Annotated in this window: 48 protein-coding genes and 1 rRNA gene (1 of these 49 only partly in view); 34 read left to right on the top strand and 15 right to left on the bottom strand. The window is 68.1% G+C overall.

Annotated features, from left to right (window positions below; all coding sequences use genetic code 11):
• From LZ199_RS46195 to LZ199_RS22950, 4 genes are all read left to right on the top strand, one after another.
• Nucleotides 1–260: the final stretch of a hypothetical protein gene (locus tag LZ199_RS46195; RefSeq protein ID WP_256569353.1), read on the top strand. 586 nt of this gene lie to the left of the window's left edge; only the last 260 of its 846 coding nucleotides appear in the window; its start codon lies off the left edge, out of view; its stop codon occupies nt 258–260.
• Complete coding sequence (locus LZ199_RS22960) at nt 257–1594, top strand: Kelch repeat-containing protein (protein WP_253995881.1); 1338 nt, start codon at nt 257–259, stop codon at nt 1592–1594. The genes LZ199_RS46195 and LZ199_RS22960 overlap by 4 nt, the downstream gene beginning before the upstream one ends.
• 107 nt (nt 1595–1701) lie before the next feature.
• The gene (locus LZ199_RS22955) at nt 1702–2592 is read left to right on the top strand and encodes a LysR family transcriptional regulator (protein ID WP_253995880.1); all 891 of its coding nucleotides are present in this window, start codon (nt 1702–1704) and stop codon (nt 2590–2592) included.
• A 32-nt stretch (nt 2593–2624) separates the two neighbouring features.
• Entirely contained in the window at nt 2625–3254 is a 630-nt protein-coding gene (locus LZ199_RS22950) for a hypothetical protein (protein WP_253995879.1), read from the top strand.
• An 18-nt stretch (nt 3255–3272) separates the two neighbouring features.
• Here the strand turns inward: LZ199_RS22950 and LZ199_RS22945 are convergent, their stop codons facing one another.
• The 4 genes from LZ199_RS22945 to LZ199_RS22930 all read right to left on the bottom strand — a co-directional run bounded on the left by LZ199_RS22945 (nt 3273) and on the right by LZ199_RS22930 (nt 6596).
• Nucleotides 3273–4748: a CBS domain-containing protein gene (locus LZ199_RS22945; RefSeq protein WP_253995878.1), complete on the bottom strand. Its 1476-nt coding sequence runs from the start codon at nt 4746–4748 to the stop codon at nt 3273–3275.
• 207 nt (nt 4749–4955) lie between these two features.
• Nucleotides 4956–5129, bottom strand: coding sequence for a hypothetical protein (locus LZ199_RS22940; RefSeq protein ID WP_163868523.1), 174 nt, complete (start codon nt 5127–5129; stop codon nt 4956–4958).
• Nucleotides 5130–5456: 327 nt separating this feature from the next.
• Nucleotides 5457–6140 carry a hypothetical protein gene (locus LZ199_RS22935; RefSeq protein ID WP_163868522.1) on the bottom strand — a complete coding sequence of 228 codons (684 nt, stop codon included), beginning with the start codon at nt 6138–6140 and terminating at the stop codon, nt 5457–5459.
• Nucleotides 6141–6278: 138 nt separating this feature from the next.
• Nucleotides 6279–6596, bottom strand: a complete 318-nt coding sequence (locus LZ199_RS22930) for a hypothetical protein (RefSeq protein ID WP_253995877.1) — start codon at nt 6594–6596, stop codon at nt 6279–6281.
• Nucleotides 6597–6736: 140 nt separating this feature from the next.
• Between LZ199_RS22930 and LZ199_RS22925 the strand changes: the two genes are divergently transcribed.
• Nucleotides 6737–7690 carry a hypothetical protein gene (locus tag LZ199_RS22925; protein ID WP_253995876.1) on the top strand — a complete coding sequence of 318 codons (954 nt, stop codon included), beginning with the start codon at nt 6737–6739 and terminating at the stop codon, nt 7688–7690.
• Nucleotides 7687–8658 (top strand): zinc ribbon domain-containing protein, encoded by a 972-nt coding sequence (locus tag LZ199_RS22920; protein ID WP_253995875.1) that lies wholly within the window; start codon nt 7687–7689, stop codon nt 8656–8658. Before LZ199_RS22925 ends, LZ199_RS22920 begins: the two co-directional genes overlap by 4 nt.
• Nucleotides 8659–8702: 44 nt before the next feature.
• Here LZ199_RS22920 and LZ199_RS22915 read toward each other — a convergent pair whose 3' ends face one another.
• Together LZ199_RS22915 and LZ199_RS22910 are read right to left on the bottom strand one after the other, a co-directional pair.
• Nucleotides 8703–10226 carry a serine/threonine protein kinase gene (locus LZ199_RS22915; protein ID WP_253995874.1) on the bottom strand — a complete coding sequence of 508 codons (1524 nt, stop codon included), beginning with the start codon at nt 10224–10226 and terminating at the stop codon, nt 8703–8705.
• Between the two features lie 148 nt (nt 10227–10374).
• Nucleotides 10375–11541 carry a serine/threonine-protein kinase gene (locus LZ199_RS22910; protein ID WP_253995873.1) on the bottom strand — a complete coding sequence of 389 codons (1167 nt, stop codon included), beginning with the start codon at nt 11539–11541 and terminating at the stop codon, nt 10375–10377.
• Nucleotides 11542–11771: 230 nt separating this feature from the next.
• On the opposite strand from LZ199_RS22910, the gene LZ199_RS22905 reads away from it, so the two are divergent.
• The 5 genes from LZ199_RS22905 to LZ199_RS46475 all read left to right on the top strand — a co-directional run bounded on the left by LZ199_RS22905 (nt 11772) and on the right by LZ199_RS46475 (nt 17779).
• On the top strand, nt 11772–12143 hold the full coding sequence (locus LZ199_RS22905; protein WP_253995872.1) for a helix-turn-helix domain-containing protein: 372 nt from the start codon (nt 11772–11774) through the stop codon (nt 12141–12143).
• 77 nt (nt 12144–12220) lie between these two features.
• Nucleotides 12221–12670, top strand: a complete 450-nt coding sequence (locus tag LZ199_RS22900) for a helix-turn-helix domain-containing protein (RefSeq protein WP_253995871.1) — start codon at nt 12221–12223, stop codon at nt 12668–12670.
• A gap of 155 nt (nt 12671–12825) precedes the next feature.
• Nucleotides 12826–13203 (top strand): response regulator, encoded by a 378-nt coding sequence (locus LZ199_RS22895; protein ID WP_253995870.1) that lies wholly within the window; start codon nt 12826–12828, stop codon nt 13201–13203.
• Nucleotides 13200–15755 carry a response regulator gene (locus LZ199_RS22890; protein WP_253995869.1) on the top strand — a complete coding sequence of 852 codons (2556 nt, stop codon included), beginning with the start codon at nt 13200–13202 and terminating at the stop codon, nt 15753–15755. The genes LZ199_RS22895 and LZ199_RS22890 overlap by 4 nt, the downstream gene beginning before the upstream one ends.
• Complete coding sequence (locus LZ199_RS46475) at nt 15752–17779, top strand: response regulator (protein ID WP_267145153.1); 2028 nt, start codon at nt 15752–15754, stop codon at nt 17777–17779. Before LZ199_RS22890 ends, LZ199_RS46475 begins: the two co-directional genes overlap by 4 nt.
• A gap of 9 nt (nt 17780–17788) precedes the next feature.
• Here LZ199_RS46475 and LZ199_RS22875 read toward each other — a convergent pair whose 3' ends face one another.
• Nucleotides 17789–21496: a tetratricopeptide repeat protein gene (locus LZ199_RS22875; protein ID WP_253995868.1), complete on the bottom strand. Its 3708-nt coding sequence runs from the start codon at nt 21494–21496 to the stop codon at nt 17789–17791.
• Nucleotides 21497–21737: 241 nt separating this feature from the next.
• Here LZ199_RS22875 and LZ199_RS22870 point away from each other — a divergent pair, with 241 nt between their 5' ends.
• Nucleotides 21738–22865: a PAAR-like domain-containing protein gene (locus LZ199_RS22870; protein WP_253995867.1), complete on the top strand. Its 1128-nt coding sequence runs from the start codon at nt 21738–21740 to the stop codon at nt 22863–22865.
• 3 nt (nt 22866–22868) lie between these two features.
• Nucleotides 22869–23450 (top strand): imm11 family protein, encoded by a 582-nt coding sequence (locus LZ199_RS22865; protein WP_253995866.1) that lies wholly within the window; start codon nt 22869–22871, stop codon nt 23448–23450.
• 12 nt (nt 23451–23462) lie between these two features.
• Here LZ199_RS22865 and LZ199_RS22860 read toward each other — a convergent pair whose 3' ends face one another.
• Entirely contained in the window at nt 23463–25034 is a 1572-nt protein-coding gene (locus LZ199_RS22860; RefSeq protein WP_253995865.1) for an LVIVD repeat-containing protein, read from the bottom strand.
• 313 nt (nt 25035–25347) lie between these two features.
• Between LZ199_RS22860 and LZ199_RS22855 the strand changes: the two genes are divergently transcribed.
• Both LZ199_RS22855 and LZ199_RS22850 read left to right on the top strand, forming a co-directional pair.
• Complete coding sequence (locus LZ199_RS22855; RefSeq protein WP_253995864.1) at nt 25348–26289, top strand: NAD(P)/FAD-dependent oxidoreductase; 942 nt, start codon at nt 25348–25350, stop codon at nt 26287–26289.
• 32 nt (nt 26290–26321) lie between these two features.
• Nucleotides 26322–27203 (top strand): helix-turn-helix domain-containing protein, encoded by an 882-nt coding sequence (locus LZ199_RS22850; RefSeq protein ID WP_253995863.1) that lies wholly within the window; start codon nt 26322–26324, stop codon nt 27201–27203.
• 422 nt (nt 27204–27625) lie between these two features.
• Here the strand turns inward: LZ199_RS22850 and LZ199_RS22845 are convergent, their stop codons facing one another.
• Nucleotides 27626–28531, bottom strand: coding sequence for a LysR family transcriptional regulator (locus LZ199_RS22845; protein WP_253995862.1), 906 nt, complete (start codon nt 28529–28531; stop codon nt 27626–27628).
• 91 nt (nt 28532–28622) lie between these two features.
• Between LZ199_RS22845 and LZ199_RS22840 the strand changes: the two genes are divergently transcribed.
• From LZ199_RS22840 to LZ199_RS22805, 8 genes are all read left to right on the top strand, one after another.
• Nucleotides 28623–30851: a S9 family peptidase gene (locus LZ199_RS22840; protein ID WP_253995861.1), complete on the top strand. Its 2229-nt coding sequence runs from the start codon at nt 28623–28625 to the stop codon at nt 30849–30851.
• A 69-nt stretch (nt 30852–30920) separates the two neighbouring features.
• Complete coding sequence (locus tag LZ199_RS22835; protein WP_253995860.1) at nt 30921–31676, top strand: hypothetical protein; 756 nt, start codon at nt 30921–30923, stop codon at nt 31674–31676.
• A gap of 125 nt (nt 31677–31801) precedes the next feature.
• Entirely contained in the window at nt 31802–33880 is a 2079-nt protein-coding gene (locus LZ199_RS22830; RefSeq protein ID WP_253995859.1) for a M36 family metallopeptidase, read from the top strand.
• Between the two features lie 159 nt (nt 33881–34039).
• Complete coding sequence (locus LZ199_RS22825) at nt 34040–35470, top strand: S28 family serine protease (protein ID WP_253995858.1); 1431 nt, start codon at nt 34040–34042, stop codon at nt 35468–35470.
• Between the two features lie 142 nt (nt 35471–35612).
• Nucleotides 35613–36761 carry an AAA family ATPase gene (locus LZ199_RS22820; protein WP_253995857.1) on the top strand — a complete coding sequence of 383 codons (1149 nt, stop codon included), beginning with the start codon at nt 35613–35615 and terminating at the stop codon, nt 36759–36761.
• Between the two features lie 45 nt (nt 36762–36806).
• Nucleotides 36807–37700, top strand: a complete 894-nt coding sequence (gene truB / locus LZ199_RS22815; RefSeq protein ID WP_253995856.1) for a tRNA pseudouridine(55) synthase TruB — start codon at nt 36807–36809, stop codon at nt 37698–37700.
• 43 nt (nt 37701–37743) lie between these two features.
• Complete coding sequence (locus LZ199_RS22810) at nt 37744–38343, top strand: GNAT family N-acetyltransferase (RefSeq protein ID WP_253995855.1); 600 nt, start codon at nt 37744–37746, stop codon at nt 38341–38343.
• Nucleotides 38344–38542: 199 nt separating this feature from the next.
• Nucleotides 38543–39997 (top strand): hypothetical protein, encoded by a 1455-nt coding sequence (locus tag LZ199_RS22805; protein ID WP_253995854.1) that lies wholly within the window; start codon nt 38543–38545, stop codon nt 39995–39997.
• Between the two features lie 605 nt (nt 39998–40602).
• On the opposite strand, the gene tkt is transcribed toward LZ199_RS22805, so the two are convergent.
• The 3 genes from tkt to LZ199_RS22790 all read right to left on the bottom strand — a co-directional run bounded on the left by tkt (nt 40603) and on the right by LZ199_RS22790 (nt 44859).
• A complete protein-coding gene (gene tkt / locus LZ199_RS22800; protein ID WP_253995853.1) occupies nt 40603–42663 on the bottom strand; it encodes a transketolase in 2061 nt (686 codons plus the stop codon).
• A 135-nt stretch (nt 42664–42798) separates the two neighbouring features.
• Nucleotides 42799–44007, bottom strand: a complete 1209-nt coding sequence (locus LZ199_RS22795; RefSeq protein ID WP_253995852.1) for a vWA domain-containing protein — start codon at nt 44005–44007, stop codon at nt 42799–42801.
• A 3-nt stretch (nt 44008–44010) separates the two neighbouring features.
• On the bottom strand, nt 44011–44859 hold the full coding sequence (locus LZ199_RS22790) for an AAA family ATPase (protein WP_253995851.1): 849 nt from the start codon (nt 44857–44859) through the stop codon (nt 44011–44013).
• Between the two features lie 199 nt (nt 44860–45058).
• On the opposite strand from LZ199_RS22790, the gene LZ199_RS22785 reads away from it, so the two are divergent.
• From LZ199_RS22785 to LZ199_RS22775, 3 genes are all read left to right on the top strand, one after another.
• Complete coding sequence (locus LZ199_RS22785; RefSeq protein WP_253995850.1) at nt 45059–45247, top strand: hypothetical protein; 189 nt, start codon at nt 45059–45061, stop codon at nt 45245–45247.
• Nucleotides 45248–45407: 160 nt separating this feature from the next.
• Nucleotides 45408–46025 carry a vegetative protein gene (locus tag LZ199_RS22780; protein WP_253995849.1) on the top strand — a complete coding sequence of 206 codons (618 nt, stop codon included), beginning with the start codon at nt 45408–45410 and terminating at the stop codon, nt 46023–46025.
• Between the two features lie 845 nt (nt 46026–46870).
• The gene (locus tag LZ199_RS22775) at nt 46871–47401 is read left to right on the top strand and encodes a hypothetical protein (protein ID WP_253995848.1); all 531 of its coding nucleotides are present in this window, start codon (nt 46871–46873) and stop codon (nt 47399–47401) included.
• 352 nt (nt 47402–47753) lie between these two features.
• Here the strand turns inward: LZ199_RS22775 and LZ199_RS22770 are convergent, their stop codons facing one another.
• Nucleotides 47754–49451 (bottom strand): MASE1 domain-containing protein, encoded by a 1698-nt coding sequence (locus tag LZ199_RS22770; protein ID WP_253995847.1) that lies wholly within the window; start codon nt 49449–49451, stop codon nt 47754–47756.
• 534 nt (nt 49452–49985) lie between these two features.
• Between LZ199_RS22770 and LZ199_RS22765 the strand changes: the two genes are divergently transcribed.
• From LZ199_RS22765 to LZ199_RS22755, 3 genes are all read left to right on the top strand, one after another.
• On the top strand, nt 49986–51098 hold the full coding sequence (locus tag LZ199_RS22765) for a 3-oxoacyl-ACP synthase III family protein (RefSeq protein ID WP_253995846.1): 1113 nt from the start codon (nt 49986–49988) through the stop codon (nt 51096–51098).
• Nucleotides 51099–51136: 38 nt separating this feature from the next.
• Entirely contained in the window at nt 51137–51754 is a 618-nt protein-coding gene (locus LZ199_RS22760; RefSeq protein WP_253995845.1) for a DUF2378 family protein, read from the top strand.
• A 153-nt stretch (nt 51755–51907) separates the two neighbouring features.
• Nucleotides 51908–52495, top strand: a complete 588-nt coding sequence (locus LZ199_RS22755; protein WP_253995844.1) for a hypothetical protein — start codon at nt 51908–51910, stop codon at nt 52493–52495.
• Between the two features lie 191 nt (nt 52496–52686).
• Here LZ199_RS22755 and LZ199_RS22750 read toward each other — a convergent pair whose 3' ends face one another.
• Nucleotides 52687–52857 (bottom strand): hypothetical protein, encoded by a 171-nt coding sequence (locus tag LZ199_RS22750; protein WP_253995843.1) that lies wholly within the window; start codon nt 52855–52857, stop codon nt 52687–52689.
• Between the two features lie 127 nt (nt 52858–52984).
• Between LZ199_RS22750 and LZ199_RS22745 the strand changes: the two genes are divergently transcribed.
• Nucleotides 52985–53452: a MarR family winged helix-turn-helix transcriptional regulator gene (locus LZ199_RS22745; RefSeq protein WP_253995842.1), complete on the top strand. Its 468-nt coding sequence runs from the start codon at nt 52985–52987 to the stop codon at nt 53450–53452.
• Nucleotides 53449–53886 (top strand): hypothetical protein, encoded by a 438-nt coding sequence (locus LZ199_RS22740; protein ID WP_253995841.1) that lies wholly within the window; start codon nt 53449–53451, stop codon nt 53884–53886. The genes LZ199_RS22745 and LZ199_RS22740 overlap by 4 nt, the downstream gene beginning before the upstream one ends.
• A gap of 6 nt (nt 53887–53892) precedes the next feature.
• Here the strand turns inward: LZ199_RS22740 and LZ199_RS22735 are convergent, their stop codons facing one another.
• Nucleotides 53893–54375 (bottom strand): nuclear transport factor 2 family protein, encoded by a 483-nt coding sequence (locus LZ199_RS22735; RefSeq protein ID WP_253995840.1) that lies wholly within the window; start codon nt 54373–54375, stop codon nt 53893–53895.
• Between the two features lie 107 nt (nt 54376–54482).
• Between LZ199_RS22735 and def the strand changes: the two genes are divergently transcribed.
• From def to LZ199_RS22720, 3 genes are all read left to right on the top strand, one after another.
• Nucleotides 54483–54992, top strand: a complete 510-nt coding sequence (gene def, locus LZ199_RS22730) for a peptide deformylase (protein ID WP_253995839.1) — start codon at nt 54483–54485, stop codon at nt 54990–54992.
• A gap of 24 nt (nt 54993–55016) precedes the next feature.
• Nucleotides 55017–55718: a sterol desaturase family protein gene (locus tag LZ199_RS22725; protein WP_253995838.1), complete on the top strand. Its 702-nt coding sequence runs from the start codon at nt 55017–55019 to the stop codon at nt 55716–55718.
• A 701-nt stretch (nt 55719–56419) separates the two neighbouring features.
• Nucleotides 56420–56541: ribosomal RNA gene (locus LZ199_RS22720) — 16S ribosomal RNA — on the top strand; the annotation flags it as partial.

Raw genomic sequence — 56541 nt, 5'->3', positions numbered from 1 at the left:
TGTGGTTCATGGCCGCGAAGGAGAAGTCGAGGCTGAAGCCGCCGGTGTCCTTCGAAATCCGCACGGAGGCGGATGCGCGCGCGGTCGCCTCGCGGACGCGGTCGCTGCAGTCGGCGAGCGTGGGCCTGTGGGTGGGTGGGGCGGTGGGGCTGGGAGTGGCGACGGGGATGTACCTGCTGGGGGCGCCGGAGCCGGGCCCGCTGGCGCTCACGGTGGGGACGGATGGGACCTCCGCCTTTGTGGCTGGGAGGTGGCCGTGAATCCGTTGATGCGCAGCGCAGTGGCGGTGTTGGCGGCGGTGGGGCTCTTCGGCATCGCGTCGTGCATCGACGTGGAGGGCGCGACGAGGGAGGTCTGCCGCGAGAACCCGGGGATTTGCGACGTGGGCGACGCGGGCACTCCGGATGGAGGCGGAGGCCAGCCCGATGCCAGTGACGCGGGTGACGCGGGTGACGCGGGTGACGCGGGCGACGCGGGTGACGCGGGTGACGCGGGTGACGCGGGTGACGCGGGCGAAGTGCCTGACGCGAATGAAATGCCCGGCGTGGATGACGGTGGCCACACGGCGCCAAGCTGGGAGCAGACCGCGGAGATGGCGGAGCCTCGCTTCCTCCATACGGCCACCAACGTGGGCAACAACAGGGTCTTGGTGGTGGGGGGCTTCAAGACCTGGGGTATCGCCACCGCGTCGACGCAGCTCTACAACACTGAGACGGACACATGGTCCAACGCGGGCACCCTGCCCATCGCACGGGCCGGGCACACGGCCACGTTGCTGAAGGATGGCAAGGTCCTGATTGCAGGAGGAGAGAACCAGTTCGGACCCGTGGCTGGCGCCCTGCTGTACAACCCCGACACGGGCGGTTGGACGGCGGCGGGTACCCTGAACGACGCGCGCGCCAACCATGCCGCGGTCCTGTTGTCCGCGTCAGGAGAGGTCCTGGTCATGGGGGGCGGCGCGAACACCGAGGACGCCCTGTCCACGGCCGAGCTCTACGACCCGGACAGCAAAGGCTGGGTCCGCACCTCGGGGCCACTGTCGAGGACGCGCAACGGCTTGGCAGCCGTGGAGCTGAGTGGGGGTGGAGTGCTGGCCGTGGGGGGCTTCGATACGGGGATGCTCAACGCGGAAATCTACCAGCGGGGCGCCGGGAGCTGGACGCCCGTGCCGTCCACCATGGCGGTGCCGCGTGTCGGCCACACCGCGACGTTACTGGACTCGGGAGAGGTGCTGGTGGTGGGCACGGACAAGTCCCTGGGGCCCTCGTTCCCTGGCACCAGCACGGAGTTGTTCGTCCCGGGCAATTGGACCTGGAGGGATGCGGGCACCCTGACGGAGCCTCGGGGCTCGCATACGGCCACGCGCCTGCTGACGAAGGAGGTGCTGGTCACGGGAGGAACCCCCGACCAGGACAGCTCGCTGCGCACCGTGCTGCTCTACCGCCCCTCGGAAGGATGGAGGGAAGGCCCAGACATGATGGAGGAGCGCTCGTTACACCGGGCCACTCTCCTGGACTCAGGGGAGGTGCTCGTCACGGGAGGGGTGACGACCAGCGGGGCGGCGCTGCGCACGACGGAGAAGTACGTCCCCTGACGCCGCCGCACCGGGCCCGCCGCGACAGACGCGGTGGGCCCACCGGTGCACGCGCGGGACCGCTCATCCCCGCGCGCTCTCACCGAGCTGGTGAGTTCAGCTCACCAATGAAGCGCATCGACCCGGCCTCGCTGTCCTCGTTCCTGGCCATCGCCACGCACCGGAGCTTCCGGAAGGCGGCGGGGGAGCTGGGGGTGACGCCGTCGGCGCTGAGCCACGCGCTGCAGGCCATCGAGGAGCGCCTGGGGGTGCGGCTGGTCAACCGGACGACGCGCAGCGTGGCGCTGACGGAGGCCGGGGAGCGGCTCCATGCGCGCCTGCGGCCGGCCTTCCAGGACATCCGCGATGCGCTCGAGGACCTGAATGCGTTCCGGGGACAGCCCATGGGGACGCTGCGCCTCAACGCGGCCCGACAGTCGGCGCACCTGGCGCTGCTGCCCCTCGTCACGCGGTTCCTGAGGGCCTATCCGGACGTGAGCGTCGAGGTGCGGGTGGACGACTCGCTGACGGACATCGTCGCGCAGGGCTTCGACGCGGGGGTGCGGTTCGGCGAGCAGATCGCCGCGGACATGCTCGCGGCGCCGCTGGGGCCCCGGCAGCGCTCCGCCATCGTCGCGTCGCCGGAGTACTTCCAGCGGCACCCGGTGCCCAGGACGCCCCAGGACTTGAGGGGGCTGCCGTGCATCCGGTTCCGGTTCTCCAGTGGCCTGTACTACCGCTGGGAGTTCGAGCGGGACGGCGAGGAGGTGCTCGTCGAGGCGGAGGGCCCGCTGACGCTGAATGACCAGGGGTTGATGGTGGACGCGGCGCTGGCGGGCGTGGGGCTCGCGTATGTCTTCGAGGCGCAGGTGACGCGGCTGCTGGAAGAGGGGCGGCTGGTGCGCGTGCTGGAGGACTGGTGTCCCGCGTACGCGGGGTTCTTCCTGTACTACCCGAGCCGGCGTCAGCTCCCCACGGCGCTGAGGGCCTTCCTCGACTTCGTCAAGGCGCCGGCTTGAGCGCGAGCACGCTCGGGACGGAAGATGGCGGGATGTCGAGCGACTTCAAGCGGCGTCTGAAGGAGGCTGTCGCCCGGTGGGTGCTGCCCGAAGAGGTGGCTCGGGGGATCACGGTACTCCCGGTGGACCTGACGGGAGCGCTGCCGCGCGACTTCAAGCAGCGTCTGGCGGAGACCATCGCCTGGTGTCTGCCGCGCGCCGAGGCGGCTCGGGCAGGGGACACGACGCGCACGGCGGAGCTGATGCCGCCGGTCTGCGGCCATGATGGGGACACCCTGATATCGATTCTCCTCCGCGCGCCCGACGCGGGTGTGGAGGCCGTGGACTTCATCGTCGAGAGACGCCGTGAGGCGCTGGCGCGGATGAACATGCCGCTGCCTCCGCTCGGGGAGCTCGCCGGTGGATGGGTGTTCGCGACGGACTTCAATACCGACATCTGTGGCGCCGCGACGGTGCCCTCGAACGGGTTCCTGGACGACTACGACGTTCCTGGTTGGGACACGTGGTTCGCGCACCAGGATACGGGAGAACATGGTGGCATCGTCTACGGATGGGTGCCGCCGGCCTTGCTCAAGCTGGCCGGCGACGGGTTCGACGTCATCCCTGTCTCGAGCGCGTGGTGGCTCAAGGACGAGGACCTGCGTCGCCTCATCGCTTCATGACGAGGCGAGCGGAGGCCGTCAGCGCAGCCGGGACCAGAACGAGCGGCGTGACGAGATGCGCTCCAGTGCGCGTTGAAGCTCCTCGTCGCCGTCGGCGCGCTGGGCGATGTCGCTCAACGTGACGATGCCGACGAGCCGGTCATCGCGTTCGACGACGGGGATGCGACGAATCTGCTCGCGGGCCATGAGGTCGACGAGGGTGTGAAGGTTCTCGTCGGGCGTGACGGCGTGGATGTCACCGGTCATCACATCCATGGCGCGCAGTTGCTCCGGAGGCTGTCCGCCCGAGAAGGCCTGGATGGCCAGGTCCCTGTCGGTGACGGTTCCTTCGAGTCGGCCGTCCTCGTTGACGATGGGGATGACGCCGCAGTCGTCTTCCTTCATCAGCCGGGCGACATCGCGCAGGGAGCTGTCACGTCGCGCGGTGCGCACGTTGCGAGTCATCACGTCGCGAGCGGTCAATGGCTCACGTTGCCACCGCAGCCGCTCGGCCGCGGCGATGGGCCTCATGCGGAAGTCCTGACTGCGGTCCTCGCGAATATGGTCGGCCGTGCGAGTCCGTTCGTCGCGCACGCGCGTGTCCCTCCGAGAGCGGGCCTCGAAGCTGAACTCCTGACCTGGTGACACGTCCCTCGATGAAAGGTCCTCGTGCGAGCCGTGCTCACGAGGGGGGCGCGTCTCTCCGCTTGAGCGGTCCGCGAAGTCGCTGGGCTCGCGACGTGACTGCACGTCCCGCCGTGGGCGAGCCTCGAAGGTGAACTCCTGGCCCGGAGGCACTTCCCCGCGAGAGCGCTCGTCATCCCATTCCGTCCGCCGCGCGCCACGCGCATCCTCACGAGCACGCATCTCATCACGGGAACGCATCTCCTGAAGGGAACGCATCTCCTGAAGGGAACGCGCATCCTCACGGGAACGCATCTCCTCACGAGCACGCATCTCGTCACGGGAACGCGCATCCTCACGAACCCGCATCTCCTCACGAGCCCGCACCACTTCACGGGGACGCACCTCCTCATGAGCCCGCAGCTCCTCGCGGGAACGCAGCTCACGCCGGGCCCGGTCCTCATCATCCCAGTCGGAGCCGCCGTACCCGGTGCGGTCCCACGCGCGGTAATCCGCGGGCTGGGGCGACAGCTCCTGGTCCTGCGCCCCCATCCGAGCCCGAGGCCCCATGCCCGTGGCGTAGCGGTCATCCCGGTCATCGCGCCCGTACGGCCCGCCGCGCACCCCACCGCGAGCCCACTCCGCGCCACCCCGGTCCTCCACATCCGTTCGAGGTTGCGCCATGCGCAGCGAAGCGGCCCGGTAGAAGCGCCCCTCGCGTACGGAAGGCGACTCGTCGCGCGCCGGGTTCCAGCCCGACACATCCGACTCGCTCCGCTCCCGTGAGCCCGGAGGCGCCGCTTCGGCCGGCCTCACCGGCTCCGTGCCTGGTCCAGACCGGGGAGCCCCCAGCTTCTCATCCTTGCCGTTGTCCAAGCTTCGATGCGCCATGCCGCGAAGGCTGGCGATGCTCCCAGGCCCTACCAACCAACACACGCACGCCAGTCACTTGGACTGTTCGCTCCCGGGCGCGAGCAGGCGTCAATCACCCACGAGCCAACATCCGCGCCGCCGCAAAGCCAACATCCCCGCAACGAAAAACGCGTGCCCTCGGACGGAGGACACGCGCGGATACAGCGACACGTCGAACGGCGCCTCTCAGCAGCAGGGGTCGTTCGTCTCTTCGCAACAGGCCAGCGTGGTGGAGACCTGGGGCTCCGTGCTCTGCGTCTCGGTGGAGGAGGTGGACGTCGCGGTCCCATCGCCTCCGTGAATGCGGGCGAGGTCCTTCACGAACAGCTCCTTCAAAGTCTTCACCTTGTGGCTCTTCATGATGCGTCTCCCGTCGAGGGGTGAAGCCGGCCGCCGAATCGACCGGCGACGTCAGCCTAGGCCCTGCCCCGGAGCACGGGAAGTGTCACGTGTCACACGTCACGCCATGTCTCAGCGCTCACGCGGACACACTGAAATGTTCCAGCACTCCGCCCGCATGACACGGCGCGACGGGCCCTGTGTTCCCCAGCGGAAGACGTCTCGCGTCATCGCCCGGCGGCCTTCCAGGTGTCCGAGCGGGCACGAGCCCCGCTTCCTCCGACACCGTGCGCGCCCCTGAAGTCAGACGCCCCAAGTCACCTGTCTGTCTTCACCTGCACGGCGACGTCAGTGGACCGCCCAGCGCTCCGCGATCTCCTCGCAGGCGAGCACGACGTCGGTGAGTCGACGGATGTGCGCGCGAGGCGCGGTGAAGATGGTGCCCGCGAACACATCCACCACCTGCACCATGCGGTGGTCCGACGGCCCCAGCTGGCACAGGTGCTGCTCCGCGAAGCGCTGCAACATCGTCCCGATGTACTGCCCGGAGCGCTCGTCCAGCGGGTGGTGCTTGGAGAAGTAGAGCTTCATCAACCCCACGCGCGGGTTGCCGTGGCGGTCCATCCGCTGGAGCACGACTTCGGGGCGCACGCTGATGGTGACGCCCGCCATCTCCAGCACCGGAGGCTCCGCGCCCACGGCGCTGACGATGGTGTCCTCCAGCCCGAGCCACGGCACCACGTCCGCGAAGCGCTCCAGCGCCTCCGAGCAGAGGTGGAGCCGCTGCGCCTCGAACTCCGACTGCGGCACGCTGCACGCGAAGCGGCGCTGGTGCTCGCGGAGGATGGCCGGGTCCAAATCACGACAGAGGAAGTCGGTAATCGCGTGAGACGCCTCGGGGTAGCGCAGGTACTGCTGCTCCGGTGGGTGCTTCTGGTCGTAGATGATGCGCTTGCGACGAGCAGGGGTCGCGATGAGGTACTCCCCCAACTTGTTCACGGACACACGTGGCAGCTCACGGACTTCCGCCATGGAGTTCCTCCCCCTGGATGCTGGCGAATGAGCACACAGTACAGAGGGGGGCTGACATTTCCGTCGATGGCGTGAGTGATTGAAACCAGGGGCCTCACCGCGCGGGTAGGAAGTCGCGGCGAGACCCCATGTCAGACGTCAGTCCTTCTCTTCCTCGAGGCTGCCGGGAAAGGCCGTCCAGTACAGGTCCGGCAGCGGGTTGGTGCCGGCGTCGCTGCGCGGACCGTCGCCGTCGGGGATGTCGTCGAGGATGGCGCCCGGGGTCCGCTCCGTCGGGTCCATGGGCTGGGCACGCCGGGGGCCCTCGTCCTCCTGGCGCTGCTCGTCATCCTGGGAGGTCTGGCGTGGGGCCGGGGTGTCCTCCTTCGGCTCCTCCTGGTGCCGGGGCCCGGTGGGGCGGCCGTAGAAGTCCTCGGCGGGTTGGGGAGCGGGCTGTCGTCGCTGGTCCTTCGCCATGGTGGAATCCTCCGCCTGGATACGGTCGTGACGGGGAATGCGTACGGCAACCCGGCTATCGTTCTCGGCCGGAGTCTGGAGGGCAGGCGAGCAGGCGCGGGGAGCGCATGCCCGCGCTTCCCGGGAGAAGGAGCGTGCCGATGGCCGTGGGGCATGACGAGTCGACCGCGTCATTGACGGAGCCCAGGCTCCACCTGGGGTGCCAGGCCTGTGGGGCGATGCTGGTGCTGGAGCCGGCGCTGCGCACCACGCGGTGTCCCTATTGCGCGGCGCCGGCCGTGGTGGAGCGGCCTCCGAGGCCCGGAGTGCCGGAGCCCGCCTTCGCGCTGGGGTTCGCGCTGACTCACGCCGCGGCGAAGGAGAACGTGTCCCGGTGGTTGCGCTCGCGCAGCCTCTTCTGTCGCTCCGGCATCCGGAGCGCGGAGCCGGGGGACGTGCATGGCGTCTACGTGCCGGCGTTCCTCTACAGCGCGCTGGCGAAGTCGAGCTTCCGAGCGACCATCGGTGAGGACTACCAGGAGCAGGAGAGCTACACGACGACGGAGAACGGGAAGACGGTGCGGCGCACGCGCACGGTGACTCGCACGGAGTGGAGGCCCTTGCAGGGCGAGTTGGAGGGCTACGTGGCGGACGTGCTCGTCACGGCGTCGAATGGCTTGCGCAACGAGGAGCTGGAGGCGCTGGAGCCCTTCGATTTCCGAGCGCTGGCGCGCTACACGCCGGCGCTCGTCTCCGGGTGGGTGGCGGAGGAGCCGTCGCTCACGCGGGAGGCTTGTCTGAAGGGCGCGCGCTCGGAGGTGGGGGAGCGCGTCTTGAAGCGGCTCGCGGGGTTGATGCCGGGGGACTCACACCGGGACTTGAGCCACGACACGCGGCTGGATTGGGAGTCGCTGGACGTGTGTCTGTTGCCTGTCTGGGTGTTGCCGGTGCGCTACGCGGAAGGGGAGGCGCCGTTGCGGGTGCTCGTGAATGGGCAGACAGGAGAGGTGCATGGGGAGGCGCCCATCTCCACGTGGAAGGTGCTCATCGCGGTGCTGGTGGGGCTCCTGCTGGTGTTGGGCGGCGTGTTGTATGCGCGGGGAGGTGTCGGGTGAGCGAGGCCGCGAGGGTGGCGCCGTGCGAGCGATGTGAATGCGAGCTGGAGGCGGACGACCTGCGCTGTCCCATCTGCGGGCTTTCGACGCCGCCCCCGGAGCGGGAGGAGGCGACGCGCGAGCGGGCGAAGGTGGTGCGCTGCGAGAGCTGTGGCGCGGCGGTGGAGTACTCCGTGGAGGCGAAGGCGCCACGGTGTGACTACTGCGGCGCGGTGACGCATGTGGAGATGACGGTGGACCCGGTGGACCAGGCGCAGCGCTGGCTGCCCTTCACCGTGGACCCGAAGGCGGCGAACCAGGCGCTGGCGGGCTTCCTGGGGCGCAAGGCCTTCTTCCGGCCCTCGGGGTTGGCGCAGGAGGCGGCGCTGGAGTCGATGAAGCCGCTGTGGTGGCCGGCGTGGGTCTTCAAGGCGGGAGTGCAGGTGAGCTGGACGGCGGACTCGGACGCGGGCTCGGGGCGCTCGGACTGGGCGCCGCATGCGGGGCGCACGCGTCTGGACTTCACCAACATCCTGGTGCCGGCGTCGCGAGGGCTGAAGGTGGAGGAGTGCAATACGCTCACGCCCCGCTATCGGTTCGAGTTGGGGGAGAACGAGGGGCGGGGGCCGGAGGAGGCCAGCGTGGAGCGCTTCGAGGCGACGCGCTCGGGGGCGAGGAAGGCGGTGTTGCAGGAGGTGGAGCGTCTGGCGAGGGAGCACGTCCAGGAGAGCGGAGACATCCCAGGGCGGCGCTTCCGCAACGTGCATGTGGCGGTGGCGCTCTCCAGCCTGCGCACCACGCGGTGGGCTTTGCCCGTGTATGTGCTGGCCTATCGCTATCGAGGCAAGCCGTACCGGGTGCTGGTGCACGGGCACGACGCGGAGCTGGTCTTCGGCGAGTCGCCCATCTCCGCGTGGCGGGTGCTGGGCGTCGTCGTGGCGGCGCTCATCGTGTTGATAGCGGTGCTGTACTTCACGGGCATGCGATAGCGGAGAGCCGCGGCTGGACCTCCGAGGTCCAGCCGCGGTGTCACTCACGGCTCGGACGAGTCGTCGTCCAAGGATGTCGCGCTGGCTCCTGCTTCATTGTCGCGCGAGGAGACATCGCCGCGAGAAGCCGCGTCCCCCGTTTCTTTATCGCGCGAGGAGTCACCAGCCGGGACATCGCCACGCGAAGCCGCGTCAACAGTCTCTTCACCGCGCGAAGCGACAGCAGGCACCTCGTTGCCACGTGAAGAGGCGGTGGGCACGTCGTCCTCGCGCCTGGGCACCTCTCGCACGAGCGTCGCTCGCCGCCCGCCCGAATCCTCCGCGGACGAGCGAGTCACACCCCGCATCCCCGGCACACCGAACACCCGCGCCGCCTCCTCCGCCAGCACCCCCGCTTCATCCACCTCCTCCGTCGCCGATGTCCCCGCCGCGCCCGGCTCCAGCGGCACGGAGGCCTCCTCCGCCGTCAGGTCCTCCGGATGCAGGCCCCCTTCGAGCAGCTCCGCCTGGTTGCGCCGGCTGGTCGCCTCCGCCGCCACGCGGGCCACCTCCTCCGCCGTCGCATGCCGCCCGTGTCCCGGTGCATGCACACTCAGCCACCCCCGGAGCACGCCGCCCAGCTCGTCCGCCGTCTGGAACCGGTCCGCCGGCTCCCGCTGCAGCGCGCGCAGCACCACCGCCCCCAGCCCCTCCGGCACGTTCTCCACGAGCCGAGCCACCTGCGCCGCCTCCAGGCTCAGCATCCGCGCGGCCACCTCCTCCACCGGCATCCACGTGGGGCCCTGCGCCTCCAGCGAGAGTCCCGACGGCAGCGGAGGAGGCACCTTGTCCTCCACCGACAGCGGATGCCGCCCGGTCAAGAGCTCCAGGAACACCAGGCCCAGCGAGAAGATGTCCGAGCGCGCATCCACCGGCGCGCGCAGCAAAGCCTCCGGTGACGCATACGCGATGTCACCCTTCACCAGCGGACGGCTCGTCTCCTCGCGTCCCTCCATCCGCGACGCGGCCACCGTGAAGTTCGTCAGCTTCACATCCCCATGGGTCCCCACGCGGATGTTCCGGGGACTCACGTCGCGGTGGACGATTCCCAGCGGCCGGTTCCAGTCATCCACCGCCCCATGCGCGTGGTGGAGCGCGTCCGCCACCTCCGCCACCACGAACGCCGCCAGCGCCGCCGACACCGGCCTGCGCCGCATCGCCGTCAGGTTCAGCAGCGTGTCCAGCGAGCGCCCCTCCACGTACTCCATCACCACGTGGGGCGCCCCCCGGTACAGCTTCATCTGGTGCACCTGGGCGATGTTGGGGTGCTTGAAGCGGAACGTCAGGCTCACCTCCTCCACCAGCCTCCGCCGCTCCACGAAGGTGGCGGGGCTGCGCAGCCGCTTCACCACCACCAGTCCGCTCTGTCCGCCCCGGTAGCGCCGCCGGGCGAGCATCAGCAGCTCGCCGGTGGAGCGCACCTCCAGCTTGCGGACGAACTCGAACACCGTGCCGCCCACGTTGAACAGCACCCGGGGTCGGCGCGCTCCTCCGGGAAGATCCTCCGTCGTCGTGTCGGGAGTCGTCATGGCCTGCCTTTGAACCTGGGAAGTGGTTGGGTTGCTACAGGATGCCTGAGGTAACACGAAAGGCATCCCGCATGGAATGTCAGAGGTTGACTGACAACTGGAAGACCTCTGGGATTGGATGCCCGGCGGCAGGGGACGGAGGCGAGCCTCAGTCGTCCCGCTTCCGCCACGGCCGCAGCGCGTCGCCCAGGACCCGCATCCGCCTGCGCAGCCAGGACCGCCAGGGGACGCCGGGCTCGGTGGGAGGGGTGCCCGGGGGACTCGTGTCGGAGCCGGCCCCAGGCCTCCCTTCCCGGCGCATCCACTGGCGCATCTCCCGGGCCTCCTCGTCTCCATCGAAGAGCGCCTCGTCCTCCTCGGTGATGGCCTCATGGGGAGGACGGGGTGGGAACAGCGGCACGTCCCACGTGCTGTCCGCCTGCTCCAGCGCCGCGCTCAGCGCCCCACACAGCTCCGCCCCCGTGGGGTAGCGGCCCGCGGCGTGCTTGCTCAAGAGGCGCAGCACGATGGCATCCAGCACGGGAGGGACGCGCGGGTTGAGGACGGAGGGCGGCTTCAGCTCGGCGGACTCGATGCTCGCCAGCAGCGCGGACGGCGGCAGGTGGGCGCGGTAGGGGAAGCCGCCCGTCAGCACCTCATGGAGGACCAGGCCCAGCGAGTACAGGTCATCGGTGGGCACGAAGTGATAGCGCGAGCCCGGGACGCGAGGCCCCATCCAGAAGCGCAGCGCCTCCGGACTGCGGTAGCTGGGCGTGCCCGGGGGCAGCCGGTCCTCCGTCAGCGTGGGCGCGCAGGCATGGTCCCCCGAGCCGAAGTCCACCACCACCGGCTGCCCGTCCGACGCGCGGATGATGATGTTGCTGCCCTTGAGGTCGCGGTGGACCACGCCCTCGCGGTGGATGGCGTCCAGCGTGAGGGCCAGCGAGGCGAACACCTCCGTGGCCCGCCGTGGCGTGGCCTGGGGGCTCTCCGCCCACAGCGACAGGGTGGGGCCCTCCACATAGTCCAGGATGAGGTAGAGGTAGCCGCGGCGTACGTCCGGCCACCTCAGGTAGCCGAGCAGCTCCACCACATTGGGGTGGTCCAGGTGCATCAGCAGCCGGGCCTCCCGCTGGGTGCGCGCGTCCACCCGGGCCTCGTCGTCGTCGGAAGGGCCTTCCAGCGCGAACTTCAGCGCCACGGTGCCGCGCGTCTGCGTCTCCGCCAGGTAGATGGCGCCATACCCGCCGGTGGCCAGCCTCTTGATGATGCGCAGCGCGCCCAGCTCCTCCGAGGGCTGCAGCAGCAGCGGGTGTATCGATTCGAGGTCGCTCATCGCCCCGTCCTCCCGCCGCCGGACCGACCCGCGTGAAGCATGCGAGGGGGTGGACTCTCAAGGTTGGATTCCCCTTGGAAAATTTCAAAATGGAAGTGCATGGGTTGCCTGTCGATTGAACCTTGGAGGTCATTAGCATGGCGGACGCCTTTTCGGGTAGTCTGGTGCCGTGTGGGGTAGGGTTCGGGACAGGTGACGTGGTAGGGAGACTTGGGAGAGGCGCGAGGACGATGAACGAGGAACTGGCCATCACCGTGGGCACGGCGGCGAGGGCGGCGAGGGCCCGGCTGGGGCTCACCCAGGCGGACGTGGCCGAGCGGGTGGGCATCGCCATGGAGGTCTACAGCCGCATGGAGCGGGGCCGGGTGCTGCCCAGCGTCACCACGCTGCGGCGGCTGTGTCTGGTGTTGCGCATGGACGCCAACGCGCTGCTCGGCCTGTCGGAGGCGCCGCTGGTGGTGCCCGGGGCCGTGGTGACGACGCGCGCCGAGGATCCGCCCGCCCTGCGCCGGCTGGTGAGGGCGCTGCGCGCGCTGGGGCCCGAGCAGCTCCGGGCCGTCGTCCAATTGGTCCACGGCGCGCTGGGGCTCCTGCGCCGCTGAAGGGCCCTCTGCCCGGGCGGGGGGCCGCGGGAAATGAACTTGCGCGAGGGTGCGGCCGTGCGACGCTTCCGGCCATCATGCGTGAGCCCGTCGACCACAAGCTCGCGGCCATCCTGGGAGGGGCGGCCCGAGTCGCCCGCCTGCGATTGGGCCTCACCCAGGGCGATGTGGCGGACAAGGTCGGCATGGCCATGGAGGTCTACAGCCGGCTGGAGCGCGGGAAGATGTTGCCCCGTGCTCAAACGCTGAAGCGGCTGTGTGACGCGCTCCAGGTGTCCTCGGATACGCTGCTGGGCGTGGGGCGCGGGGGTGCGTCCCTCACCCCCGTGTCCTCGCGCAAGCCGGAGCGGGAAGACCCGGTGGAGCTGCGGCGGATGACGCGCAAGCTGCGGGAGCTGGAGCCGTCCCAGCTTCGCGCCGTGTCGCGCGTGGTGAACGCCGTCGTCTCGGTGATGCCGCCCGTGGCGCCGCCAGCGAAGAAGCCCGTGCGCGGGGTGCGCCGCCGCAAGGCGAAGGCCACCGGCTAGGCGTCTTCCCGGGGGCTGGGAATGCGGTGGAGGCCGGTGTTGAATCCCGGCCAGGGCCTCAGCCCGCCAGGGCCTTGGACGGACGTCCAGTGCCCGTGCACCCCGCACGTGAGATACCACGCACCATTGGTGCGCCACATCCAGGAGGTCCGCCCATGACGACACTGCGCAAGGTGATGCTGGTGGACGACGAAGAGGACATCCGGGCCATCGGCAAGCTGAGCCTGAGCCGGGTGGGAGGCTGGGTGACGGTGCTGGCCGCGTCGGGCAACGAGGCGCTGACGAAGGCCGCGGAGGAGCAGCCGGACCTCATCCTGCTGGACGTGATGATGCCGGGCATGGACGGGCCCACCACGTTCAACCGGCTGCGCGCGCAGGACGCGACGGCGCGCACGCCCATCATCTTCATGACGGCGAAGGTGCAGAAGCAGGAGGTCGCCCGCTACCTGGAGCTGGGCGCGGTGGGAGTCATCGGCAAGCCGTTCGACCCGATGACGCTGCCCAAGGAGATTCTCAAGCTGGTGCCGGAATGACGGGCTCCCGCCTGTCCAAGCGCTCGGTGGCGCTGGCGGTGGGGGCGCTGCTGGTGCTGTGTGGCCTGTTCGTGGTGGGCCGTCCGTGGGGGATGGCCGAGAGCGACGGCTACCGCACGCGGCTGCAGCAGCTGCGCCTGGCCAGCGCGGAGCTGGAGCAGGACGTGCTGCGCGCGCGGCTGGGGCTGCCGGAGCTGCATGGGTCGGAGCTGCCCGCCTTCGAGGCGCTGAAGGCCCGCGCCCTGACGCTGCGCGACGTGCCGTCCTTCCTCTCCCAGGAGGAGCGCGGGGTGATGGCCTCCTCGCTGGAGGCCTACCTGCGCGCGCTGGAGGACAACCGCGCGCTGCTCGTGCGCTCGCGAGAGGCCGCGGCCCGGGGCGAGCGGCGCGAGGCGGACGTGGCGGTGCAGGCGTTGCTGGAGCGCTCGGCCAGCGCGCAGGCGGAGCGGCTGGTCACCACGTTCCTCCAGTTGCACGAGCGGGCGCAGCTGAGCAACGAGCGCTCGCGCGTCGTGTTCTTCGCGGTGTCGCTGGTGCTGGGGGCGTACGTGGTGGTGGTGCTGGTGCGCCTGTCGCGCGCGTCCGGTGAGTTGGCCACGCTCAACGAAGTCCTGGAGAAGCGGGTGGAGGAGCGGGGCCAGGCGCTCTTGCTGGCCGGGCAGGAGCAGCGCACGACGGAGGCGCGCAAGGCGGCCATCCTGGAGGCGGCGCCGGACGGCATCCTGCTGGTGGACGAGGCGGGGCGGCTGTTGGAGCTGAACCCCACGGCGGAGCACGTCTTCCGGCTGAAGGCGTTGGAGGCGGTGGGCCGGGACTTCCTGGCGCTGGCGTTGCCCGCATCCTTGCCCGCTGGCAAGCGCGAGGAGGTGGCGGCGGCGCTGCGTGAGACGTCGGGCCAGGCGACGCGGCTGGAGTCGCCGTGCCTGCGCGCGGACGGGAGCATGTTCCCCGCGGAGCTGACGCTGGCGCGGGTGCCGGGAGAGGGCCCGGCGCGCTTCACCGCCTTCGTGCGCGACATCACCGAGCGCAAGGAGGTGGAGCGGATGAAGAACGAGTTCGTCTCCACGGTGAGCCACGAGCTGCGCACGCCGCTGACGTCCATCCGGGGCTCGCTGGGGTTGTTGGAGGGCGGCATCGTCGGGGAGCTGCCGGAGCAGGCGCTGGACATGGTGCGCATCGCCCGCTCCAACACGGAGCGCCTCATCCGCCTCATCAACGACATCCTCGATTTGGAGAAGATGGAGGCGGGGAAGCTGGAGCTGAAGCTGGCGCCGCTGGAGGGGCTGGAGCTGGTGGAGGCCACGTTCAACGGCCTGCGCGGCGTGGCGGACGTGGCGGGGGTGTCGCTGCGCGCGGTGGTGGAGGACGCGCCTCGGGTGAAGGGAGACAGGGACAGACTCATCCAGGTGCTGACGAACCTGGTGTCCAACGCGGTGAAGTTCTCGCCCGCTGGCGCCGAGGTGGTGGTGCGCGTGAGGCCGGAGGCGCCGGGTCGGGTGCGCTTCAGCGTGGTGGACCAGGGGCCGGGCATCCCCGAGGAGCAGCGGGGGCGGCTGTTCGCGCGCTTCCAGCAGCTCGACGGCTCGGACACGCGCTCCAAGGGCGGCACGGGGCTGGGGCTGGCCATCTCCCAGGCCATCGTGAACCAGCACGGCGGCGGCATCGAGGTGGAGAGCGCGCTGGAGAAGGGCTCCACGTTCACCTTCACGTTGGACGCGGCGCGCGCGGTGTCGGGCTCGCATGCGGCGGTGGGCGGGGCGGTGAAGGACTCCACCCGCTACAACGTGCTGGTGGCGACAGCGGACGCGGAGCTTTCCGCGTTGCTGCGTGGGTTGCTGTCGCAAGAGGGTTACCGGGTGGTGCGGGCCGCGAGCCTGGCCGAGGCGGCGAAGGTGCTGGAGGAGACGCCTCCGGATGCGGTGGTGCTGGACACGCAGATGCCGGACGGGCAGGCGCTGGACTGGGTGCGGAGCCTGCGTGAGCAGCCGCGCACGCACGAGCTGCCGGTGCTGGCGGTGTCGGGGCGCTCGGCGGAGGGCGAGGGCGTGGGCACGCCCTTGTGGGTGGACTGGATGTCGCAGCCGCTGGAGGAGACGCGGCTGCTCAGCGCGCTGCGCCACGCGATGCGGCGGCCGGGGCAGGCGCGGGTGTTGGTGGTGGACGACGACGTGGCCACGCGGCGGGTGATTTGCGCGCGGCTGGAGCGGCTGGGGACGGTGCAGGTGTTCGAGGCGGCGGATGGGGAGAGCGCGGTGGAGCTGGCGCGCGAGACGCCGCCGGACCTGATTGTCCTGGACGTGGGGCTGCCCGGGCTGGATGGGTTCGAGGTGGTGGACATCTTGCGGCAGGGGCGGGGGCGGGCCACGCCGCTCATCGTGTTCACCGGAAGAGACTTGTCGCGAGCGGACCAGCGGCAGTTGACGCTGGGGATTACACGGCACTTGAGCAAGGCGCGCTCGTCGGAGGAGGAGCTGGTGGCCTCCGTGCGCGAGCTGCTGCATGAGCTGTTGTCCCGCAAGGACGCTGACTCGGGGAAGAGGGCTGTTTCATGAACGAGGCGAAGACGCTCCTGTTCCTGGAGGACGACAAGGACCTGCAGACGCTGGTCTGTGCGTTCCTGCGGGAGAAGGGCTTCCGGGTGGAGTCGGCGCGCACGGCGGCGGAGGCGCGCACGTTGCTCGCGAAGGTGCCGGTGGACGCGGCGATTGTGGACGGGTTGTTGCCGGGGGTGACGGGGGCGGACTTCATCCGCGAGCTGCGCAAGACGCAGCCGGAGCTGCCGGTGTTGTTCGCCTCGGCGTTCTGGAAGGACTTGAAGAGCCACGAATTGCTCACGCGGCAGTTGCGGGTGGCGCGCATCATCCACAAGCCCTACCGGCCGGAGGAGCTGTACCTCTGGGTGAGCCAGGTCTTCACCCAGGCGTTGCCGCCTCCGGCGCCGGGGCTTCGGGCGCTGGCGGACGTGGACCTGGTGCGCGACGAGCTGGCGGCGAGCCTGGTCGCGTTGAATCAGGAGTACGGCGCGCGGCTGAAGGACAAGGTGGGCGGGCTGGAGACGCTGCTGGGTGACGCGCGAGCGGGGAGGCGGGAGGCGCTGGAGGAGGCGACCATCATCGTCCACAAGCTGCATGGGACGGCGGGCAGCTATGGGTTCACGGAGGTGAGCCTGTCGGCGGGGCGGCTGGAGGACGTGCTGCGGTCGGCGAAGGACGCGGCGCGGATGGACTGGGGGCAGGTGGACGCGACGTTCCGGGAGCTGGCCCGTGCGGCGTCGGTGCCGGTGAAGCCCGTGCGCAAGGAGGCCCCCGCGGCGATGTTGCCGACGGAGGGGGTGTTGCTGGTGGTGGACGAGGACGCGGGGGTGTTGGCGGAGGCGGAGCGGCTGGGGCGGGCGCACGTGGTGCGGGTGTTGCCGGCGCGGACGGCGAGCGAAGCGGTGGCGGTGGCGAGCAGGCAGTGGGTGGATGGGGTGCTCATCCACATGCATCTGGGTGGGGAGCTGGGGGGCATCCAGGCGGCGCACCAGCTGAGGTCAGTGGAGGGGCTGGGCTCGTTGCCGTTGGGGTTCATGGAGGGGGAGGGAGGGTTGGAGGACCGGGTGGCGGCGGCGCATGCGGGGGCATCGTTGTTCCTGCCGAGGCCCTTCACGGCGCCCGACTTCGCGGCGGCGGCGGAGCGGATGGTGGCGGCGCGGCGGCCGGAGCGGGCGCGGGTGTTGGTGGTGGACGACGACCCGGAGGCGATCGCGGCGTTGGTGCACTCGCTGGCGAGCGAGCAGATAGAGGTGGTGGGGTTGGGGGATGCGCACCAGTTGATGGAGGCGTTGGCGGAGCATCGGCCAGATTTGTTGTTGTTGGACGTGCAGATGCCGGGGCCGAGCGGGTTTGATTTGTGTCGGATTCTGAGGTCGACGCCGGCGTGGCAGGAGTTGCCGGTGTTGTTGATAACGGCGCACCTGGGGTTGGAGTTCCGGCTGGCGGCGTTCCAGGCGGGGGCGGACGACTACATCTCCAAGCCGGTGTTGAAGGAGGAGTTGCGGGCGCGGGTGCAGGCGCGGCTGGAGCGGGCGCGGCTGTCGCGAGAGCGCTCGGAGCGGGACGCGTTGACGGGGTTGTTGTTGAGGCGGCCGTTCATCGAGGGCGTGAGGGCGCGCCTGTCGGAGGCGCAGCGTCAGCAGCGGCCGTTGGCGTTGTGTTTCCTGGATGTGGACCACTTCAAGCGGGTGAATGACAAGTACGGGCACCTGGCGGGAGACAGGGTGCTGACGCGGCTGGGGCGGTTGTTGGGGGCGCGCTTCCGGAGGGAGGACGTGCGAGGGCGGTGGGGCGGGGAGGAGTTCGTGGTGGGGTTGTTGGGGGAGACGAAGGAGAGCGCGAAGGCGATTCTGTCGCGGACGATGGCGGAGGTGGCGCAGATGACCTTCGACGGCGACGGGGGCGAGTCCTTCGGGATTACAGTGAGCGCCGGCATCGCGGAGACGCCCGGGGACGGGGCGACGCTGGAGGAGCTGCTGCGCGCGGCGGATGCCCGGTTGAATCGGGCGAAGGCGAACGGGCGCAATCGCATCGAGGTGTGAGCCGCTGGCTCAGGCGTCCTTTTTTATGAGACGCAGGAAGGTGTCGATGCGCTCCTGAAACTCAGAGGGAAGCGGGCGTTGGAAACCTTGGTGGAGGCTCTCCACACAAGCCAGAAGGACGCCGGTCTTTTGCTCATAGGATGAAGGATCACGAAAGAACAACGGCCAGATGCATTCGACAGCCGCAGAGAAAGCCGAGAGCGCTTCTTCCTCTCTACGTTCTTCTCTAAGAATTTTCCCCTGAAGGTAGAGATTCTCTGCGATGTTTGGCATGAAAAGGGCATGGTTGTGGATGGCCAATGTTCTGAGAATATCAGTCGCTTCTTGTAGGGTTTTGAGTGCATCTATGGGATTTTTAATGTGTTTCAGTATTATTCCTAGGTTATGAAGCTGTCTCGCTAGCTCTGGCTGGAATGATTGAGGATTGCGCGACGATAGGTTTCGGTAAAGTGAGATTGATTCACCTATGGCCTGCCGTGCTGCCTCATGGTGAGTCAAATCGCTCAATATGTTTCCTAGGTTGGCAAGACTCATTGCGAGGCCATGTTGGAAGGATGCGGGATTGTGTAGAGCCAATGGGCGGTGAATGCTGATTGCTTCGTTGATGTTCTTGAGGGCTTCTTGGCTCCTTCCCATTTCGCGATAAAGGGATCCTAGATTATTGAGGCTTCTGGCGAGGTCGGGCTGGAATGCATCAGGGAGTTTTTTGGCAAGGTGCCGGTTGATGGTGACTGCTTTGTTCATGATGTCTAAGGCCTTTTCAGGATAGCCCGAATCACGCAATGCATTCCCTAGGTTGTTTAAACAGCCTGCGAGGTCGGGCTCGAAGGTGCCGGGATGGCGTGTGGATAGTGATAGGTATATGGTGACTGCCTCGCCAATGGACTTCAGCGCGCTCTTTGTCTGGTGCATGTGGCTCAGTATTGTCCCTAGTGTATTGAGACTCATGGCAAGGTCGGGCTCGAAGTTGTCGGGGTCCTGTGTTGCCAGTTGTCGATAGATGTCCACTGCCTCGTGTGTCAATTTTAGGGCGGCGTCGTATTGATTGAGGCTATATAGCGCCGCCCCTTGGTTATTGAGGCTTGCCGCAAGCCTGGGTTGGAAGAAGTTAGGGTTGATCTGGGCCAATGACCGGTAGTGAGAGGTTGCTTCCTCCAATGCTTTCAAGGCATCCTTTTGGCGCCCCACGTCGAGATACCGAGTGCCTAAGTTATTGAGAATCTCGGCGCGCTCGGATACGGAGTCGGCCACTCCAATAGGAAGTGCTTCGAGGCGAATCTTTTCGACCCACGTAGCAACCTCAGCAAGAATTACTGTCTGCTCTGGAATCCCGGCCTCGTGTAGAAGCCGTGCTTCGTTGATGCCGCCTGCGGCAACTAGTTGTCCCAGCAGAACGTCTCCTACTGCCGAAAATGCAGTCTGTTGTCCGGTGGCTTTAGCTGCCTCCAGCGCAAGAACGGATCGGCGTGAGAGAAGTGTGCCGGGAAGCAATTGCTCCAGCCAGCTACGACTGACCGTCGGATGCTCTGCAGATGCTCGACTCAGGAGTTCTAAGGCAGTTCGTACTGTGGCATCTGGATCGTCTGGTGAAATTACCAGAACAACCCACTCGGGAGGTGCACGCTCATTGGTTTCGCGACTTGGTGATGCAAGCCGCATGACCATGGCTTCGCCGAGCAGATCGGGCTCCAGTGCTGGAAGAAATGGCCTGTTGTTGTTCGTTGTGTGCTGATAGAGCCACTGCAACTGTTGAAGCAACTCGTCTTCTTCGGGATGAAGTCTGCGTCGCAGAATTCGTTCGACGATAACAACTGCTTCGCCGCGTGTTGCGAAGCCGCCTCGGAGCGTTGCGGCCACCACGGTCTGGCGCGCTAGGTGCCGCTGCCTGACGAGGCTAGCTCGTGTTCGTTCTGCATGCTGTTCCCAGCACTGCTCCTCGTGATCGAGGATCGCATCCATGAGGGTCTTGGGGCGAAACTCAAGGCTCTTTACGGAGGCTAGCGCCGCCATGTGGATATAGAGCGTGCGTTCGAAGTGGTGATCGTCGAAGTCAAGCATAGGCGGGGCGCGTGAGTACGTTTTCCCTAGAAGCGCCGAGAATTTCTCTGCCGCTCGGTGATACTCTTCGGTGCGTTGGGATTCGGTAGAGGCGAGTGGAATAAGATGTTGAGTTACTGCTTTGCTGAGCCATGCGCCCATTTCGTTGTTCGGATTGCGTAGGGACGCCCACCAGTCGCCATCATTCCTGGCGAGGAGCAGGATCCTGACGTGACGGAGCTGAGCTTCACCATTCTGTCTCGCGTAGCGGGCGAGCCGCGCAAGGAAGGTTTCAAGCCCCAGTCGGCTCTCCGCGTAGTCAATTACAATCAAGAGGGGACGCCCTAGTGAATAAAGCCGTTCAAGCCAGTCTGCGGGCACGTTCTTGGTCAGGAAGCCCGCCACCCACCATTGTTCTTTGCGGCGGCGGACCCACTCGATTGCGAGACGCGTCTTTCCAACGCCTCCTTCGGAGTGGAGAAGTCGTATCGATACGGGTGTTGTTTCGCTGCACCACTGGTCAAGTCCGCTGATGACATCTTCGCGTCCGTGGAAGGCTACGACTTGATGTCGCGCGTTCAGGAGCGAGGATGGAAGGTCGTCGGATTGAGGAGGCTCAACGGCTCCCGACGTCAGCAAATCATCAATTCCCGGCACCACCTCAACATCGACGTGCTCGCGGAGGAACGCCATCAAGCACTCGGCTGATACTCGTGCGGCATACTCCTTGAAGTGGTCATCACGCCCAGCGTTGGCGAAATCCATCACGCTCTTCATCACTAGTGCATCGAGTCTTCGATGCGGCTGCGAATGCGCAAGAGCCCCGACGGCCGCTGCCTCCATTTCAAGTCCTAGGGCCTTTCTCATATACGAAGACACCGAACCCCAATAGTTCACGTCCTCGATGACCTGACTGCCGCTCCCCATTGGGTCGGTGTGAACACGAAATGGAAACAACTCTCCCGTAGGCGAGAGGTCCGGAAACAGGCCTGCATGCTGGAACAAGAAGTCCTCAACTCGAGCGCGCCCCTGCTCGGTAAGCTTCGAGCCGCTGGCCTGGATGTCTCCTGACTTCCTCAAGGTCTCGATGACCTGGCGCCACTGGGGACAGAGCCGAGGGTATTCCGGATGCTTCCAGGGCTCAGCAACCTCTTCATGGAGTTTGAGGAGCGCCCAGTTCTCCTGCCACTCGTAGGGTACGGGTCGAGCCCGCCACCAAGTTTCGTCCTTGAATCGAGCGACGAAGTCGAAACACTTGAGATCCTGCTCCCAGTCGTAACGCAGGTTGTAGGTTGTGAGGTCCTGCTGCACGGCAGTGGGGTGGCGCTTCCCGGTGTCGTGGAAGAACAGTCTATTAGGCGCGATGACATCCCCAAGGTTCGTTTTCTTGGGATGTCCTGCGCATACGCCACACATGGCCACGCAGCGAGGGCTGTACTCCTCGACCAAGGGCAACAGCGCGGTCGTAGCCTCGACCGCCCCCATTCCACCCGCGAGTGCTAGAGCGACGCGCAAGGGGCGCTTGGCCTTGCCTTCGTAGGCGCGGAACGACACTCGGAGTCCGTTGGGTCTCCGCTCTTCTTCCCACTGACTGCCTTGGACCGCGCCGGCCTCGACTTTTCGAGCTGCGTCGTATTCCAGAGGAATTGCCGTCAAGATGATTACGTCAACGCTGCGCACGCTGCCCCCGCTCGTGGACATGGCCGGCAGTGTAGAAGGTATGGCCAGGACCCAACAATCCGGGTCAAAATGACTCGCTCAGTGTGGCTTGCGAGTGGGGCGGTGTTGGTTCCTGGCCAGACTGTCCTCCGGGGCAACTCCCAGGATGTCGTCGCACGTGTTTCCGTCAAGGTGATCGAAGGGGCTCATTCTCACCGCCCTTTGAATTCCCAAGGACGAGCGCGAAGCTCAGGGGAACACGATGCCCGGCAAGCACGAGGCATTCATCAACGGCATGTCTCCGGTGACTTCGGAGAGTGATGGCACCGTGGTGGGGTTCGCGGACGTGTGCCTGACGCCTAGCCCGAGTGGCCCTGTGCCTATTCCGTATGCCAACGTCGCCAAGAGCGAGGACTTGGAGGAGGGCTCCCGGACAGTCCGCATCGGTGGCGCCGCTGTGTGCCTGTCGAACTCCTGCCTGGGCTCATCGACGGGCAACGAATCAGGGACGTTGGGCGGCGTTTCCTCAGGCACGACGAAGGGGCGGGCGCATCCGGTGACCTTCTCGCCAGACGTGAAGATTGAAGGTAGGTCCGTGGTCCGTAACTTCGACCTCTTCACGTTGAACGAACGGAACGTGCCACCGTTTGCCATCGTCCAGCCCCAGGGCACTGCTCCCACCGCGACGCAGGTGAACGAACTCTCAGCCTCACAGGTAGTCGAGCGATGCTCATGGTGCGGCAAGGAGAAGCATCCCTTCGATACGAAGGGCCGAGTCGGCAGCAACCAGGGCAGCTCAGCGGTGCTGGGGCGCAACATGCTGGAAGGGCAGGCTCTCGCGACGCACACTTGGTACGCGGGGCCCTTCTCGCTGGCGGCCCATCACCTCATCTGCCTGGAAGCACTGGACAAGGAGGACTGGGCCCTCTACTGCGCGCGGTTCGGCTACCACCCAGACCGGAAGCAGAATGGCGTGTTCCTGCCCATGAAGCTGGCATTGGCGTGTCAGCTCTTCGTCCCTGTTCACCGAGGCAACCACGCGGACGGCCTGGCCATCGAGGTGCGGCTGTCCTATCCGCGGGCCGTCATGAAGCAGTTGAAGGCCGTCGAGGCCGCACTGATGCGCGGGGCGTTCTGCTCCAAGCCCGAGGCTCTGCTCGACGAGTTGGACCGAATCAGCGAAGAGATTCTGGCGAAGGTGGCCTGCTTCAGGTGGACGCTCACCCGTGACGGCTTGGACTACGCGCCGGGCGGTGTGGGCTGTGCCGGGCTCAAGAGCATCCGCCAGAAGCCAGGGCAGGGGCTGTGTCCACACGGACGGCGGCACTCCCTGGTGCATGCCGTCAGTCGCCTGTCCCTGGGGCTTGGTGTGCTTCGTGTGGGAGGATGAACCATGCAGACCGAGTACTTCGTGCTCGAAGCGGCGGCGAACGACAGTCACCCCCTCCTTCAGTGGGACGAGAGTGGCAGTGCCTTCCATCGAGGCGAGGCGGTCTCGGTGACCGAGCCCATTCGACTGCGCTTGGGGCAGCCGGTGCCTCGTCACCCCGTTATGGTGGACCACCACACCCTGCCCGAGCCTGTCATCTCCGAGCGTATCAGGAACGTACTGGAGCCTCTATCTCTCCACCGGGTTCAGTTCGTGCCGGCGGATGTCAGGGTGAGCACAGGTGACGTGCGGAGGTACTGGTTGATGCACGTTTTCAACGAACTGGCCTGCATCGATGCGCGGCGCTCCCTCTGCCGCCGCTCACCCAGCGGGCTGGTGATGGTGAGCCTCGACAAGCTGGTGCTGGACGAGCAGATGCTGCGGGCTGTTCCAGAAGAACTGCGCCGCGTATTCGTGCTCACAGAGTCCGTCTCGACGTATCTCTTCCACGTCTCCATGGTGGAGAAGGTGCTGGCGCTTCAGCCCGAGGGCTTCCGCTTCGTCCCAGTGAACCAGTGGAACGATGCCACTGGATTCGAGCCCTGAGAGCGCCCCGGCCTACAGCGGAGGCTCCGTCAGCACCAACAACCCCCGGGACGTATCCACGACATACACATGGCCATCCCCGGGCACCTGAAGCCCCGTGGCCCCTTCCTCCAGCGCATCCCCACGTCCCGGGTCCGTCTCGCGAAAGCTGTTGAAGTACGCCACTTCACGCAGCTGCGTGGGATTGCTCACATCCAATACACGCAGCCCTTCCTGGTGATACGTCACATACAGCCGCGAGCCCCGCAGCTCCAACGCCCGCGGTGACACGACTCCCCGCAGCCCATACTCCCCAATCTTCACGATGTCGCGCGGCTCAGTGACGTCCAGCGCCCGCAGCCGCGCCCCCGCGCCCAGGCTGCTCTCGAACGCCACGATTCTCCCGCCGAACGTGCCCACCGCGCTCGCGCGGCTGTTCGCGTACGGGTACGTGTACCGGCCCAGAATCTTGACCCCTCCGCCGGAGCTCGCGTCGACGACCTGCAATCCATCCCGCAGGTGGTTCACATAGAGCCGGCCCTGGTAGCTCACGGGGCCTCGCGACGACGGGTTCTCCGAGATGCGCGCCCCGGAGACGATGCGCTGAAGCAACTTCGGCTCCGAAGGCGTGGAGATGTCGAACATCAGCGTGCCCGCCGATGCCTCCGTGGCCACCGCGTAGAGCCGGTCCCCATCCACGCTCACCATTCCCAGGCTCACGGGCTGGTCCGGCACCCTGCCCACGAACACCGGCGCGGAGGGCAATGAGATATCGAGCACCACCACACCCGAGCTCGCGCTCGCGATGTACAGCACCCCGTCCTTGAACGTCGCGCCGCGCCAGTCGGAGTCCTCCGGCAGGCTCATCCGCGCCACGCGCACCGGGGCCTCGGGGGCTCTCACGTCGAAGACGGTGAGACCTCCACGCTGTCCGTCGCGGTCCTGCGAGATGACATAGGCGTGGCCGTCGATGACCTGCACGTCCACGGGCATGCCCAGGTCCACCCAGCGCTCGGAGACCAGCTTCAGCCCGCCGGAGACCTCGTGCTCGCCCTTGAAGCGCGCCACGCGCTCGGCGCGGAACGTCCCCGACTCCACCAGCGCTCCATCGCGACACCGCGAGAAGCAGCCCGTCAGCGAGCGCGGGCCCACCGCGTTGCAGCCCACGAAGGTGAACAGCCCGTCTGGAGACTGGCTGGAGACGAGGAACGTCTGCGCGTCCCACACCCCGGCCACGGCGGTCGCTCCGAGGACCTGCTCGGGGATGCCCGCGGAGCTGAGCTTGAAGCCTCCGCCCAGGGGCGCCGCGCGGGCCTCCTGCGTGCCGCGCGCGTCGAAGCGCAGTTCACTGCGGTACACCCCCTCGCGCTCCAGCGCCTCCAGCGAGCGGCGTTTGCATCCGGACAGGTCGAACGACGTCAGGCTGCCGCAGACCTTGGCCGCATCATCCAGCACGCGACAGACGGAGAGGGGGCCGGAGTCCATCCAATCACCCCGCTCCTCGAGCGGGGCATACCGTCCATCCCACGGCGCTTCTTCCGACGAGGTGCAGCCGGACGCGGCGCAGGCGAGCAGGACCGTCAACGCGAGACGCGTGGGCTGCATCGCATACCTCCTGGGTGGGGAGCCGCACACCGGCCCTGGTGCTCCCGCCTCTCAGTGTAGGAACACGGCTTCCTCTTCGGGAAGCCGACCCTTCGCACGAGTGGTCAAAGGCGCACGTACCGGAGCATGTGCCCATTGTTCCCACCTGCTCAAAGGGCGCCATACCTGGCCGGTCGTCCTCGTCGAGCGGCCGCCTGCTCGCCCGCGGCCCCGGAGCCGCTCGGAGGCCCCGCGTCACCCGACCCGCCGATGCGCCGATTCCCCCTGAAGCCTCGCTCTCCCGCGAGCGGAGGCCGGCGTTTAGTTCTCTCCCATGAGCGACATTCTCACGAAGGACGTGGTGATTGTGGGCGGAGGCCCCGCGGGCCTGAGCGCGGCGCTGGTGCTGGGGCGTGGCCGCAAGAAGGTGCTGCTGTGTGACGCGGGCTCGCCCCGCAATGCGGCGGCCGAGCACATCCAGGGCTTCGTCACCCGCGACGGCACGCCGCCTCGCGAGTTCCGCGCCATCGGCCGCGAGCAGCTCCGCCCCTACGACGTCGACGTGCGCGACGTGCGGGTGAACGGCATCGAGCGGCTGGGGGACGCGCGCTTCCGGGTGACGCTGGAGGGCGGAGTCGTCGTGGAGTCCCGCCGGGTGCTGTTGGCCACGGGCATGGTGGACGTGCTGCCGGACCTGCCGGGTTACCGCGAGCTGTGGGGCAAGGCCCTCTTCCAGTGCCCCTACTGTCACGGCTGGGAAATCCAGGACAGGGCCTGGGGTGTGTTCGCGGGGTCGGCGGCGGAGGCGGAGCTGTACCTGGACTTCGCCCTCTTCCTGAAGGGTTGGACGGCGGACGTCACCCTGTACACGCAGGGCGCCTTCCCCATATCGGAAGAGCGCCGCGCGCGGTTGAAGCGCGCGGAGGTGCGGCTGGTGGAGGGCCCGGTGAAGCGGCTCATCGCCTCGGCGGACGGGAGCGCGCTGGAGGCGGTGGAGTTGGAGGACGGGACGCGCGTGCGACAGGAGTACCTCTTCGTCCGTCCGCCGCAGCGGCACGTGGCGCTGGTGGAGGGGCTGGGGCTCTCGCTGGATGAAATGGGCTTCGTGAAGGTGGACCCGATGCAGCAGACCTCCGTGCCCGGCATCTCCGCGGCGGGAGACCTCACCACGCGCCTGCAGGGCGCGCTGGTGGCGGCGGCGGCGGGTGCGCAGTCCGCCTATGTGATGAACCACCACCTGAACCTGGAGGCACCAGGCGGCGGCCACGCGAAGTGACGCCGGGTCGAGCCCCGCGCTACGAAGACCCCATGGCCACCGCACACCTCGACCACGACCACGCATGGTCCACCATCCAGCGGGACTTCGAGGAGAAGCGGCGCCTCATCTGGGTGGGCCCGCAGCGGCCCCTGGCGTCGCGGCACTCACGCACCCACTCCGCGGTGCACTCGTATGCCGTCGTGATGCTGGTGCTGCGCGGGGAGTCGAAGGTGCGGCACGCGGGCGACCTGGTGCTGCGCGCAGGCGACGTGCACCTCATTCCGCCCGGGGATGCGCATGGCCGTGAGCACTCGGATGCGGAGTGCCTGGGGCTCGGCTTCTATCCGGAGGCGGTGTCCTCGGACGCGGAGGAGCGCGCGGCACGGCTGGGGCCGCTGTTGCGCGTGCGCGGCGGGTGTCACCCGGTGCTGCGGCCCACGTCCGTGCAGCGTCGGCGGCTCTTGCGGTGGATGCGGCTGATGGAGGAGGAGCAGGCGCGTCAGGAGCGCGGCAGTGACGAGGCCAGCCTCTCGCTGCTCCGGCTGGTGTTGGTGGAGCTGGAGCGGATGGCCTTCCCGGACACCGTGCCCGAGTCCTCTTCCATGGGGCTGAGCCGCCGGGCCCTCACCTACATCGAGTCCCACTGTCTGGAGCCGCTGTCGCTCGCGAAGGTAGCGCGGGAGCTGGGGCGCTCGGCGCCGCACGTCGCGGGCGTGGTGCGTCAGGAGACGGGGCGCTCGGTGGGCGAGTGGATTCTGGAGTGCAGGATGGCCGAGGCGCGCAGCCGGCTGCGTCACACCGACGAGCGGGTGGACATCGTCGCGGAGCGGGTGGGTTACGCGGACGTCACGCACTTCATCCGACTCTTTCGCCGCGTGCATGGTGTGACACCCGCCGCATGGAGGAGGCGGATGGAGGCAGGGGTGCGCTGAACGCGCGTTCTGTACTTTGTTGGCCGATTCAATTGACAGGAAACTGTCATCTCGGTAGTTCGTGCGCATGCCGACGCCGATGAGGGAATCGTCGGGAGCGAGCCAACCCAGGCCCGCTCCCCGAGGCGCATTGTCGTGCCAACGCTTCAACGAGCCGGGGGATTCGTGGTGGCAGTGTGGGCGGTGTCGCTGATGGCGCCGAGAGCGAGTCGACGCAAGCGAGGTGAAGAAGAGGTTCGCCTCTACCGAGGTCCGCGAGAGGTTCCTCCACCACCGGAGGCAGGAGGAGCGCCGCCGTTGCTCTGCCCCTTCTGGTTCAACCTGGGGCCTCAGGTGGCGGCGAACGACACGGAGCCCGCGGCGCGCGGGAAGGGACGCCGGAGCAGGAAGCCCACGCCCTCCTGAGCCGCAAGGACGTCGAGTCAGTCCGACGCACCCCTGCCTGAGCGGGAGACCGCTTCATGCGCGAGGACGCGGAAGTGCTGCGCGGCGGGTGAGGGCCGCAGCCCGGGAAAGGCCACCACCAGCTCCGCGTGGTTGGGAGCGCCGCTCAAGGGACGGAACACGACGCCCTTGGGGCACAGGGCCTGGGAGGACGCGGGGGCGATGGTCAATCCCAGGCCCGCCTCCACCATGCCGACGACGGAGGGCCATGAGCGCGCTTCCTGGAGGATGTTCGGGGAGAAGCCCGCGGCCAGACACATGCTCGTCACCAGGTCATGCAGGCCGGGGGCGGAGTGGCGGGGGAAGAGGACGAACGGCTCGTTCGCCAGCGAGGCCAGCGCCACGACCTGCTGACGGGCGCGAGGGTGCCGCGCCGGCAGGGCGAGCACGAAGCGCTCCCGGAGCAGCCGCTCGACGGTGAGGCCTTCGTGACGGAAGGGCGCCCGGACGATGGCGATGTCCAGCTCACCCGACGCGAGCGCGGCGCCCACGTTCAGCGTCTCGCTGTCATCCAGCTCCAGCTTCACCTTCGGGAACCGGGTGCTGAAGCGCAGGACGATGTCCGGCAGCACGCCGAAGGCCGAGGACGCGGCGAAGCCGACGCGCAGCGTGCCCGTCTCGCCGCTCGCCGCCTGCTGCACGGTGTGGATGACATCCGCGCGCCGGGCCAGCAGCGTGCGAGCCTCCTCCAGCAACCGGGCCCCGGCGGTGGTGAGCGCCACGTGGCGGCTGGTGCGCGTGAGCAGCTCGACTCCCAGCTCGGCCTCCAGTCGGCGAATCTGCTGGCTGAACGGCGGCTGGGCCATGCCGATGCGCGCGGCGGCCCGTCCGAAGTGCAGCTCCTCCGCCACGGCGATGAAGAGCTGGAGCTGACGGAATTCCATATCGAGACGATAACCGTCTCAATGGGGGTCGAAAGATATATTGGTCGTGAAGGATGCACCTCCCTACCATCGGTGCATGCGATTCCCTTTCATGCCCCTTGGCGTGGTGCTCGCGACGCTGACGGGTGCGCCCGTCCTGGCGCTCGACGGTGACGCCCGCTCCGTCACGACCTACGAGCCCATCCCGGAGGCGAGCGTCCAGGCGAAGCTGGACGTGGCGGACCAGTTCACCCGGCGGGTGGACCTCCTGCGAGACAGCCTCGTCCTGCCCCGCTGGCTGCGCGAGGGGGACCGCCTGGTCTTCTGGGCGCGCGAGGGCAAGGACGGCGGGACGTGGGTGCTGGCGCACGCGAGGACAGGAGAACTCAAGCCGCTCGTCTCGGGCGAGCAACTGCGCGAGCAGCTCTCCGCGCTGCTGGGCAAGCCCGTCACGGCGCCTCGCTTCTTCGACTTCGCCTTCACCCCGGATGAGCAGGGCATCGTCTTCCGGTGGGAGGGGAAGACCTTCGGCCTGGGCCTGACGGGAAGTCGCATCACGCTGCTGTCGCCGGAGGACAGGACCGCGCTGAGGCTGTCTCCGGAGCACTTCCTCGCGCCGCGCGGAGGTGCGCTCGCGGTGCAGCGCCAGGGCGGCTTCGCGGTGCTGGGCGCGGATGGCGCCACCGTGGTGGAGCGCACGGGGGAGACGAACCTGGACTGGCGGATTCCAGAGCGCCCCTGGTCACCGGATGGCCGCTTCCTGGTGGTGTGGCGGGACGACGTGCGCGCCGTGCACCAGGTGCCCGTCGTGGACTACTCGGACGCACTGGAGAAGGTGACGACGGTGCCGTACGCGAAGACGGGGACGCCGATTCCGCGCTCGGAGCTCCATGTCGTGGAGGTGGCCACGGGCCGCGTGACGCGCATCCCTCCCGTGGAAGGCGAGACGTATGACTGGTTCGCCGGCTGGAACCCCGAGGGCACGGAGGCGCTGTGCCTCCACCTCTCGCGCGACGCGAAGCGGCTGGACCTCACCGCGGTGACACCCGGGACGGGGCAGCGTCGGCGGGTGCTGCGCGAGGAGCGTCCGGAGACCTTCGTCACCGGCCTGGACTTCGCGACGGGCGGCTGGGCGAAGCAGGTGACGGCGCTGCCGGACGGCCGGGGCTACCTCTGGATGTCCGAGCGCGACGGCTGGCGGCACGTGTATGCGTATGACCGCGCGGGGAAGCTGCTGCGGCAGCTCACGCGCGGCGCCTTCCCCGTGCACGAGGTGGTGGGAGTTGCGCCCCAGGGTGACGCCCTCTACGTGCTGGCCTCCGCCGACAGCGGCGCGCCATACGAGCAGCTCTTCTACCGGGGCAGCCTGAAGGGCGGCGCGCTGAAGCGCTTGTCCTCGGGCTCGGGGATGCATCGAATCACCCTGTCACCGTCGGGCCAGTACTACGTGGACGCGTGGTCCTCCCGCACGCAGCCCCGGTTGCGGGAGTTGGTGTCCCTGGAGGGCGGCAAGCGCGTGCGCCTCACCACGGCGGACGCGAGTGAACTCGAGGCCCTTGGGAACGCGCGGCCGGAGCCCTTCGTCGTCAAGGCCGCCGACGGTGTCACGCCCCTGCACGGCGTGCTCTACAAGCCGCGCGACTTCGACCCGGCGAAGCGCTACCCGGTGCTCGTCTATATCTACGGCGGCCCGTTCTTCAACCTGGTGCCATGGAACTACATTGGCAACGCGATGTCGTTGACGGCCAGCGGCCTGGCGCAGCTCGGCTTCGTCACGGTGCTGCTGGACCCTCGCGGCGGCCCGGGGCGGAGCAAGGCCTTCCAGGACGCGAACTATGGGCGCGTGGGCCAGACGGAGATTCCCGACCACGTCACGGGCCTCAAGCAAATCGCGTCCACGCGTCCGTGGATGGACCTGGAGCGCCTGGGCCTCTACGGCCATTCCTGGGGCGGCTACTTCACGCTGCGCGGCATGCTGACGGCGCCGGACTTCTTCAAGGCGGGCTATGCCGGCGCACCAGGCGCGCTGACGGAAGAGGCCATCATCAACGAGCCCTACCTCAACCTGCCGGGCGTCAACCCCCAGGGCTACGCGGTGGGTGACAACCTCGCGCTCGCGGACAGGCTGAAGGGCCCCCTGAAGATGATGCACGGCACCAGCGACGTGAATGCCACGCTCTCGGTGACGATGCGGATGGCGGAGGCGTTGATCCGCGCGGACAAGCACTTCGAACTGCTCCTCATGCCCGGCCAGCCGCACTCGCCGCAGGGCGCCGCCGCCCGCTACTACCTGGACGACGTGGGACTGTTCTTCCTCAAGACGCTGGGCACGCCCCGGTGATGCCTACTTCTGACCACCTGGTCCCATATCGTCCCCACGGGTGTCGGCGGACCGACTAGACTCGGGGTCGTGGCCAGAACCCGTCAGAAATGTCTGAACTGTGGCGCCCCCTTCCTCAAGGCGGTGGAGCGCGAGCCCATCTGCACCCATTGCGGCGCCGAGCGGATCCGGCCCCAGGGCCTCCCGCTCCAGCCGGGGTGGAAGGAGGTCAACCCCACGCCGAGGCCCCAGGCCCAGGGGCCCGTGCTCGGCATCATCGTGGTGTCCGTCCTGTTCATGACCTGCATTGGCGGAGGGGTCGCCTTCTTCGCGCTGGCGGACTCGAAGCCCAGGCCCGCGCGCGTGGCGGAACGACCCGGGCCGCCGCCCGCGGTCATCTTCCCGGTGCCTCCGCCCCCGCCCATCGTGACGCAGCCTCCGCCGCCTCCCCCCGAAATCATCATGCCGCCGCCCGTGAAGCCCACGCCGCGGCCGCTGCCCAAGACGAATGAGGCGTGGGGCGCGGTCATGCTGTCCAAGCACCTGCGCGACTACGACTACTGCGGCAAGGAGGCCATCCTCCGCGACGGCAGCATCCCCCGTATCTTCCGGCTGCGGGCGCGGTTCGACGCGAAGGGCGAGGGCGTCAAGGGCAAGCTGACCCCCACGCCCTCCGTGGCGATGCTGAACGCCTGCATCGAGAACCGCACCAAGTACATCTACCTGGGCAAGCCGCCGGAGCAGCGCGAGTTCGCCGTGGAGATGACCCTGTCCTTCGCGCACCTGCGTCCCAAGGGCAAGCCCGAGACGCGTGATGACCAATGGGGCGCCCTTGGCGACGACTGAGCCTCGGCGCGCGACCGGAAGTCGATGGTCGCGCGTGACTCCCTTTTGAGTCAGGCCCCCAGGACGTGTCCTCGTTCCGAGTAACGCCCCAATCCCTGGGGTGGTCCGTGACGCAGGAGCACGACATGTCCCCAAGACACGCCCGGCGGCGCCTCTTCCACGCGGTAGCGCTCACCGGAGGGCTGCTGTCCCCCCTTGCCCTGGCTGCGGCGCCGGAGTCCCAGGGCGAGCGACACCACGACGCGCGCCTTGCCTACAACGCGCGGGCGCACTTCGACTTCACGTCCACGCAGCGGCAGGCGGAGGCGGCGCTGCGCCAGTCCGTGCCGGAGCTGCGCGTGGAGGTGGACGCGTCGAGCGGACGGGTGCGCTCGCTCGTCAACCTGGTGGGGGCGCTCTCCGGACCCGCGAGCGGAGACGCGCTCCTGGTGGGCCTGGACTTCGTCCAGCGCCATCGCGAGGTCCTCGGCCTGGAGCAGTCCGACCTGGCGAGGCTGGAGCTGACCGACCGCGTCTACTCCCGTGTCAGTGGCGCCACGCACTTGTATCTGCGACAGAGATACCAGGGTCTCCCCGTGTACAACGCGCAGCTCCAGGTCAACGTGGACCGGGAGGGACGGGTGCTGGCGGTGCACAGCGACTTCCAGCCAGCGCTGGAGTCCACGCTCGCGAGCGGCGAGCCGAAGCTGAGTGCGGCCGAGGCGGTGGCGGGCGCGGCCAGGCACCTGGGCGTGCGGCTGCGCGAGCCACCTCGCGCGCTGAAGGTCGAGCCAGGCGAGGCGCGGCGCACGCGCGTGGAGGTGGACGGCCTGTCGAGCGAGCCCATCGACGCGGCGCTGGCGGTGCTGCCGCTGCGCCGGGGCGAGTCGCGGCTGGTCTGGCGCTTCCAGGTGCACACGCTGGATTCGCAGCATGCCTACGACGTGACGGTGGACGCGGGCACGGGCGAGGTGTGGACACGCTTCGACTGGATGTCGGGGGATTCGTACCGCGTGTACCCGAGGCCCGCGGAGAGCCCTCACCATGTCGCGCCGCCACCTCCCGCGGATGGCCGGACGCTCGTCGTGAACCCCGCGCATCCGCTGGCCTCGCCCTTCGGCTGGCATGACACCAACGGCGTCGCGGGCCCCGAGTACACCACGCCGCGCGGCAACAACGTCCACGCCTACGAGGACCGCGACGGCAATGACCTGCCGCCCTCGAGCGAGCCGAACTGCGGCGTGGGGCTGGCGTGTGACTTCGCCCTGGACCTGACCCACGCGCCGGGCACGTACCACGCCGCCGCCGTCGTGAACCTCTTCTACTGGAACAACCTCCTGCACGACGTGCAGTACCAGTACGGCTTCGACGAACTGGCCGGCAACTTCCAGGTCCACAACCACGGCCGGGGAGGGCTCGGAGGCGACGACGTGCGCGCCGAGGCACAGGACGGCGGTGGTACCGACAACGCCAACTTCCTCACGCCGCCGGACGGCTACCGCCCGCGCATGCAGCTGTACCTCTGGACGTCACCCGACCCGGACAAGGACGGTGACCTGGACAGTGGCATCATCGTCCACGAGTACGGCCACGGCCTCTCCAACCGCCTGATTGGCGGCCCCAGCAACGTGGCGTGTCTGACCAGCCGGCAGCAGCCCGGCGAGGGCCTCAGTGACTTCCTGGCGCTCGTCTACACCGCGCGCGCGACGGACACCGGCGCCCAGGGCCGAGGCATCGGCACCTACGCGCTGAACCAGCCCACCACCGGACCGGGCCTGCGCACGCAGCGCTACAGCACGTCCTCCGCCGTCAACACGTGGACGTTCGAGAGCAGCAACGGCATGGCCATTCCGCACGGCGTGGGCGCCGTGTTCGCCCAGGCGCTGTGGGAGGTGTACTGGGTGCTGGTGACGCAGTGGGGCTTCAGCGACAACCTGTATGCGGCCACCGGCAACGCGGGCAACCAGCGCATGCTGCTGTATTTCACCGAGGGCCTGAAGCGCACGCCCTGCAACCCCACCTTCCCCCAGGTGCGCGACGGCATCATCAGCGCCGCCACCACCCTGCACGGCGGCGAGGACGTCTGCCGGATGTGGACCGCGTTCGCCGCCTTCGGCCTGGGCTCCAATGCGACGAACGCCGGGGGCATCGCCATCAACGGCTTCGCCGTGCCGCCTTCATGCAGCCCCATCATGAACCGCCGCCAGGAGCCTCCCACCCCGTAGATGCCCCCGCCGGCCCACCGGAGGACTTCTCCCGAGGTCCTTCGGCGCGCCACATCCACGGTGTATTTTCTCGGATGGCCTATAATTCTCGTTTTGTGAGAATGTCCGGGCTGGTCCCGAAGGGACGCGAGTGACTGGGTTCATCGAGAGGAGCGAGACATGTGGGGAGTGACGTATCGATTTCGAGGCGTGGTGGGAGCGCTGGCGGTAGCGCTGCTGGCGGCCTGTGGTGACACGTCGGGGGCGGGCCGCGAGGGAGTGGAGGGCGAGGCGCTGTCGGATGTGCGCGCCATCGACGACGACATCCGCGCGCGGCTGGAGGCGCTGCCGGGCGTCACGATTCTGGGCGACGAGTACGTCGACGACTTTCGCTTCTTCACGCTCGACTTCGAGCAGCCCGCGGACCACCGCAACCCGGGAGGAGAGAAGTTCCTCCAGCGCATGACGCTGTTCCACCGCTCGGTGACGGCGCCCATGGTCATCGACACGGAGGGCGCTGAAATCTTCGCGGAGCCCATCGCCGCGGAGCCAGTGGACTTGTTGAAGGGCAACCAGGTGACGGTGGAGCACCGCTTCTACGGCACGTCGACGCCCGCTTCGCGCGACTGGAAGCTCCTGGATGTCTGGCAGTCCGCGGCGGACGCGCACCGCGTGGTGGAGGTGTTCAAGACGATTTACGGCGCGCGCTGGCTGTCCACGGGCGTGTTCCGGGGCGGCACGGCGGCGCTGCTGCACCGCTACTTCTATCCGAACGACGTGGAGGGAACGATTCCCTACGCGGAGCGGCACAGCCTGGGGTTGCAGGATGTCCGCGTGCCGCACTTCCTGGCGAACGTGGGGGACGCGGCGTGCCGGAACAAGCTGAAGGCGGTGCAGCGCGCGGCGCTGGAGCGGCGCGCGGAGCTGACGCCGCTGTTGGCGGCGCAGGTGGAGTGGGGCTTCACCTTCGACACGCTGGGCGTGGACAAGGCGTTCGAGTTCAGCGTGGTGCGGCTGCCCTTCAACTTCTGGGAGTACATGGGGCTGGCGCCGTACGACTGCGACACGATTCCGGGACCCACGGTGTCGGCCGAGGAGCTGTTCGCCTTCGTGGACCTGGTGGCGGGCCCCGCGTACACGTTCTCCGACCAGGCGCTGAACAGCCCGGTGGGACCGGAGAGCTACCAGTGCGCCACGGAGCTGGGCGCGCCGTTGTATCCGGAGGCGGAGCTGTGGCCCCTGCTGCGCTACCCGGGCGGGCAGGTGCCCACGTTCCTGCCGCCCACGGGCGTGGCGAAGGTCTACAACCCGGTGCCGCTGCTCAAGCTGGAGCTGTGGACGCGGCTGCACGCCCGGCGCGTGCTCATCGTCGACGGAGCGCTGAGCCCGTGGAGTGCCTCGGCCTTTGGCGTGAGCTCCAGGAATGACTCGTACCGCATCGTGGACCCGGCGGGCATCGGCTTCTACGGGACGCTGACCGCGCTGCCCGAGCCGCAGCGCACCTTCTACTTCGAGCGGCTGGCCGAGTGGGCGGATGCGCCGGTGCACGTGCCCGCGGTCACCGAGGGCAAGCTGAGCCGGAGCTACGAGAAGCAGCTGCGTCGTCGGTAGTCGTCGCGCTGGCTGAAGGACCCGAGGGGCACGCGTCCACGTGGCGTGCTCCCTCGGGTGGAGTGCCTGGTCCGTCGCGAGTGTGACGGACCACCAGAGCACCGTTGCGGTGGGAGGTGGGCGCGCTAGGGTGGGGTGCTCGATGCCCATCCAGCGCTTGCGGATTTCCGGATACCGCTCGGTGCGTCAGCTCTCGCTGGAGCTGGGCCCGGTGAATGTCATTGTCGGGGCCAACGGCAGTGGCAAGACGAACCTGTACCGCGCGCTGTACCTGTTGGTGGCGGCGTCGGAGGGGAGGCTCGCGCGCACCCTGGCGGAAGAGGGCGGTACGCCGAGCGTGCTGTGGGCGGGTTCGCGGGGCGCGAAGCAGCCGGTGCGGCTGACGGTGCAGGTGGAGATGGGCGAGCTGGCGTATGAGCTGAGCTGCGGCATCGTCCCCCACATCCAGCGCTCCGGGGACCCCTTCAAGCTGGACCCGGAGGTGAAGTCGGAGCACCTGTGGGCCTGGTCCGGGGGGCGGAAGGTGGTGCTGATGGAGCGCAAGGACCGCACGGCCTTCATGCGGGACGCCGACGGGAAGCGGGTGACGTTTCCCACGCAGCTCTGGAACTCGGAGTCGGTGCTGGACCAGTTGGGCGAGCCGCACCGTTTCCCGCGCTTGTCGGAGGTGCAGCGCACGTTCGCCGCGTGGCGTTTCTATCACCACTTCCGCACGGACCCGGACGCGGCCATGCGGCATCCGCGCGTGGGCGTGAGGACGCCGGTGCTGGCGCATGACGGCGCGGACCTGGCGGCGGCGCTGCTGACCATCCTCCGGATTGGCGACACGCGCGGTCTGGAGCAGGGCATCGACGATGCGTTCCCGGGGGCTCGGCTGGAGGTCCAGTCCAGTGAAGGGCGCTTCAGTCTGTTCATGCACATGCCGGGGTTGAGCCGGCCCATGGCCGCGACCGAGCTGTCCGATGGAACGTTGCGCTACCTCTGCTTGCTGGCGGCGCTCTTGAGTCCGCGCCCTCCGCCGTTCCTCGCGTTGAACGAACCGGAGACGAGCCTGCATCCAGACCTGTTGGAGCCACTGGGGAGACTCGTGCTGAGGGCGGCGAAGGACAGCCAGGTCTGGGTGACGACGCACGCGGAGCCCCTGGCGCGCACGGTGGCGCAGGCCTCACGCTGTTCGCCCGTGTATCTGGTGAAGCGGGACGGAGCCACGCAGGTGGAGGGAGCCCTGGATGGCGATTCCTCCGACTTCGTCGAGGAAGAGGAAGAGGAAGAAGAGGACCGGGGTGGTTGAGCACGTCGCGGAGTCCATGACGCGAGTTCTCCGTCGGGAGCACGCATGACGCCGGGCCTCTACAGTGTGCACAAGCCGGTGGGGCCCACGAGCTTCTCGGTGGTGCAGTCCTTCCTGGAAGAGGCGCGAGCCGTGCCGGGCAAGCGCCTGCCGATATGCCACGGTGGGACGTTGGACCCGTTCGCGGAAGGCCTGCTCCTGGTGCTGGTGGGGCAGACCACGCGGCTGTTCGAGCTGCTGCACGCGGTGCCCAAGACGTACGAAGCGGACGTGGTCTGGGGCACGGAGACGGACACGGGAGACCTGCACGGCAAGCCCGTGCTTCAGGGGGACGTGTCACGCCTGACGCCCGGGTTGCTCGACGCCGCGCTCGCGCCCTTCGTGGGCTGGCACGAGCAGGTGCCGCCGGCCACGAGCGCCAAGAAGGTGGGCGGAGAGCCGGCCTATCGCAAGGCACACCGAGGCGAGGTGGTGGAGCTGCCGCCCTCGCGCGTGTATCTGCATTCAGCGCGGTGGCTCTCGCACGACCTGCCGCGCTCCAGTCGCCTGACGCTGACGTGTCGCGGGGGCTATTACGTCCGCTCGCTCGCAAGAGACGTGGGGCGAGTGCTCGGCTGTGGCGCGCACCTGTCCACGTTGCGGCGCACGGCGATAGGCCCATGGACCGACCCGCCCCCGGCGACGCGCGTGGGCTCACACGGGCGCGCGTTGTTGCCCTGGGCCCGCGCTCGTCCCCTCACGGACCTGGAGGTGGGCGAACTGCGCCGGGAGCGCTCCATCCCGCTGAGTGGCACACTGCCTCCCGACTGGCGCCTGCCGCCAGGCTTCCCGGACCCCGAGGCGCCCGTGCGAGGTTTCCATCAGGGCCGGCTCACGTTCCTGCTGCGCGAGCGGGACGGCGCGTTGTGGAGCGAGCAGGAGCTGCGCGGCGGCCTGTGACGAAGGGGTGCCTCACGCACGAAGGCCCACTACCTTTCCGCGCATGGCACTCGACATCGAGATTCAGGAGCTGACGCCGAAGCTGTGGCCGGCGCTCGAGGCGCTGTTCGGGAAGAACGGCGCGTGCGCGGGCTGCTGGTGCATGTTCTGGCGGCTGGAGGCGGGCGAGCGCTACGCGGACGTGAAGGGTCCGGACGCGAAGCAGCGGATGAAGGCGCTGGTGGAGGAGGGCAAGGCCCAGGGCCTGCTGGCCTTCGTGGACGGCCAACCCGTGGGCTGGCTCACGCTGGGGCCGCGCCGGAGCTTCCCGCGCCTCGACAGGGCGCCGAGCTTCAAGTGTGACGACGCGGACGACGTCTGGTCGGTGCCCTGCTTCTTCATCCACAAGGACTTCCGAGGCGAGGGCGTCGCCACGGTGCTGCTGAAGTCCGCGCTGGACGTGATGCGTCAACGCGGCGTGCGCACCGTGGAGGGATATCCGGTGAAACGCCCCCAGGGCCTCGCGCGTATCTCCAATGCGTCCGCGTACACGGGCACGGTGCCGCTCTTTGAAAGACAGGGCTTCGCGTTGGCGGCCGAGCGGCCCCAGGGCAAGCAGCGCATGCGCAAGGCGCTGAAGGCCCCGCGCAAGCGGATCCGGTGACTCCAGTCACCACCTGGGGGGCCTCCCCCCTGGTGACGGTTGTCATCGGTGGTGACAGTTGTCACCACCCCCGAGGACAGGAGTGCCTTCGCGCAACCCCTTGAAAACATAAAGGAAGTGGAAGTGGGTGACCGTGGGAGATGTGTGGCACGCCGCGAGCAATAGGGGTGCTCACAACGACTTACTCGGAGAAACCCAAATGGCCATCACCTCCACGTTCAACCCCGCCGTGCAGAAGACCCTGGCTCGCACCGAGTCCAAGCTCGAGAAGCTCGAGGGCAAGTTGGAGCGTGCGTTGGTGAAGGAGCACCAGTTGCTGAAGGACCTGCGCCACGTGATGAAGCACCACGCGCAGCACCAGCAGGCGGGCCGCCCGGGCGCCGACACCTTCGACAAGGGTGGGTGCTTCCCGTCCAAGCCGCTGCCGAACGAGTGGAGCCCGCTGGACCTGGGCGCGCTGAGCGAGACGAACAAGCTGGACAAGACGAAGGGCCCCATCACCGCGGACCAGCTCACCAAGGCCATCCAGCGCGGCACGGGTGACCACGACGGCCAGGCGGCGAAGGGCGAGTACCGCGCGTTCGCGGAGTGGGCGGAGAAGAACCAGGACCGCCTCACGCCCGAGGCCAAGCAGGTGATGGACCGCTTCTCCAAGTTCGCCGCGGAGAGGAATGCCAACGGCCACACGGACGGCGACTGGCGGAAGATGATCAACGACATGAAGGGCGTGGGCGACAAGGGCGCGGAGAAGGCGCTCGCGGGCCTGGACTCGCTGCCCAAGCCCATCTCCGGCGATGACATGGCGAAGGCCATCCGCAAGGGCACGAAGGACGCGGACAACAACACCGCGGACGAGCTGAAGGCCTTCCAGGACTGGGCGAAGAAGAACGCCGACAAGCTGTCGCCCGAGGCCAAGGAAGTGATGGGCAAGTTCGAGAAGCACGCGACCAAGGCGATGGCCACGGGCGACAAGGACCTGAACACCACCGAGTGGTCCAAGATGATGAAGGACTTCAAGAGCGTGGGCGACGTGAGCGCTCGCGAGTCGCTGGCGACGCTGGACAAGGAGAACGGGCCCATCTCTGGTGAGGACCTGCTCGGCGCCATCAAGCAGGGCGCGGGCGACGCGGACGGCAACTCCACCAAGGAGCTGGCCGAGTTCCAGAAGTGGGCGGAGAAGAACAAGGACCGGCTGACGCCCGAGGCGCAGAAGGTGATGGAGACGTACCAGCAGCACGCCGAGGCGGCCGGCCCCGAGGGCATGGACAAGACGGACTTCGACGCGATGGTGAAGGACGCCTCGCAGCACAAGACCTTCCGTGATGACTCGATGCGCACCGCGCTGGAGACGCTGGATGGGAAGACCGGGAAGATCTCCGCCAAGGACCTCACGAACGCCATCAACAAGGGCGCCGGTGACTTCGACGGCCAGGCGGCCGGGGTGGAGTTCGCGGACTTCCAGAAGTGGGCGCGCCAGAACTACGACCGCCTCAGCCCGGACGCGCGCAAGGTGGTGGACACCTACGAGAAGTACGCGACCCAGTCCCTGGCCAAGGGCCAGACGGGCATCCCGGACGCCGACTTCAAGAAGATGGTGAAGGAGATGGAGCAGCTCAGCGTGGTGCGTCCTCCCCCGCGCTTCATCGCCGCCTGACTTCCGCGGCGCGAGTCGAGCAACACCACCCGGTGATAGGGACCGGGTGGAGAGGAAGGGGCCGGGCTCATCAGGCCCCCATCTCCGACAGGGCCAGGTGGTCGGCCGGCGACCCGCCCACCTGGACCTGACGTGTGCACCGAAGCTCGGCATGCACGATGCAATGAAGTCCTGGAGTGAGCGGCACCGTGGCACGACGACCGCACCGGGGTGAGGCGGGGAGACGGGTGGCGAGAGGGTGCGGACTTTTGGGTGGGACGCGGGAGCGACCGGGGCCGGGGGGCCTCGAGTCGGGCAAGGGGCTCCCGTGGACCCGCGATGATTTGCACACCGCGGCTCCCGTGCATGGAGGGGAGCCGCGGTTCGGGCTCCCCGGCTTGTTGGGGGATGAGTCGGGGGCCTTTTCTTGATGCGACGCCCTTCTTAAGAGGGGCCTCGGGTGCTCGGGCTGTTGGGGGATGGTCCGAGTCACTTTCTTTTGGCAGGACGCTGTCGGCGAAGGTCTGGGAGTGACAGAGGACTGAAGCAAGAAGGGCCCCGGACCGTTGGGGGATGGTCCGGGGCCCTTGTCTTTTTCAGCGGCGCCTCGAGGAGCGCGCGGGTGGCTACGCCTTCGACTTGGCCAGGGTGGCCTTGGCCACCTTCACCACGTTGTCGACGGTGAAGCCGAACTTCTGCTGGAGGGCCTTGATGGGGGCGGAGGCGCCGAAGCTGCGCATGGCGACGATGCCGCCATCGAAGCCGACCCAGCGCTCCCAGCCGAAGGCGGCGCCCTTCTCCACGGCGACGCGGGCGCGCACGGAGGGAGGCAGGACGCTGTCGCGGTACTCCTGGGGCTGCTGCTCGAAGAGCTCCCACGAGGGGAGGCTGACGACGCGGGACTTGATGCCCTCGGCGGTGAGCTTGTCGTGGGCGTCCATGCACAGGGCCACTTCGCTGCCGGTGCCGATGAGGACGAGCTCCGGCTTGCCGCCCTCGGCGTCCGCGAGCACGTAGCCGCCCTTGGCGACGCCGGAGGCCGCGCCGTACTTGGAGCGGTCCACGGTGGGCACGGGCTGGCGGGTGAGGACGAGGACGACGGGGTGGCTCTTCTGCTGGCCGATGACCCGCCAGGCCTCGACGACTTCGTTGGCGTCGGCGGGGCGCAGGACGATGAGGCCCGGAATCGCGCGCAGGCTGGCGAGCTGTTCCACGGGCTGGTGGGTGGGGCCGTCCTCGCCCAGGCCGATGGAGTCGTGGGTGAAGATGTGGAGTGCGGGCAGTTCCATCAGGGAGGAGAGGCGGATGGCGGGGCGCTCGTACTCACTGAAGATGAGGAACGTGGCGCCGTAGCCGCGCACCTTGCTGAGGCACAGGCCGTTGACGATGGAGCCCATGGCGTGTTCGCGCACGCCGAAGTGGATGTTGCGGCCGGAGAGGTCGCCGGGCTTCATGGACTCGGAGCCGTTGATGTACGTCTTCGTGGACGGGTTGAGGTCGGCCGAGCCGCCCACCATCCACGGGTAGTTCTTGGCGACGGCGTTGAGCACCTTGCCGCTGGACTCGCGGGTGGCCATGCCCTTGGCGTCGGTGGGGAACGTGGGCAGCTCGGAGTCCCAGCCCTTGGGGGCTTCACGGCGCTGCATGCGGGTCAGCTCGTCGGCGAGCTCGGGGAACTGCTTCTGGTACTCGACGAAGCGAGCGTCCCACGCCTCGCGCAGGGACTTGCCGCGGGCGCCCATGCGCTCCTGGAAGCGCTCGCGGACGCCCTCGGGGACCAGGAACTTCGCGTCCTCGGGCCAGCCGTAGTTGCGCTTGGTGCCCTTGATCTCCTCGTCGCCGAGCGGCTCGCCGTGGGCCTTGGAGGAGCCCTGGAGCTTGGGGGCGCCGTAGGCGATTTGGGTGGTGACGATGATGAGGGTGGGCTTGCCGCGCAGGGTCTTGAAGGCGTGGAGGGACTCGCCGAGGACGGTCAAATCGTTGGCGTCGGGGACGCGGAGGACGCGCCAGCCGTAGCCCTCGAAGCGGCGGCCCACGTCCTCGGTGAAGGCGAGGTCGGTGCTGCCGTCGATGGAGATGTGGTTGGAGTCGTAGAGCCAGCAGAGGTTGGGGAGCTGGAGGTGGCCGGCGATGGAGGCGGCCTCGGAGGCGACGCCTTCCATGAGGTCGCCGTCGCCGCAGATGGCGTAGACGTCATGGGAGAACATCTCGAAGCCGGGCTTGTTGAAGTGGCCGGCGAGCCAGCGGCTGGCGATGGCCATGCCCACGCTGTTGGCGACACCCTGGCCCAGGGGGCCGGTGGTGGTTTCGACGCCGCTGGTCCACCGGTACTCGGGGTGGCCGGGGGTGGCGGAGTCGAGTTGGCGGAACTTCTGGATGTCCTCGAGCGAGACGCTGAGGGCGTCTTCTACTTTGTAGTCGCGGGTGACGCGCTTGACGCCTGCCAGGTGGAGCAGGGCGTAGAGGAGCATGGACGCGTGGCCGTTGGAGAGGATGAAGCGGTCGCGGTCGGGCCAGATGGGGTGGGACGGGTCATACCGGAGCTCTTGTTGCCAGAGCTGGTAGGCGACGGGGGCCAGGGACATGGGAGCCCCCGGGTGACCCGAGTGGGCTTGCTGTACCGCATCCATGGCCAGGGTGCGGATGGTGTTGATGCTCAGCACGTCCTGCTGATTGTCGGTCGTCATGAGGTCCTCTCGTGGGGCGCACCATGCCGTAACTGGGGCCGGTGCGCCGCACGAAACGAGAGTCCTCGCCTGCTCGCCGTCCTGCAGTCCACGCGCCTCGGGAATTCCCCGCCCCCAAGGAGGGCGGGAGTGACTTCAGCGCCGCGCCGCCGCGCCCTTCACGGTCCGCCCTCGAGTCAAGTGCGCAACCGCCTCACCCAATCCCTCCACCGTCAGGGAGAACATGGGGAACACCTGGGCAATCATCGCAATGGACCCCGAGCGCCAGGAGCCCATGGGCTCCGGATTGAGCCAAACGTTGCGCTCGAAGTGCTGGGCCAGCTGCATCAGCCACGTCAGCCCTTCCTGTCCATCCGCCTTGTATCGCCCCTCGGCGTCCGTGCGGATGGCCAGCTCATACGGGGCCATGGATGCATCGCCCACCATGACGAGCTTGTGGTGCCGGCCCACCTGCGCCACCAGCTCCGGAACCGTCATTCCACCCGTGAGCTGCGGAGTCGCGTACAGCTTCCCGTACACACAGTTGTGAAAGTAATAAGTCCGCAGTTCCTTGAAGTGCGTCGCCTGGCTCGCGACGGAGAACAGCCGGCTCATCACCGCCGCATACGGGTCCATGGAGCCGCCCACGTCCATGGCCAGCACCACGCGGGTGTTGGGCCTGCGCGGAGGCCGAGTCACCACCTCCAGCTCTCCCGCGTTGCGAGCGGTGGCGGAGATGCTCTCGTCGATGTCCAGCTCATCCGGAGCCCCATCGCGAGCAAACGCGCGCAGCTTGCGCAGCGCCACGGCCAGCTGCCGTGTATCGAGCACCAGGTCATCGCGATACCCCGCGTACCTGCGAGCCCCCGCCTGCATCATCGCCATGCCCTGCTTGCCGCCGGCCTTGCCCCCGACGCGCATCCCCCCGCGCGCGAAGCCGTTGTTGCCGAACGGCGACGTGCCTCCCGTGCCAATCCACCGGTTGCCGCCGTCGTGCCGCTCCTTCTGCTCGCGCAGCCGTTCCTCGAACAGGCGACGAATCTCCTCGGGGTCCAGCGCCTCCAGCAGCGCCATCTCCTCGGGCGTCAACTGAGGCCGGTCGCGAGCCTCCTCCAGCCAGGACATCAGCTCCTGCGTCAGCTCCAGGCCCGCGGTCTCCACGCCCTGGAAGTGGGACAGGAACGCCTGGTCGAACGAATCCAGCTGCGTCTCCGAGTGCACCAGGAGCGCGCGAGCCACGTGGTAGAAGCCGTCGAGGCTGCTGTCATGCAGGCCCGCCTTCAGCGCACCCGCGAGGGCGAGCGCCTCCTGCGCGCCCACCTTCACGCCCCGTCGTCGCAGCTCGTAGAAGAATGGCAGGAACATGGCTCAGGCCCGGGTGCGCCGGCCGCGTCCGAAGGCCTCCGCGACGGAGACCAGGTCCTGCTCCTTCTTCAGCAAAGCGCCGAGGAACGGCAGGTTCTCGTCCAGCTTCAAGTCGCTCACGCCCTGGGCCTTGAGCACGGCAATCCAGTCGATGAGCTCGCTGGTGGAGGGCCGCTTGCGCAGGCGGGTGAAGCCGCGCAGCTCGTAGAAGACCTTGAGGGCCTGGTCCGCGAGCGCGGCGTCGAGCCCCGGGTGGTGCACATCGACGATGCGGCGCATCAGCTCCGCGTCGGGGAAGTCGATGAAGTGGAACACGCAGCGGCGCAGGAACGCGTCCGGCAGCTCCTTCTCGTTGTTGGACGTAATCACGACGATGGGGCGGTGCTTCGCGGCCACCTCGTCGTTCGTCTCCGTGACGCGGAAGCGCATCCGGTCCAACTCGTGGAGCAAGTCGTTGGGGAACTCGAGGTCCGCCTTGTCGACCTCGTCGATGAGCAGCACGACGCGCTCGGGGGCGGAGAACGCCTCGCCCAGGGGGCCCATGCGGATGTATCGGCGGATGTCTCGCACGTCGCCGTCGCCGAAGCGCGAGTCATACAGGCGCTGCACGGTGTCGTAGACATACAGGCCGTCCTGCGCGCGCGTGGTGCTCTTGACGTGCCAGGTGAGCAGCTTGTGGCCCAGGGCCTGGGCGATGGCCTCCGCCAGCAGCGTCTTGCCGGTGCCGGGCTCGCCCTTCACCAGCAGGGGGCGCTGGAGGGTGAGGGCACAGTTGACGGCGGCCTGGAGGCCCTCGTGGGTCAGGTAGGAGTCGGTGCCTCGGAAGCGGACGGAAGGAGGGGCCGGAGTCATGTCCTGCCTCCTTTAACATCCGTCGCGTCGCCGCGGGGGCCCTGGGGGCATGCCTGGGAGGGGGCTGCTCGGCGGGCCCCTGGCCCTCCCGCCAGGGCACGTCAGACCCTTTGCCTATGGTCATTCGTATCCCACCGGGTCCAAGGAATCCCGCCAGTCGCGTTCTGGGTGGGCATCCGAATGCTTGGAGGAGCTCGTCGTGGGTCACCCGTTCGTCGTCACGCTGTTGTTTGTGTGGGCCCTCTCGTCGATGGTGCGCTCCTGCCCGACGGCGACCGCCCACCTGTCCGAGCGCCCCGCGACGGTGGAGACCCAGGCTTCGAGAGCGCCCCATGCGGAGGAGCCCGAGCCCGGGGAGACCGTCGTGCTGCCCCACGGCCGGGGTTGATACGTCTGTTTCAGGGTGCCCCCCGGTCTGAGTGCTCTTTTGAGCGCAGAACCTCGGGGAACGGGTGGCGGCCGGAAATCGCTCGGGAGATGACCGTTGGCGCGCGTCGTGCAGTGTATTTCCTGTCGATAACCCAGGACGGCGTATATCCTCCCGGCACATGTCCATTGCGAATGAGCTTGGAGAGATGTTCCGGCGCGAGCTGCAGTCCCAGCTGGTGCCTTTGCAGCAGGCGGTGAATCGGTTGGAGGAGGGCCTTGAGGCCCTGGACATGCTGCGTTCAGTGACGTTCCGGTTGGCGCCGCTGACCAGCCGGTTGGGAGCCTTGGCGGGAGTTCGTCCCGCGGCGACGACGCGGCAGGCGGCGGTGTTGCCGGCTCCGGCGGCGAAGCGTGGCAAGCCCGGTCGTCGTCCGGCGGCGCAGGTGGAGCTGCCGCTGGTGGCGACGCGGGGCGCGGCGAAGGCGCCGGCAGCGGTGGCGCGTGGTGCGAAGACGGCGGATGGCTCGCGTTCGTGCGCCATCATCGGCTGCAAGCGCCCCAGCCGTTCGAAGGGGTACTGCTCGGCGCACTACCAGAAGCTGCGGTTGCTGATGCGCACGGACCGTCGTCCGACGGCGTGGGTGGATGACGCCCGGCCGCAGTCGGTGCAGGACGTGAAGCTGCCGCGCGGTCGTGCGGCGAGCAAGGCGCTGCAGGAGGCCCAGCCGGTGGCCGCGACGCGTGGAGCGTCCCGGTCCAAGGCGGCGGCGCGTGGCAAGAAGGGCAGGATGGCGTAGCGGTAGCTGAATCGCGGCGGTTTCGCGCTCCAGCTCGCGGTCCATTCGACGTGGGCTCCCGAAGTGAGGGAGCCCTCCGCCTCGCTTGAGTGTCCCCGAGAAGGGCCGCTGCGCGAGGCGTGTATTCGAAGTGCGAGCATCTCCTGTCCAAGCGCCCTGCCTCGAAGCCGGAGGCGCGCCAGGCCGGGCACGCCGGAACCCTGTGTCGATGCGCTCAGGTGCCAGCCGAGCACGCTGGGGCCATGCAGTGATGCGTTCAGGTGTCAGCTCAGCACGCTGGGGCCATGCAGTGATGCGCTCAGGTGCCAGCTCAGCACGCTGGAGCCATGCAGTGATGCGCTCAGGTGCCAGCTGAGCACGGTGGAATCCTGCGTCGATGCGCTCAGGTGCCAGCCGAGCACGTCGGAGCCATTCGTCGATGCGCTCAGGTGCCAGGCCGAGCGCGGTGGAGCCCTGCGTTGATGTGCTCAGGTGCCAGGCCGAGCGCGGTGGAGCCCTGCGTCGATGTGCTCAGGTGCCAAGCCGAGCGCGGTGGAGCCCTGCGTCGATGCGCTCAGGTGTCATGCCGAGCGAGGTGGAACCGTGAGGCGGGGTGCCTGGGGACCAGGCCAGGAACAGCGCGGCTGTGCGGCGATGTGCTCGGGTGCAAGGCCGAGGACGCGCATGGGCGTGCCGCGCCCCTGCTGAAGGTGTGTCCGGAGCGTGCCGCCACGGGCGAGGTGGCGTGCGCCGGACCCCCGGTTCGCGAGGGCGGAAGCGCGTCATCCAGGCGGGCATGTGGATGGCGGACAGGCGAGTGCGCGCTCCCGTTGACAGTGTGGGGCTGGTGATGGGATTCGGGCGCCATGAGTGAGCAAGGCTATCCAGTCACCGTGGCGGTGCGGCGCCCCGATGGGCGCGTCGAGCAGGTGCGAGTCGGCACGGCGTTCAAGAATGAAGAAGGCTTCACGCTGAAGATGGGCGAGCTGTCCATCGGCGGGACGCCGGATGCGGCCTCCGCGGCGCCTCGTCGCGCGGCGGCGCCGAGTGGAGGCGGTGGTGGTGGCGGAGGGGACGGAATGCTCCTCCCGAACTACGGCCGCAGCAAGGGTGCTCCGGTGGTGGGCGCGAGCATGCAGGACCTGGAGTTCTACGCGAATGGCGCGCGCCGCTCGCTGAACGACCCGAGCAAGTCGCGCTGGCACGACAAGGAGCGCCAGTTGCTCGCGGCCATTGAGGCGGAGATGGCGCGTCAGCAGGGTGGCGGAGGCGGCGGCAGCGAGGGCTACGACAACCGTGGTGGCGGCGGTGGTGGTGGCGGCTACGGCGGTCGTGGCGGTGGCGGCTACCAGGACGACGTTCCGCCCCCGGGCGACGACGACAACATCCCGTTCTGAAGAAGCGGTGTAGCGGGCACCCTGTTCAAGGGGTGCTCGCGGGACGGGACACGGACACCGTGCGAGCCACGGTGTCCGAACCGTCTCGAGCGCGTCGAACACGGAAGGCGTGAGGACGTCCGCGCCGTGTCTCGAAGTCCTGGCTCCATTGAGCGGATCGCTGTGCGCCCCGTCGAGCCCGACTTCTCCCACGACCTCAAGAGGAGGCCCATCACCTGGAGGAGCGCTGCGCGCCACGTCGGGCCCGACTTCTCCCACGACCTCGAGAGGCGGCCCGTCACCTGGCGGAGCGCTGTGCGCCCATCGAGCCCGGCTTGCCGCAAGAGACCTCGCGAGGAGGACCGTCACATCTTCAGACGGAGGCCTGTACCCCGCTGGCGCACGGCAGCCACACGGTGAAGGTGGTGCCCTGTCCGACGGTGCTGTTGACGGTGACCTCGCCGTGGTGTCCGTCGACGATGCGGCGGACGATGGCGAGCCCCAGTCCGGTGCCGCTGGCGCGGGTGGTGAAGAACGGCTCGAAGATGCGCTGTTGCACCTCGGGAGCGATGCCGTGCCCGGTATCGGAGATGGTGAGCCGCGCGTGAGGAGTCCCGGCGCGGGTATCCGGTTCGATTCGTGTGACGAGGTTGCCGCCGGAGGGCATGGCCTGCACGGCATTGGTGAACAGGTTGGTGAGGGCGACGTGGAGCAGGTGGGCATCCAGGTCGATGGGCGGGAGCGCGTCGTCCAGGGCGCGTGAGACGCTGATGCCCGAAGGCCCCGAGCGCAGGGACGCGGTCAGCGCGCCCTCGACGACGGGCCCGAGCGCCTGGGCCCGCAGCCGTGGCTCCATGGGCCGGGTGAAGTCGAGCAGGTCATTGACGATGAGGTCCAGGCGTTGGACCTCCTCATCCATGATGCCGAGCAGGGTGCCCGCAGGGCCGGTGGCCGTCTGGGGCGCGAGTCGGCGGATGGCGGCGAGCGCGTTGGAGATGGCGCCCAGGGGATTGCGGACCTCGTGGGCCACGGTGGCGCTCAGCTCGCCGAGCGCGGCCATGCGCTCGCGGCGCACGAGGGTGGCCTGGGTGGCGGCGAGCGTCTCCAGGGACTGGCGCAGCTCCTGGTTGAGGTGGCTCACCTCTTCCTGGGCGCGGCGTCGCTCGCTGAGGGCGCTGGCGAGCAGCAGTCCGGACACGCTGGCGACGGCGAGGAAGGACTGGAGGAAGGTGAGGCTGTCGTTGTGCCAGGCGAACTGGGCGAAGGGCCCGTTGCCGTGGGCGGTGTGCCAGAGGGCGAGCGTGGACATCACCGCGGTGGCCATGGTGGTGCCCCGGGCCTCGAAGCGCAGGGCGGCCCACAGCAGGAAGGGGAAGGACAGGTAGGTGACGGGGTGGAAGGTGGCGGGAGGCGCCGCGGTGGGCGGCATGCTGAACACCCACTGGGTGGCCACCCCGAGCAGCAGCAGCAGCGCGGCCAGCTCCAGGCGTCGTTGCCGGTTCCACCCGTCGAGTCCCCGCGACAGCCAGGTGAGCAGCAGGGGCGCCACCAGCAGCACGCCCATGGCGTTGCCCACCCAGAACACGCGCCACGAGGGCCAGAAGTCGCTCGCGGCCATGCGCTGGTTCGACAGCATGAAGCCCATGCCCAGGCTGGCGCTGATGAGGGTGCTGCCGAGGGCGGCCAGCCCCACCAGTCCCAGCACGTCCCGCACGCGGTCCATCGCGGGGTGGATGCGCACCAGTCGCCGCAGGAGCACGGCGCCCACCATGGCCTCGAGCAGGTTGCCGGTGGCGACGACGAAGCCGGCGGAGGTGACGGGAAGGTGGGCGTCGTGGACGGCGAACGGCTCCACCAGGATGGCGCCGAGCACGAGCAGCGGCCACTCCCGGTGCCGGGTGAGCAAAAGCCCCACGAGCGCCACGCCGCTGGGGGGCCACATGGCGGAGACCAGGTGGGGAGGGAAGGCGAGCACCGAGCCCAGCCGGACGCCGAGCGCATAGGCCCCGACGAAGAGCACGAGTCGGATGAGGGGCTGCCAGCGGCGGGGGTAGGACTTGAGCGAGGGCACGTCCCATTCGTCGGGCCTCGCTCGGGACATGCGTCGTCGCGACGAGGCGGTGGGTTCCGACGCCTTTCGGTCGGCGGAGACTGGCACGGGCCCGCGCGCTCCGGGAAGCACTCGACCTCACGGAGGACCCCGGCTTACCGGTTCGAGCTGAAAACCACCGGGCGTCCACGCACGTAGCAACGGGGTGGGTCGTGGATGTCTCGGCACTGGGAGTGCGCAATCACTTGCAACACAGGGGTTTCCCTGAGCGCTCCGTCCGCCTTGAGTGGAGGCGTCGCGCACGGAAAGTAAATGTATCGCCGGGGGGACTTCGGAAGTGTCGCAAAGTGCTTCAAAATTGAAGCAGAGCCATGTCCCCAGTAAATCCAGGGGATTGCCCGGTTGGAAGGGCATCAGGGGATTCAAAGGTGAAGCCGCTTCTCGCGAAATGGACCGTCATTTCAAGGGCTTCGTTTCTGGCGTGAATCCTGCTCGACAGAACGGGCCAGGGAATCCCTCCCATCCGGCGTGGCGGTGAAAAGACGAGGCCATGAAATGACACCCAATGTCTGTGTCGTCGGAGCCGGGGCTTTCGTTCCATCGCGTCGGGTGAGCAATGCGCGGATAGCACGAGCCATCCCCGGGTGGCCGGCGGAGCGCATCGAGGAGAAGCTGGGCATCCGTGAGCGGCGCTTCCTGTGGGACATCGACGAGGCGACGGGGCGCGCGGTGCCTCCGCCGGAGGACGATGGCCACGTCTATCCCGCGACGAACACGGACATGTGCGAGGTGGCGCTGCGCAAGGCGCTGACGAGCTCGGGCGTGGACGCGGGGGAGCTGGACGCGCTCTTCGTGGTGACGTGCACGCCGGATGCGCCGCACTTCAACCACGACGCCATGCAGTTGCACCACCGGCTGGGGCTGAGGGAGGACGCCTTCGCGCTGGTGGTGGACGACGGGTGTGGTGGCACGACGTACGTGTTGGACCTGGTGAAGAAGATGATGGACGGGGGCCGCTTCCGCACGGTGGCGGTGGTGGCGTCGGCCTTCACGTCGCCGCTGGTGAACCGGGAGGTGTACCTGGACGAGCTGCCTCCGGGGCCGGGCCGGTCCAAGACGCTCCAGGGCTACCTCTCCATGTACGTGTTCGGGGACGGGGCGGGCGCGGTGGTGCTCCAGGCGAAGCAGGACGCGCCGGCCGGAGCGGGCATCCTCGCGTCGTTCTCGGGCAACGCGCACGGGGACCTGGTCATCCGCAAGGGAGGCGGGTTGTTGAAGCTCCCCTACCAGCCGGGTCGGTCTCGGCCCGCGGACATGGCCTTCGTGGTGGATGGGTTTCGCGTGGCGCGCAGCTACCCGGAGTACATGCAGAAGTGCCTCGACACGGTGTTGAGTCCCAGACCCGAGCTGAAGGGTGAGGTGAAGCGGTACTACTTTCACCAACCCAACAAGCGGGTGATGGATGCCTTCGTGTCGCGTGCGGGGCTGTCGCCGGAAGCGGTCGCTTGCAATGTTGACTTGTATGGAAACACGTCGGCGGCGGGGATGCTCATCCTGCTGGCGGAGGACCTGGAGGCGGGTCGCGTTCGACTGGGTGCGGGGGACATTGTGTTGGTGGCGGCCGTTGGAGCGAATATCCACTACGGCGCCCAGCTGATTCGGCTGTAAACTTCGAGTGCCTCCTTCCCCCGTGGAGACACCGTTTGATGACAGACATGAAGCAGCCGTCGGACGCGCTCGAGCCTCACCTCGCGCGCGAATTGGAGGAACGCGTCTCGTTGGCGACGCGAGAAGACACCGCGCGAGGCCTGTTTTTCAATGGCGTGCTTGGCGCGGTGAAGGTGCTTGGTGGCGAAGGCGCGGTACAGCGGTGCCTCGCCGTCGCGGGCGAAAAGAAGTACATCGATTTCTTCAACTACCCGGTGGCGGCGTTCCTGCGGCTGTCCTTCACGGCGGCGCAGGTGATGGGACCGCAGTTGGGTGGGTTCGACCCGGCGTTGCGGAGGATGGGAGTGCAGGCGACGTCGGACTTCCTGTCCTCGGCGGCGGGCAAGACGTTGTTGCTGCTGGCGGGCAACAGCCCGAAGCGGATGTTGGGCAACCTGCACTCGGGCTACCGGGCGGCGGTGAGCTACGGTGAGCGCGGCGTGAAGTGGACGAGCGAGACGAGTGGCGTCTTCACGATGAAGCGCGACTTCATGACGCCGGCCTATCACGAGGGTGTGCTCCAGGCGGTCATCGAGGCGATGGGCGGAAAGCAGGTGCACGTGAGCGGCAAGAAGACGGGTCCGCTCGACGCCGAGTACACGCTGTCCTGGCAGTAGCAGCGGCCTCCAGGCGCGCGCGGTACGGAGGGGCCGTGCGCGCCCGGGGCATCGAGTTTCTCGCGGCGGAGGTCAGCCGGAGCGCCGGGTCTGTCGGCACGTGAGGCCGGATTGCGCGCGGGGCTCCGCAGGCTCGAACAAAGGGAGCAGCCTATGTCGCGGTGGCACGGTGGTGCGGTGGTGCTGGGAGCGTGGGTGGTGCTGGCGGGAGCGTCCGAGGCGCGAGCCGCGGAGGAGGAGGTCTACCAGTTCCGCACGCAGGAGGACCCGACGAAGCCCCCGGACGCGGCGGTGTGCGCGAAGGCGCCGTTCGAGACGACGGTGAAGCTGGGCGCGAGCATCTACGTGCCGAAGAGCCGCGAGCGCGACGGCAAGTGGGTGAGCCGGGGTGAGAAGAGCGTGGGGACGGCGACGGCGTGCCTGCGAATCACGGACACCCGCTTCCCGGCGGGGCAGCAAATCCCGGCGCACATGCGCTTCAACCTGCCGGAGGGAAGCTTCACGGCGTCGGGGACGTGCACGCTGGTGAGCAACGACGTCCCGGTAGCGGGGCTCGTGCTGGCGGGCTGTGCGTTGAAGCTGGTGGAGCTGCCGAGCGGCTACGCGGGCGGCACGGTGTCGAGCACCAGCGTGTTCAACCCGGGGAAGCTGCCCGGCTATGCGACGGGCTCGAACTACACGCTCTACGTGTACCGTGCCGAAGCCCCGAAGGCCGCCGGAGCCAAGGCCCCGATGCCCTGAGCAGCCCTGTCAGTAGAGAGTTCCCAGAAGGGCCGAAGCCGCAACGCGAGCCAGGTCGGGTGGCCGAGCCCTTGGCGCGCGAGGTGCGCCTCGTCGCAACATCCAAGACATGCGGAGCGGCCAGGTCGGACCGGAGGAGCGACGTTGAAATCGCGTCCGGAGTGAAGCGTTCCGCCATGCCGTCCGGGTGCTCATAGAAGACGCCCGGCGAGAGCGGCCAGGCGCTCGCACAGCTCCTCGTGGGAGAAGCGAGGGGCATCGCGCATGTTGAGTGCAGCCGCGGAGGCTGACGCCGCGAGCAGGTGGAGGCGCGTCGGCAACTCCAGTGCGACCTCCAGGAGCCAGAGGTCCAGCACGTCCACGGAACGTTCTCGGAGTCCTGTCCGGAGGAAAGGGCATCTCGGGGGATACGGGCGCGTGGGTCTACTGGCGGACGATTCATTCCGCTTTCGGAAATTCCGAAAACGGAGCGATTGTTATGCTGTGGCCATGAAGCGGCTCCGATTCGTCCTGGAAGTGCACCGGGCCACCCACCGCATCGGCCTGTTCCTGGAGGCCGTCGAGCCTCCTCTGGGGCTCTCGCAGGGGGAGGCTCATTTGTTGGCCTACTTGTTGGAGGCGGGAGACACGTCGCTGAGCGAGCTGCACCAGGCTTTCGCGCACAAGCGCTCCACGCTGACCAGCTACATGGACCGGCTGGAGGCGAAGCGGCTGGTGAAGCGGGAGTCGAGACCGGAGGACCGGCGCTCGTTCCAGGTGTTGTTGACGGGCACGGGCCGGGCGTTGGCCACCCGGGTCCACCGTCGCCTGGAGGTGCTGGAGGCCGCGGTGCTGGAGCGACTGGGGGATGAGGACGTGGAGGGCCTCACGACGGGGCTGGAGGCCCTCGCCGAGGTGGACCGGGAGGCCCGACCGGCGCGCAAATCGGGCTCGAAGAAGAAGGTGGCCAAATCATGAGCGAGCAACGGGACCCCGTGGGAGACACGGACGCGGACTTCCTCGCGGCGGTGGAGGCGGCCACGTGGCCAGGAGAGCACTTCCGTCACCGGGAGCATCTGCGGTTGGCCTGGCTGTGTCTGCGAGCGGAGGGCTTCGATGGGGGACTGGCGCGCCTGCGCGGGCTCATCCGGAGCTACGCCACGGCGCTCGGGGCGACGGGCAAGTACCACGAGACGATGACCCGGGGCTGGGCGGAGCTGGTCCAGGGGGCGATGGACGCGGCGCCCGGGAGCGCGTCCCTGGACGCGTTGCTGGAGGCGAGCCCCGAGCTGGCCGACGCGAGGCTGTTGGCGAGCCACTACCAGAAGGCGACCCTGGACTCCGCCGAGGCACGAGCAATCTGGGTGGAGCCGGACCTGAAGCCGCTGAGACCGGGGAGCGCGCCCCGGTAGCGGGAGTCAGGGGCCCGTGAGGTTGTTGTCCCGCATGTATTTGTCCAGGGTGCGGCGGGCCTGGGAGCGGACCTTGTTCTTGAGGAAGGGCGTCCAGCCGAGGACGAGTCCGGCGGGGCCCAGGGCCTGTCGGGACCAGGTCCAGAAGTCGAAGCTGTCCTGGTGGCGGACAATCTTCCCGTCGCGGAACTCGAACGCCGCGTCGATGCGGTTGAGGACCTTCCGGCCGGTGGTGGCGAAGGTGTAGCGAGCATCCCAGTGGGCGCGGCCGGTGCGGTCATCGGCCTGGACGTCGCGGAAGGTGACCTCCAGGTCTTTGCCGCGCTCGACGAGCATGCTCCACATGGCGGTGGTTCCCCCGTGGCGCAGGCCGAGGAAGACCGCGTCGGAAAACTCGACGTCCGGGTGGTAGCAGGCGTTCATGGCCTTCGCGTCGCGACGCTGGAACGCTGAGTAGAAGTCGGTGATGAGCTGGGAGTGCGGGTGCATGCCGGAGGTCTACCAGACCTGTGCTCGGCCATGCTGGGGCTTCACGAGTCCCACCCAAGGTGTTCCGGCGTGGCACCGGGAGGGGGGCACATGGCAAATTGCGGCCCATGGCTCGCGACATCGTCATCTGGCCGCACAAGGTCCTCACCTCGCCCACGAAGCCCGTGACGGACTTCGGACCCTCGCTCCAGAAGCTCCTGGAGGAGATGGCCGAATCCATGAAGGAAGCCGAAGGCATCGGCATCGCCGCCAATCAGGTGGGCGAGTCGCTGCGCGTGGCCCTGGTGGGGCGTGAGGACGGAACGTCCTTCGAAATCGTCAACCCACAAATCCTGGAGAAGAAGGAGAAGGTGACGTTGGAGGAGGGCTGCCTCTCCGTCCCGCGAGAGTGGGAGAAGTGCCCCCGCTTCCACCAGGTCAAGGTCCGCTACCAGGACAGGACGGGGGAGTGGCACGAGGTGGAGGCGGAGGGGCGCCTGGCCCACGTCCTCCAGCACGAAATCGACCACCTGGACGGCCACGTCTTCGTGGACCACCTCTCCGGGCTGAAGCGCACGCTCATCCTGGACAAGATGAAGAAGCTCCAGAAGATGAAGGCCCGGCAGAAGGAGAGCTGAGCGGCCTGCCTGGAAGGAGGGCATGTGGCGCCTGGCACCATTCCCGAGCGGGTGACGGCCTTCCGCGAGCAGTACCGCGGCGAGCACGTCGGTCCCCGCTACTCTGGCCGGGCGCACTTCGCCTTCACGAGCCTGGGCTCGCTGGCGGTCATCCTGCTGGCGCTCTCTCGAGTGGAGGCGGTGCGTCCCTGGGAGTGGTTGACCGTCCCAGGAGTCTTCCTGCTGGGGAACGTGGTGGAGTTCCTGGGGCACCGGGGGCCCATGCACCATAGGAGGCGGGGCCTGGGGCTCCTCTTCCAGCGCCACACCGAGCAGCACCACCGCTTCTTCACCCACGACGCCCTGGCCTACGAGTCACCCCGGGACGTGAAGATGGTGCTCTTCCCGCCGGTGTTGCTCCTCTTCTTCCTGGGAGCTGTCGCAGCGCCGCTGGGAGTCCTCACCTTCCTCGCGTCGACGCGGAACGCGGGCTGGCTCTTCGTGGCGTCGGTGGTGGGCTACTACCTCTCCTATGAGTGGCTCCACTTCTGCCACCACCTGCCGCCCGAGCACCGGCTGGCCCGACTCCGGCCGCTCATCTGGCTCCGGCGACACCACCAGGTGCACCACGACCCCTCCAAGATGGGCCGGTGGAACTTCAACATCACCGTTCCGCTCTCGGACTGGTTGTTCGGGACCCTGGCCTCGCCTCCAACGTCGGAGGGCGGGCGGCGCGGCGACCCTTGAGGCCGAGGAAGCCTTCCCGGGGCGTCGGGGGTTCTCGAAATGGGGGACGGTGGATAAATCCCCGCGACCGAACATCCGGTATTTGACGGACGAGAAGTGACGAGGTAGTAACTGGACCCCTGCTCGACGCCTTGGTGCCCCGGCACCTGACGGCGAACGGACGGGGCAAGTAAACGGTCGACGAAGGTTGTTGACCTGGGACGCGGCGGTGATAGAAGCCGCGCCCCCTGGCCGAAACGGTGATCGCGGTAACTCACCGGGGCGGACGCAGGAAAGAAGACGGAGCCAACCAAATAGGTTGATCCAGGGTGCGGTGGTGATAAAAGCCGCCCTCCCGAAAGAAGCAGCGGAAGCCACTGGGCGGCGCTGGGGATTTCGGGAAGCAGCGAAGAAGAAAAGCGAAACTGGGTGGTTGACGGGGACGCGAAGATGAAATAGAAGAGGCGCCCCGCTGACGCCGGAAAGAAGTTGAAGGCGGCGGCAGGGTAGCAGGAAGTCGCGGTTGAAACAAGCGACTCGGTCTTTGAAAACCAAATAGCAAGCCCAAGAAGAAGAGAAGGATTGCGGAAACCACAGTCAATCTTTGAGAAGGCACCAGCAAGGGAGCGCTGAGAAGCGCATACCAGCAGTGCCTGCAGTGAATCAGCGAGTTGGGGTTCCTTAGCCGGACCCCGACTGACGCCGGTTCAACCTTCGAATTAAAATTGGAGAGTTTGATCCTGGCTCAGAACGAACGCTGGCGGCGTGCCTAACACATGCAAGTCGAGCGCGAATAGGGGCAACCCTTAGTAGAGCGGCGCACGGGTGCGTAACACGTGGATAA

The organism is Myxococcus qinghaiensis, assembly GCF_024198215.1.
Lineage (GTDB): Bacteria > Myxococcota > Myxococcia > Myxococcales > Myxococcaceae > Myxococcus > Myxococcus qinghaiensis.
The sequence above is the reverse complement of the archived record's forward strand: the minus strand, read 5'-3'. Positions and strand labels throughout refer to the sequence as shown.

What these genes read in the sequence shown, in the direction of transcription:
- LZ199_RS22955 (WP_253995880.1), top strand. Translation starts at nt 1,702, where the DNA reads ATGAAGCGCATCGACCCGGCCTCGCTGTCCTCGTTCCTGGCCATCGCC.
- LZ199_RS22950 (WP_253995879.1), top strand. Translation starts at nt 2,625, where the DNA reads ATGTCGAGCGACTTCAAGCGGCGTCTGAAGGAGGCTGTCGCCCGGTGG.
- LZ199_RS22945 (WP_253995878.1), bottom strand. Translation starts at nt 4,748, where the DNA reads ATGGCGCATCGAAGCTTGGACAACGGCAAGGATGAGAAGCTGGGGGCT.
- LZ199_RS22940 (WP_163868523.1), bottom strand. Translation starts at nt 5,129, where the DNA reads ATGAAGAGCCACAAGGTGAAGACTTTGAAGGAGCTGTTCGTGAAGGAC.
- LZ199_RS22935 (WP_163868522.1), bottom strand. Translation starts at nt 6,140, where the DNA reads ATGGCGGAAGTCCGTGAGCTGCCACGTGTGTCCGTGAACAAGTTGGGG.
- LZ199_RS22930 (WP_253995877.1), bottom strand. Translation starts at nt 6,596, where the DNA reads ATGGCGAAGGACCAGCGACGACAGCCCGCTCCCCAACCCGCCGAGGAC.
- LZ199_RS22925 (WP_253995876.1), top strand. Translation starts at nt 6,737, where the DNA reads ATGGCCGTGGGGCATGACGAGTCGACCGCGTCATTGACGGAGCCCAGG.
- LZ199_RS22915 (WP_253995874.1), bottom strand. Translation starts at nt 10,226, where the DNA reads ATGACGACTCCCGACACGACGACGGAGGATCTTCCCGGAGGAGCGCGC.
- LZ199_RS22910 (WP_253995873.1), bottom strand. Translation starts at nt 11,541, where the DNA reads ATGAGCGACCTCGAATCGATACACCCGCTGCTGCTGCAGCCCTCGGAG.
- LZ199_RS22905 (WP_253995872.1), top strand. Translation starts at nt 11,772, where the DNA reads ATGAACGAGGAACTGGCCATCACCGTGGGCACGGCGGCGAGGGCGGCG.
- LZ199_RS22900 (WP_253995871.1), top strand. Translation starts at nt 12,221, where the DNA reads ATGCGTGAGCCCGTCGACCACAAGCTCGCGGCCATCCTGGGAGGGGCG.
- LZ199_RS22895 (WP_253995870.1), top strand. Translation starts at nt 12,826, where the DNA reads ATGACGACACTGCGCAAGGTGATGCTGGTGGACGACGAAGAGGACATC.
- LZ199_RS22890 (WP_253995869.1), top strand. Translation starts at nt 13,200, where the DNA reads ATGACGGGCTCCCGCCTGTCCAAGCGCTCGGTGGCGCTGGCGGTGGGG.
- LZ199_RS46475 (WP_267145153.1), top strand. Translation starts at nt 15,752, where the DNA reads ATGAACGAGGCGAAGACGCTCCTGTTCCTGGAGGACGACAAGGACCTG.
- LZ199_RS22870 (WP_253995867.1), top strand. Translation starts at nt 21,738, where the DNA reads ATGCCCGGCAAGCACGAGGCATTCATCAACGGCATGTCTCCGGTGACT.
- LZ199_RS22865 (WP_253995866.1), top strand. Translation starts at nt 22,869, where the DNA reads ATGCAGACCGAGTACTTCGTGCTCGAAGCGGCGGCGAACGACAGTCAC.
- LZ199_RS22860 (WP_253995865.1), bottom strand. Translation starts at nt 25,034, where the DNA reads ATGCAGCCCACGCGTCTCGCGTTGACGGTCCTGCTCGCCTGCGCCGCG.
- LZ199_RS22855 (WP_253995864.1), top strand. Translation starts at nt 25,348, where the DNA reads ATGAGCGACATTCTCACGAAGGACGTGGTGATTGTGGGCGGAGGCCCC.
- LZ199_RS22850 (WP_253995863.1), top strand. Translation starts at nt 26,322, where the DNA reads ATGGCCACCGCACACCTCGACCACGACCACGCATGGTCCACCATCCAG.
- LZ199_RS22845 (WP_253995862.1), bottom strand. Translation starts at nt 28,531, where the DNA reads ATGGAATTCCGTCAGCTCCAGCTCTTCATCGCCGTGGCGGAGGAGCTG.
- LZ199_RS22840 (WP_253995861.1), top strand. Translation starts at nt 28,623, where the DNA reads ATGCCCCTTGGCGTGGTGCTCGCGACGCTGACGGGTGCGCCCGTCCTG.
- LZ199_RS22830 (WP_253995859.1), top strand. Translation starts at nt 31,802, where the DNA reads ATGTCCCCAAGACACGCCCGGCGGCGCCTCTTCCACGCGGTAGCGCTC.
- LZ199_RS22825 (WP_253995858.1), top strand. Translation starts at nt 34,040, where the DNA reads ATGTGGGGAGTGACGTATCGATTTCGAGGCGTGGTGGGAGCGCTGGCG.
- LZ199_RS22820 (WP_253995857.1), top strand. Translation starts at nt 35,613, where the DNA reads ATGCCCATCCAGCGCTTGCGGATTTCCGGATACCGCTCGGTGCGTCAG.
- truB (WP_253995856.1), top strand. Translation starts at nt 36,807, where the DNA reads ATGACGCCGGGCCTCTACAGTGTGCACAAGCCGGTGGGGCCCACGAGC.
- LZ199_RS22810 (WP_253995855.1), top strand. Translation starts at nt 37,744, where the DNA reads ATGGCACTCGACATCGAGATTCAGGAGCTGACGCCGAAGCTGTGGCCG.
- LZ199_RS22805 (WP_253995854.1), top strand. Translation starts at nt 38,543, where the DNA reads ATGGCCATCACCTCCACGTTCAACCCCGCCGTGCAGAAGACCCTGGCT.
- tkt (WP_253995853.1), bottom strand. Translation starts at nt 42,663, where the DNA reads ATGACGACCGACAATCAGCAGGACGTGCTGAGCATCAACACCATCCGC.
- LZ199_RS22795 (WP_253995852.1), bottom strand. Translation starts at nt 44,007, where the DNA reads ATGTTCCTGCCATTCTTCTACGAGCTGCGACGACGGGGCGTGAAGGTG.
- LZ199_RS22790 (WP_253995851.1), bottom strand. Translation starts at nt 44,859, where the DNA reads ATGACTCCGGCCCCTCCTTCCGTCCGCTTCCGAGGCACCGACTCCTAC.
- LZ199_RS22780 (WP_253995849.1), top strand. Translation starts at nt 45,408, where the DNA reads ATGTCCATTGCGAATGAGCTTGGAGAGATGTTCCGGCGCGAGCTGCAG.
- LZ199_RS22775 (WP_253995848.1), top strand. Translation starts at nt 46,871, where the DNA reads ATGAGTGAGCAAGGCTATCCAGTCACCGTGGCGGTGCGGCGCCCCGAT.
- LZ199_RS22765 (WP_253995846.1), top strand. Translation starts at nt 49,986, where the DNA reads ATGACACCCAATGTCTGTGTCGTCGGAGCCGGGGCTTTCGTTCCATCG.
- LZ199_RS22760 (WP_253995845.1), top strand. Translation starts at nt 51,137, where the DNA reads ATGACAGACATGAAGCAGCCGTCGGACGCGCTCGAGCCTCACCTCGCG.
- LZ199_RS22755 (WP_253995844.1), top strand. Translation starts at nt 51,908, where the DNA reads ATGTCGCGGTGGCACGGTGGTGCGGTGGTGCTGGGAGCGTGGGTGGTG.
- LZ199_RS22745 (WP_253995842.1), top strand. Translation starts at nt 52,985, where the DNA reads ATGAAGCGGCTCCGATTCGTCCTGGAAGTGCACCGGGCCACCCACCGC.
- LZ199_RS22740 (WP_253995841.1), top strand. Translation starts at nt 53,449, where the DNA reads ATGAGCGAGCAACGGGACCCCGTGGGAGACACGGACGCGGACTTCCTC.
- LZ199_RS22735 (WP_253995840.1), bottom strand. Translation starts at nt 54,375, where the DNA reads ATGCACCCGCACTCCCAGCTCATCACCGACTTCTACTCAGCGTTCCAG.
- def (WP_253995839.1), top strand. Translation starts at nt 54,483, where the DNA reads ATGGCTCGCGACATCGTCATCTGGCCGCACAAGGTCCTCACCTCGCCC.